The organism is Bradyrhizobium sp. HKCCYLRH1034 (assembly GCF_051168375.1).
Lineage (GTDB): Bacteria > Pseudomonadota > Alphaproteobacteria > Rhizobiales > Xanthobacteraceae > Bradyrhizobium.
In genome coordinates, this window is sequence record NZ_JBNPUW010000010.1 from 230687 (window position 1) to 288237 (window position 57551).

The 57551-nt window shown below is 65.6% G+C and carries 44 protein-coding genes (1 of these 44 cut by a window edge); 13 read left to right on the top strand and 31 right to left on the bottom strand.

Going from position 1 to position 57551, the window contains the following annotated elements:
* The 6 genes from ACQR0W_RS23930 to ACQR0W_RS23955 all read right to left on the bottom strand — a co-directional run.
* On the bottom strand, positions 1-915 hold the 5' portion of the coding sequence (locus ACQR0W_RS23930; protein ID WP_316170951.1) for a PepSY-associated TM helix domain-containing protein. Its footprint begins 216 nt before the window's first position; only the first 915 of its 1131 coding nucleotides appear in the window; its start codon is at positions 913-915; the stop codon falls past the left edge of the window.
* A gap of 340 nt (positions 916-1255) precedes the next feature.
* Positions 1256-2707: an aldehyde dehydrogenase gene (locus ACQR0W_RS23935; RefSeq protein ID WP_316164874.1), complete on the bottom strand. Its 1452-nt coding sequence runs from the start codon at positions 2705-2707 to the stop codon at positions 1256-1258.
* A 9-nt stretch (positions 2708-2716) separates the two neighbouring features.
* Positions 2717-3466: an ABC transporter ATP-binding protein gene (locus ACQR0W_RS23940; protein WP_315717418.1), complete on the bottom strand. Its 750-nt coding sequence runs from the start codon at positions 3464-3466 to the stop codon at positions 2717-2719.
* The gene (locus ACQR0W_RS23945) at positions 3459-5126 is read right to left on the bottom strand and encodes a branched-chain amino acid ABC transporter ATP-binding protein/permease (RefSeq protein ID WP_315827770.1); all 1668 of its coding nucleotides are present in this window, start codon (positions 5124-5126) and stop codon (positions 3459-3461) included. Before ACQR0W_RS23945 ends, ACQR0W_RS23940 begins: the two co-directional genes overlap by 8 nt.
* Positions 5123-5998, bottom strand: coding sequence for a branched-chain amino acid ABC transporter permease (locus ACQR0W_RS23950; protein WP_315827769.1), 876 nt, complete (start codon positions 5996-5998; stop codon positions 5123-5125). The genes ACQR0W_RS23945 and ACQR0W_RS23950 overlap by 4 nt, the downstream gene beginning before the upstream one ends.
* A gap of 77 nt (positions 5999-6075) precedes the next feature.
* Positions 6076-7290: an amino acid ABC transporter substrate-binding protein gene (locus ACQR0W_RS23955; protein ID WP_315752510.1), complete on the bottom strand. Its 1215-nt coding sequence runs from the start codon at positions 7288-7290 to the stop codon at positions 6076-6078.
* A gap of 177 nt (positions 7291-7467) precedes the next feature.
* On the opposite strand from ACQR0W_RS23955, the gene ACQR0W_RS23960 reads away from it, so the two are divergent.
* Positions 7468-8403, top strand: coding sequence for a helix-turn-helix domain-containing protein (locus tag ACQR0W_RS23960; RefSeq protein ID WP_316170929.1), 936 nt, complete (start codon positions 7468-7470; stop codon positions 8401-8403).
* Positions 8404-9217: 814 nt separating this feature from the next.
* Here the strand turns inward: ACQR0W_RS23960 and ACQR0W_RS23965 are convergent.
* A complete protein-coding gene (locus ACQR0W_RS23965) occupies positions 9218-9361 on the bottom strand; it encodes a hypothetical protein (protein WP_316164869.1) in 144 nt (47 codons plus the stop codon).
* A 103-nt stretch (positions 9362-9464) separates the two neighbouring features.
* Between ACQR0W_RS23965 and ACQR0W_RS23970 the strand changes: the two genes are divergently transcribed.
* A complete protein-coding gene (locus tag ACQR0W_RS23970) occupies positions 9465-12533 on the top strand; it encodes an ATP-binding protein (RefSeq protein WP_316170930.1) in 3069 nt (1022 codons plus the stop codon).
* A gap of 8 nt (positions 12534-12541) precedes the next feature.
* Here the strand turns inward: ACQR0W_RS23970 and ACQR0W_RS23975 are convergent, their stop codons facing one another.
* From ACQR0W_RS23975 to ACQR0W_RS23985, 3 genes are all read right to left on the bottom strand, one after another.
* The gene (locus ACQR0W_RS23975; RefSeq protein WP_316170931.1) at positions 12542-15661 is read right to left on the bottom strand and encodes an NAD(P)-binding protein; all 3120 of its coding nucleotides are present in this window, start codon (positions 15659-15661) and stop codon (positions 12542-12544) included.
* Positions 15662-16021: 360 nt separating this feature from the next.
* A complete protein-coding gene (locus ACQR0W_RS23980) occupies positions 16022-17401 on the bottom strand; it encodes a sensor histidine kinase (RefSeq protein ID WP_315752601.1) in 1380 nt (459 codons plus the stop codon).
* Complete coding sequence (locus ACQR0W_RS23985; protein WP_315752505.1) at positions 17401-18123, bottom strand: response regulator transcription factor; 723 nt, start codon at positions 18121-18123, stop codon at positions 17401-17403. Before ACQR0W_RS23985 ends, ACQR0W_RS23980 begins: the two co-directional genes overlap by 1 nt.
* Before the next feature lie 414 nt (positions 18124-18537).
* Between ACQR0W_RS23985 and ACQR0W_RS23990 the strand changes: the two genes are divergently transcribed.
* Complete coding sequence (locus tag ACQR0W_RS23990) at positions 18538-20817, top strand: polysaccharide biosynthesis tyrosine autokinase (RefSeq protein ID WP_316170932.1); 2280 nt, start codon at positions 18538-18540, stop codon at positions 20815-20817.
* Positions 20818-20883: 66 nt separating this feature from the next.
* Here the strand turns inward: ACQR0W_RS23990 and ACQR0W_RS23995 are convergent, their stop codons facing one another.
* The 3 genes from ACQR0W_RS23995 to ACQR0W_RS24005 all read right to left on the bottom strand — a co-directional run bounded on the left by ACQR0W_RS23995 (position 20884) and on the right by ACQR0W_RS24005 (position 23675).
* Positions 20884-21144, bottom strand: coding sequence for a hypothetical protein (locus tag ACQR0W_RS23995; protein WP_315827765.1), 261 nt, complete (start codon positions 21142-21144; stop codon positions 20884-20886).
* A gap of 119 nt (positions 21145-21263) precedes the next feature.
* Positions 21264-22298 (bottom strand): OpgC domain-containing protein, encoded by a 1035-nt coding sequence (opgC, locus tag ACQR0W_RS24000; protein ID WP_315827764.1) that lies wholly within the window; start codon positions 22296-22298, stop codon positions 21264-21266.
* A gap of 168 nt (positions 22299-22466) precedes the next feature.
* The gene (locus ACQR0W_RS24005; RefSeq protein WP_316170933.1) at positions 22467-23675 is read right to left on the bottom strand and encodes a WecB/TagA/CpsF family glycosyltransferase; all 1209 of its coding nucleotides are present in this window, start codon (positions 23673-23675) and stop codon (positions 22467-22469) included.
* 294 nt (positions 23676-23969) lie between these two features.
* On the opposite strand from ACQR0W_RS24005, the gene ACQR0W_RS24010 reads away from it, so the two are divergent.
* On the top strand, positions 23970-25361 hold the full coding sequence (locus ACQR0W_RS24010; protein WP_315729371.1) for an O-antigen ligase family protein: 1392 nt from the start codon (positions 23970-23972) through the stop codon (positions 25359-25361).
* A gap of 30 nt (positions 25362-25391) precedes the next feature.
* Here ACQR0W_RS24010 and ACQR0W_RS24015 read toward each other — a convergent pair whose 3' ends face one another.
* Positions 25392-27443, bottom strand: coding sequence for a right-handed parallel beta-helix repeat-containing protein (locus ACQR0W_RS24015; RefSeq protein ID WP_316170934.1), 2052 nt, complete (start codon positions 27441-27443; stop codon positions 25392-25394).
* 181 nt (positions 27444-27624) lie between these two features.
* Between ACQR0W_RS24015 and ACQR0W_RS24020 the strand changes: the two genes are divergently transcribed.
* The 3 genes from ACQR0W_RS24020 (at position 27625) to ACQR0W_RS24030 (ending at position 30899) form a co-directional block, all read left to right on the top strand.
* A complete protein-coding gene (locus ACQR0W_RS24020; RefSeq protein ID WP_316170935.1) occupies positions 27625-28575 on the top strand; it encodes a glycosyltransferase in 951 nt (316 codons plus the stop codon).
* A 76-nt stretch (positions 28576-28651) separates the two neighbouring features.
* A complete protein-coding gene (locus ACQR0W_RS24025) occupies positions 28652-29923 on the top strand; it encodes an acyltransferase family protein (protein WP_316170936.1) in 1272 nt (423 codons plus the stop codon).
* 199 nt (positions 29924-30122) lie between these two features.
* The gene (locus ACQR0W_RS24030) at positions 30123-30899 is read left to right on the top strand and encodes an SDR family NAD(P)-dependent oxidoreductase (protein WP_316170937.1); all 777 of its coding nucleotides are present in this window, start codon (positions 30123-30125) and stop codon (positions 30897-30899) included.
* 46 nt (positions 30900-30945) lie between these two features.
* On the opposite strand, the gene asnB is transcribed toward ACQR0W_RS24030, so the two are convergent.
* The 11 genes from asnB to ACQR0W_RS24085 all read right to left on the bottom strand — a co-directional run bounded on the left by asnB (position 30946) and on the right by ACQR0W_RS24085 (position 44790).
* On the bottom strand, positions 30946-32886 hold the full coding sequence (gene asnB, locus ACQR0W_RS24035; RefSeq protein WP_316170938.1) for an asparagine synthase (glutamine-hydrolyzing): 1941 nt from the start codon (positions 32884-32886) through the stop codon (positions 30946-30948).
* Between the two features lie 112 nt (positions 32887-32998).
* Positions 32999-34030, bottom strand: a complete 1032-nt coding sequence (locus ACQR0W_RS24040; RefSeq protein WP_315752500.1) for an NAD-dependent epimerase/dehydratase family protein — start codon at positions 34028-34030, stop codon at positions 32999-33001.
* Positions 34027-35085 carry a Gfo/Idh/MocA family protein gene (locus ACQR0W_RS24045; RefSeq protein ID WP_316170940.1) on the bottom strand — a complete coding sequence of 353 codons (1059 nt, stop codon included), beginning with the start codon at positions 35083-35085 and terminating at the stop codon, positions 34027-34029. The genes ACQR0W_RS24040 and ACQR0W_RS24045 overlap by 4 nt, the downstream gene beginning before the upstream one ends.
* A complete protein-coding gene (locus ACQR0W_RS24050) occupies positions 35085-36419 on the bottom strand; it encodes a glycosyltransferase family 4 protein (RefSeq protein WP_316164862.1) in 1335 nt (444 codons plus the stop codon). Before ACQR0W_RS24050 ends, ACQR0W_RS24045 begins: the two co-directional genes overlap by 1 nt.
* 107 nt (positions 36420-36526) lie before the next feature.
* On the bottom strand, positions 36527-38026 hold the full coding sequence (locus ACQR0W_RS24055) for a lipopolysaccharide biosynthesis protein (protein WP_315752497.1): 1500 nt from the start codon (positions 38024-38026) through the stop codon (positions 36527-36529).
* A 187-nt stretch (positions 38027-38213) separates the two neighbouring features.
* Positions 38214-39371 carry a glycosyltransferase gene (locus tag ACQR0W_RS24060; protein WP_316164861.1) on the bottom strand — a complete coding sequence of 386 codons (1158 nt, stop codon included), beginning with the start codon at positions 39369-39371 and terminating at the stop codon, positions 38214-38216.
* 61 nt (positions 39372-39432) lie between these two features.
* Positions 39433-40752: a DUF4910 domain-containing protein gene (locus tag ACQR0W_RS24065; protein ID WP_316164860.1), complete on the bottom strand. Its 1320-nt coding sequence runs from the start codon at positions 40750-40752 to the stop codon at positions 39433-39435.
* 24 nt (positions 40753-40776) lie between these two features.
* Entirely contained in the window at positions 40777-41745 is a 969-nt protein-coding gene (locus ACQR0W_RS24070; protein WP_316170942.1) for a phytanoyl-CoA dioxygenase family protein, read from the bottom strand.
* 103 nt (positions 41746-41848) lie between these two features.
* Positions 41849-42391: a dTDP-4-dehydrorhamnose 3,5-epimerase family protein gene (locus ACQR0W_RS24075; RefSeq protein ID WP_315752493.1), complete on the bottom strand. Its 543-nt coding sequence runs from the start codon at positions 42389-42391 to the stop codon at positions 41849-41851.
* Positions 42392-42432: 41 nt separating this feature from the next.
* Positions 42433-43695, bottom strand: coding sequence for a class I SAM-dependent methyltransferase (locus ACQR0W_RS24080; RefSeq protein WP_315752492.1), 1263 nt, complete (start codon positions 43693-43695; stop codon positions 42433-42435).
* A 57-nt stretch (positions 43696-43752) separates the two neighbouring features.
* Positions 43753-44790 (bottom strand): NAD-dependent epimerase/dehydratase family protein, encoded by a 1038-nt coding sequence (locus ACQR0W_RS24085; RefSeq protein ID WP_315717391.1) that lies wholly within the window; start codon positions 44788-44790, stop codon positions 43753-43755.
* A 377-nt stretch (positions 44791-45167) separates the two neighbouring features.
* Between ACQR0W_RS24085 and ACQR0W_RS24090 the strand changes: the two genes are divergently transcribed.
* A complete protein-coding gene (locus ACQR0W_RS24090; RefSeq protein ID WP_315717390.1) occupies positions 45168-46268 on the top strand; it encodes a hypothetical protein in 1101 nt (366 codons plus the stop codon).
* A 97-nt stretch (positions 46269-46365) separates the two neighbouring features.
* Here the strand turns inward: ACQR0W_RS24090 and ACQR0W_RS24095 are convergent, their stop codons facing one another.
* Both ACQR0W_RS24095 and ACQR0W_RS24100 read right to left on the bottom strand, forming a co-directional pair.
* Positions 46366-47019 carry a PIG-L deacetylase family protein gene (locus ACQR0W_RS24095; protein ID WP_315717389.1) on the bottom strand — a complete coding sequence of 218 codons (654 nt, stop codon included), beginning with the start codon at positions 47017-47019 and terminating at the stop codon, positions 46366-46368.
* On the bottom strand, positions 47016-47813 hold the full coding sequence (locus tag ACQR0W_RS24100) for a glucose-1-phosphate cytidylyltransferase (RefSeq protein WP_315717387.1): 798 nt from the start codon (positions 47811-47813) through the stop codon (positions 47016-47018). The genes ACQR0W_RS24095 and ACQR0W_RS24100 overlap by 4 nt, the downstream gene beginning before the upstream one ends.
* A 504-nt stretch (positions 47814-48317) precedes the next feature.
* Between ACQR0W_RS24100 and ACQR0W_RS24105 the strand changes: the two genes are divergently transcribed.
* Positions 48318-49790, top strand: a complete 1473-nt coding sequence (locus tag ACQR0W_RS24105; protein WP_315752488.1) for an undecaprenyl-phosphate glucose phosphotransferase — start codon at positions 48318-48320, stop codon at positions 49788-49790.
* A 207-nt stretch (positions 49791-49997) separates the two neighbouring features.
* Here the strand turns inward: ACQR0W_RS24105 and ACQR0W_RS24110 are convergent, their stop codons facing one another.
* The 3 genes from ACQR0W_RS24110 to ACQR0W_RS24120 all read right to left on the bottom strand — a co-directional run bounded on the left by ACQR0W_RS24110 (position 49998) and on the right by ACQR0W_RS24120 (position 52497).
* Positions 49998-50381, bottom strand: a complete 384-nt coding sequence (locus ACQR0W_RS24110) for an H-NS histone family protein (protein WP_316170943.1) — start codon at positions 50379-50381, stop codon at positions 49998-50000.
* A gap of 996 nt (positions 50382-51377) precedes the next feature.
* On the bottom strand, positions 51378-51785 hold the full coding sequence (locus tag ACQR0W_RS24115) for a hypothetical protein (RefSeq protein ID WP_315717384.1): 408 nt from the start codon (positions 51783-51785) through the stop codon (positions 51378-51380).
* Positions 51786-52227: 442 nt separating this feature from the next.
* Entirely contained in the window at positions 52228-52497 is a 270-nt protein-coding gene (locus ACQR0W_RS24120) for a hypothetical protein (RefSeq protein WP_409977967.1), read from the bottom strand.
* A gap of 723 nt (positions 52498-53220) precedes the next feature.
* Between ACQR0W_RS24120 and ACQR0W_RS24125 the strand changes: the two genes are divergently transcribed.
* The 4 genes from ACQR0W_RS24125 to ACQR0W_RS24140 all read left to right on the top strand — a co-directional run bounded on the left by ACQR0W_RS24125 (position 53221) and on the right by ACQR0W_RS24140 (position 56739).
* Positions 53221-54330: a polysaccharide biosynthesis/export family protein gene (locus tag ACQR0W_RS24125; RefSeq protein ID WP_315717382.1), complete on the top strand. Its 1110-nt coding sequence runs from the start codon at positions 53221-53223 to the stop codon at positions 54328-54330.
* Between the two features lie 221 nt (positions 54331-54551).
* On the top strand, positions 54552-54854 hold the full coding sequence (locus ACQR0W_RS24130; protein ID WP_316170944.1) for a hypothetical protein: 303 nt from the start codon (positions 54552-54554) through the stop codon (positions 54852-54854).
* Positions 54855-54967: 113 nt separating this feature from the next.
* On the top strand, positions 54968-55849 hold the full coding sequence (locus ACQR0W_RS24135) for a sterol desaturase family protein (RefSeq protein ID WP_316170945.1): 882 nt from the start codon (positions 54968-54970) through the stop codon (positions 55847-55849).
* On the top strand, positions 55849-56739 hold the full coding sequence (locus ACQR0W_RS24140) for an alpha/beta hydrolase family esterase (RefSeq protein WP_315717379.1): 891 nt from the start codon (positions 55849-55851) through the stop codon (positions 56737-56739). The genes ACQR0W_RS24135 and ACQR0W_RS24140 overlap by 1 nt, the downstream gene beginning before the upstream one ends.
* Before the next feature lie 62 nt (positions 56740-56801).
* Here the strand turns inward: ACQR0W_RS24140 and ACQR0W_RS24145 are convergent, their stop codons facing one another.
* Entirely contained in the window at positions 56802-57221 is a 420-nt protein-coding gene (locus ACQR0W_RS24145; protein ID WP_315717378.1) for a DOPA 4,5-dioxygenase family protein, read from the bottom strand.
* Positions 57222-57551: the final 330 nt, after the last annotated feature.

The following is a 57551-nucleotide window of genomic DNA, read 5'->3' on the forward strand; positions in this document are numbered from 1 at the left end:
CTCGGGCGCGACCATCTTGCTGCTGTCCTGGGCATCGACCAGGACCGGCTTGAACATGCGCGCAGTAAACGGCGTGCGGCCCTTGGTCCAGATCATCAGATGCTGCGGGCTGCCGAACCGCGTCGTCGTCGGCAAGGTGATGGACGTCACCAGCCGGTCCGGAAACGCGGTGCGGACGGCGCCAACGGCGGCCTCGATCGATTTTGCTTCCGCCAGCGGCTTGCCCTGATAGGGCGCGAGCAGTGCCGGCATGGTCTTCGCGCGCCAGAGGTCGAACAGCGGCACCGCCAGCGTGTTGATGGTGCCGGTCAAGCCGACCGCGAGCGCCCAGCTCACCGTGACGATACCGAGCAGATTGTGCAGGTCGAGCCATTTGAGCCGCGCCGAGCGATCCCGCACCGTGCCGAACTGCAGGCGACGCATGAACGGCCAGTATACGACGACGCCCGAGACGATGGACGCTGAGAACACCAGTCCCATCAGTCCGAGAAAGAGCTCACCCGGCAGGCCGGTGAACATGTCGCGGTGGATGCGCAGGATCACGTCCATGACGTCCTGATGCGGCGCTTCCTCGCCGAGAACGACGCCGGTGCGCGCATCCACGGTGAGCCGATGAAACTGCCCAGGCACCGGAATGGCGGTCGGCGACATCGCGACCACGATCAGCGGCTCCGCCTGCTTCAGGCTCACGAACAGCGCATGCTGCTCCGGCAACTGCTGCTTGGCCGCCGCGATCAGGCGGTCGAGCGGCAGCAGCGGCGTGTCGGCCGGCATCGCCGGCGCAGCGATCTCATCCTCGAAGAGATGATCGATCTCCTCATGGAAGATCAGCGGAAGCCCGGTCAGGCACAGCATCAGCAGAAAGATCATGCTGATCAGCGACGTCCACGTGTGAACCTGAACCCACAGCCGCATGCGCCCGAACCCACCCTTCGTCATCGACGTTGCACGTGATGAGCCGAACGTCCGGCAAGAGAAGGGCCGCAGCAAACTGAATCGATCTAAAGCCGTTGGAATTTCTTTAAGGTAGCGCGCCTGTCCGCCGCAACCAGCGGAGCTGCAACGTGAATTTCGATCGCACCTCGCACCGTCGGTGCTCACGGACGGCGCGTGTCGCCGCCGTGAGGGCGCGCGCCGAAGTCGCCCTTGCGCGATGCTCCGGATACATATGGAATGGCTTCCGCGTGGCCGCGCGGAATACGACCGGCTCTGGCTGCATCCGACGATGCGCCAGAGCCGGGCCGCAAACGCCGTCTCAGAATGGATAGTGCCGTTCGCCGGTCTGCACCGTGATCCAGCGCAGCTCGGTGAACTCGTCGATCGCGGCCTTGCCGCCGAAGCGGCCATAGCCCGAGGCCTTGACGCCGCCGAAAGGCATCTGCGGCTCATCATGCACCGTCGGCGCGTTGACGTGGCAGATGCCGGACTCGATTCGCTTGGCGACAGCGAGCGCGCGGGCGATGTCGCGGCCGAACACCGCCGACGACAGGCCATATTCGGTGTCGTTGGCGACGCGCACGGCCTCGTCGACGCCGCTGACGCGCACGATGGTGACGACGGGACCGAAGCTCTCCTCGCCATAGATGCGCATCGCCGGCGTGACGTGATCGACGATGGTCGCGGGCATGATCGTGCCGCTGCCGCGGCCGCCGGCGGCCAACACGGCACCCTTGGCCACCGCGTCCTCGATCAGGCCGCCGACACGGTCGCAGGCGGCGGCGCTGACCAGCGAGCCCAGCACCACATCGCCCTTGCGCGGATCTCCGTAAGGCAGGCTGTTGGCCTTGGCCGCGAACTTTGCGACGAATTCATCCGCCACCTTGTCGTCGACCACGATGCGCTCGGTCGACATGCAGATCTGGCCCTGGTTCATGAAGGCGCCGAATGCGGCGGCATTCACCGCGGCGTCGAGATCGGCATCGTCGAGAATGACCAGCGGCGCCTTGCCGCCGAGCTCGAGCAGCGCGCGCTTCAATTGCCTGGCACAGGCCATGGCGATGAGACGGCCGACGCGGGTCGAGCCGGTGAAGTTGACGCGCCGGATCGCGGGATGGGCGATCAGCGCCTCGACCACGGCCTGCGCATCCTCGGGCGCGTTGGTCACGACGTTGACGACGCCGTCACCGAGACCGCCTTCGGCCAGGCACGCGCCGATCAGCCGGTGCACGCCCGGGCTCATCTCCGAGGCCTTCAGCACCACGGTGTTGCCGCAGGCGAGCGGCATCGCCACCGAGCGGACACCGAGGATGACCGGCGCGTTCCACGGCGCGATGCCGAGCACGACGCCGACCGGCTGGCGATGCGCCAGCGCAATGTTGTCGGGCACGTCGGTCGGGATCACCTCGCCCGCGATCTGCGTCGTCATCGCCGCGGCCTCGCGCAGCATGCCCTCGGCGAGATGCACGTTGAAGCCGGCCCAGCCCGCGGTGGCGCCGGTCTCGGCCATCATCAGCGCGATGAACTCCGGGGCGTTGCGCGCCAGCGCATCCGCAGCCGCATTGAGCCGCTTGCGGCGCTCGCCCGGACCGAGCCGGGACCACGCCGGAAACGCCGCCGCGGCGGCATCGGCGGCGCGCAGCGCGTCATCGATCGACGCCGCCGCAACGATGGTTGCGATCTCGCCGCTGATCGGATTGAGCCGCTGGAAGGTGCGCTGATTGGTGGCGGACTGGTCCTTGCCGCCAATCAGGAGATTGATCGCGTTCATGGGGCGCTCCTAGGTCGATGGGGTTGTTGCGGTTGCGGAAGCCGGCGCGCGCGACTGGCCGAGATAGGCGCGCTGGATGTCGGGATTGTTCTTCATCTCGGGCGCCGGCCCCTCGCCGGCATTGCGTCCCTGCTCGATCAGGTAGACGCGGTCGGCGATGTCGAGGCTGGCGCGGGCGTTCTGCTCGACCATCAGGATGCCGACGCCGTCGCCGCGTATCGTTCTCAGCGCCCGGAACACCTCGCGGCTCAAGAGCGGCGACAGGCCGAGCGACGGCTCGTCGAGCAGCAGCAGGTCGGGCCGCGACATCAGCGCGCGGCCGATCGCGACCATCTGCTGCTCGCCGCCGCTCATGGTGCGCACCGCCTGCCCCATGCGCTCGGTGAGACGCGGAAACAGCGCGAGCACGTGCGCCAGCCGCGCGGCCTCGCCGTCGCGGGCGCGCGAAGGATAGGCGCCGAGCTGGAGGTTCTCGGCGACGGTGAGATCGCCGAACACGCCGCGGCCTTCCGGCACCAGCGCGATGCCGCGCTCGACGATCAGATGCGGCGCGAGCGAGCCGATGTCCGTCCCGCCGAGCCGGATCACGGCTCCGGGCGACGGCTGGATCAGTCCCGCGATCGCCTTCAGCAACGTCGACTTTCCGGCGCCATTGGCGCCGAGGATGGCGACGATCTCGCCGCGCGCGACCTCGAGCGCGACATCGGTGAGCGCCTGGTGCTTGCCATAGGCGTGCGACAGCCGCTTGATCTCAAGCATCGGGCTCTCCGAGATAGGCTGTGATCACCGCGGGATCGGCGAGCACCTCGTCCGGCGTGCCGCGCGCGATCACGACGCCCGCGCTCATGACCACGCAGCGGTCGCACAGCGCGCGGATCGCATCCATCACATGCTCGACCATCACGATGGTGATGCCGCGGTCGCGCAGCGAGGCGATCAGCCTGATGCCGGTCTCCAGCTCGGTCGGATTGAGCCCAGCCAGCCATTCGTCGAGCAGCACAAGACGCGGATGCAGCGCCAGCGCGCGGGCGAGCTCCAGCCGCTTCTGGTCGATGTAAGTGAGATCGCCCGCCGGCATCTCCGCCATGCCATCGAGGCCGACCAGGGCGAGCAGCTCATGGATCGATTCTGCGGCCGCACCGGTCTGGCGCATGCGGAACAACGCCGCCGCCGCGACATTCTCGGCGACCGTCAGGTCCGGCATCACCCGCACCAACTGGAAGGTGCGGGCAAGCCCGAGCCGGGCGATCCGGTGCGCCGCGAGGCCGCTGATGACGGTGCCGCCGAAGCGGATCGTGCCGGCCGAGGGCACGAGCGCGCCCGAGAGCATGTTGAGCAGCGTCGTCTTGCCCGAGCCGTTGGGGCCGATGACGCCGAGGATCTCGCCGGCGCGGACGTCCAGGCTGACCTGGTCGACGGCGCGCAGGCCGCCGAAGGATTTGCCGACAGTCTCGGCCGTGAGCAGCGTTCCGCCCTGCTCCGGTTTGGCGCCGACCACCTTGGGCTCGCGCCGCCAGACCCGATCGACCAACCCGATCACGCCCCTCGGCAGCACCATCACGATGCCGATGAAGATGAGGCCGAGCACGATGCTGAAATGGTTGGGCAGCGCGGCTGTCAGCACCTCGAACAGCAGCACAAGCGGGATGACGCCGAGCACCGGGCCGATCAGCGAGCCGGCACCGCCGAGCAGCGCCATGATCACGACCTGGAACGAGATCATCGGGTTGAACGCGATCGCCGGATCGATATAGGTCCAGCGCGGCGCCATGATCGCGCCGGTCACCGACATGAACACCGCGCTGAGGATGAAGACCCCGAGCTTCACCGCGGTCGCATCGATGCCGGAATGGCGCGCGGCGGTCTCGTCGGCGCCGATCGCGCGCAGCGCGAGGCCATAGCGCGAGCGCGTCAGCAGAAAGCCGGCGAGGAAGACCAGCGCCGTCAGCGCGCAGAGCTGCCAGTATAGCATCTCCTGGGTGATGTCGCTGAACAGATAGCGGCCGACCGATTTGTGGATGTTGACCTCGTACCAGATCACGAGCTGGCGGATCAGCTCGGCCAGGCCGAACGAGAAGATGATGAAGTAGATGCCGGACAGCCGCAGCGTCGACAGGCCGGTGATGGCCGCGACGACAGCGCCGACACCCGCAGCGGTCATCAGTTGCAGCGGCCAGCTCAGCGTCTCGCCCGTCACCGCCGCCGTATAGGCGCCGATGCCGAAGAACGCCGCGGTCGCCAGCGAGACGTAGCGGGTCGGCCCGGAGAACATGGCCCAGGCGGTTGCCAGCACGGTGAAATAGAGAATGCTGATGCCGAGCGCGAGATAGTAGCCGTTGGCATAGAGCGGCAGCGTGACCGCCGCGGCAACGCCGACGAGCCCGATGCACCAGGCGAGAATCTTGCCGGGGCTGATCACGACGCCGCCTTTCCGAACAGTCCGGTCGGCCGGATCAGCAGCACGCCGAGAAACATCGCAAACGTCGCGGCCAAGGTCAGCCCGGGATCGACCAGCCGCGCCACCGCGGTCTCGACGACACCGAGCAGCAGCCCTGCGGCGAGCGCGCCCATGACGTTGCCGACGCCCCCCATGATCACGACCACCAGCGCCTTCATCGTGAATACGACGCCCATCGAGGCGTTGAAGGTGAGGAACATGCTGACCAGCACGCCGCCGGCCGCGACCAGGCCACCGCCGAACGCAAACGCCAGTCCTGCGAGCCAAGCGACATCGATGCCGACCAGCCGCGCGGCATTGGCATCGACCGCGACGGCGCGCACGGCCGTGCCGATCCTTGTCCGCGTCAGCGCGAGATAGACGCCGGTGCCGATCAGTGCGGCGAAACCAAGCGCGACCAGCCGGTTCACCGCGAGCGTCGAGCCGAGCACTGTGACGGGAATGGAGAGATAGCTATAGCTGTAGTACTGCCCGCCGAAAGCGACCAGCATGATGCCCTGGATCACGAACAGCACGCCGAAGGTGACGAGGATGCTGTCGACCTCCTGGGCGCCGGCGTCCTTGCCGCGGCGGATCAGGCGCTGCAGCAACAGCCTGTAGAGCAGCCAGTTCAGCAGTCCCGCGGCGGGCATCGCGAGCAGCAGCGCCAGCAGCGGACTCAGTTGCAGCCCGGAATAGAGCGACAGCGTGCCGAACGCGGCCGCGACCAGCGACTCGCCATAGGACAGGTTCATGATGCGCGCCACGCCATATTGCAGCGTCAGGCCGAGCGCGATCAGGGCATACATGCCCCCCAGCACCAGACCGGGCAGCAGGATGTCGAACAGCAACATGGGATGGTGCCTCTTGCGCGAGGCCCGCGGACGCGCGCGCCTTGACGCGCGTCCGCAAGCTCACGACCTCGTTCCGGCTATTTCCACTCGGGCTTCGGCACGACCGCGGCGCGTGCGCCGGGCAGCGAGGCCGGCGCCACGGCGTAGAACTCGCCGTTCTGCCACTGGCCGACGCTCCAGACCTCCTGCAGCAGGCCGTCCTTCAGCTTCACCTTGCCGATGATGGTGTCGAAAGAGCCCTCGCGGATCTCCTTGGCGACCGCGGCACGGTCGACCTTGCCAACCTTCTCGATCGCCTGCTGCAGCACCTGCAGACTGGCATAGGTGATCGGGCTCGCCCAGCGATCCGGCTCCTGCCCGGTCGCCGCCTTGTGGCGGGCGAGATAGTCCTTGAGCGCGGGCGAGTCGGCGTTCCAGCCGCCGATGCCCATCACGCCGTCGCTGCCCGCGCCGAACTTGCCCTTGAACAGCGGGAACGCCGTGCCGACGCCGACATAGAAGACCTTCGGATTGTACTTGAGCAGTTGCGCCTGCTCGGTCAGCCCGATCGTATCCGGCGGATAGCTGAAGGCGACGAAGGCATCGGCTTTGCTCGCGATCGCATCCTTGAGCAGCGGCTGCAGGTCCTGCGAGCCCATCGGATAGGTCTTGTCGTAGGCGACGGTCAGTCCGGCCTTCTTGAAGGCCTCGCGCCCGGCGGCGGCCAGCTCGATGCCGAACTGGTCGGCCACGCTGACCATCGCGACGGTGCCGCCGATCTTGCCCTCGCTCTTCAGCTTGCCGAGCAGTTCGGCGAGCCCATTGGAGATCTGCGCCGACGTGCCGAGCCAGAAGGTGGCATTGGCCCAGCGCTTGGCGAGTTCTGGCGCCTTGTCGGTCACCGACGTCACCGCGAGATGCGGATAGCCGAGCCGGTTCAAGGTCGGACCGACCGCAAGGTTGAGACCGGTGCCCCAGGGCGGCAGGATGAAGTCGACCTTGTCCTGGTTGGCGAGGCGCTCGATCGCCTTCACCGCCTCTTCCGACGAGCTGCGGTCGTCATATTCGACGATCTCGATCGGCAGCCGCTTGTCGCCGAGCTTGATGCCACCGGCCGCGTTCACGTCCTTCACCCAGAGCTGATAGTTGGGCAGCGTCGTGATGCCGGCGCCGCCGGCATAGGGGCCGGTCTTCGAGATCGCATAACCGATGCGGATCTTGTCCTGCTGGGCCTGGGCGGCCGATACGGCAAAGCCGGCTGCGATCGCCGCCCCCGCGATCCGCAACACCTGACGACGGTTGGTCGAAGTCATCTCTCTGTCCTCCTCCCATGTTCACGCGCGCGGACCGCGCGGGTGAATCGGTGACGTTCCTCTGCCCCGGCGTCGTCCGCGGTTTTTTGTTTGCGGTCGTCGGGACTTGACGAGGGAAACACCGCAGGCTTGGGTGGCGCAATGGACAGTTCCGGTAAAAGAGTGCACTTTTCTGGGGTGACGACCGCGCGTAATGCCGCGCCTCGGACGCTGCCGCCGGCGGCCCGTGGCACCCCGGCAGCGCTCGGGGCCGAAGCCATTCCCTCGCATTTCGAGGCACGGCGCTGGGCCCTGCGCTCGGATGCCGCGCGGCCGTTCGTCCACCTGCTCTGCCTGACCGCCGGAACGGCCTCGGTGCGCTTCGCCGAAGACGAAATCCAGATCTGGGCCGGTGCGGCGCTGGTCTGGGTACCGGCGGGAGGGGCCGAGCATCTCGACGTCGCGGCAGGTTCCGCCGGGCATCTCCTGCGGCTGCGCTCCGGGCTCTGGCACCGCCACCTGCCCTCCTCGGCCGAGCCCGCCTATCTCGACCTCGCAGGCACCGAGGCCGTCCTGGCCTTCTCCGTCACGGCTGAGTTCGCCGCGGTCATAGCGCGCTCGATGGCGGCGATTGCAGCCGAGATCGAAAATCCCTCACGGCGCGGCGCGGCCTCGATCATGTCATCGGAGCTGACCCTGTGCGTGCTGCGCTTCTGGCGGCTGTTTGCCGACGAGAGCGCCGGCGAGGCGCAAGGCTCCAGCGCCGAGATCCTGAGCCGCTTTCGCCGGCTCGTCGAGGAACGCTTTCATCAGCAGTTGCGGGTCGCCGACTATGCTGCGTTGCTCGGCGTCACGCCGGATCGCCTGCACGCGCTGTGCACCCGGGTGCTGCAGCGGTCACCGAGCGCGCTGATTCAGCAGCGCGTCATTCAGGAGGCGGCGACCCGGCTCGAAACCACCACCGCGACGATCAAGCAGATCGCCTTCGCGCTCGGCTTCAAGGACAGCGCCTATTTCAACCGTTTCTTCGTCAGGCACACCGGTCAATCACCGGGCGCCTGGCGCAAGGGTGTTTCGTCGCAGCGGACCAAAGGCCAGTCACGGACCATGCTCAACTTCGCCGACTGGCCGTGACGGCGCGGCGCAGCCAAGCGCCTCGGTCGTCCTCTTTGACAGTCCAGGACGACGTGTCAGCGTCGGACCAGCAAATCCCGAGTTCGCACGGGCGGCGCAACCCTGGATGCTCAATGCGCCGGGAAACTGATTTCCGCTGCGCGATCAAGCTGATTTGGCCTGTCCAGTCCCCGCGCCGAAAATATTCCTCTTTCGTTTTTTCGGAAATCATGGTTCTATTCCCACATCCCGTCTCGAGATGAGGGGCGTATCGCGGTCGTCACGAGACGCGAGGCGGGGAGCGGTGGGCGTGGTGGATTGCAGCGCGGGTTGCCCGCGCCGACGAACAATTCGCCACGCACGGTCAAGTCGCGCGGTCCTGATATCCCGATGCTGATGTCAACTCACGTTGAGGCTTCGCTTCGCGTGGGGATGGTGGCCAGAAAGCCCGGCGCACCAGGGAGAACGCGAAGCAGCCGTTCAGCCATCGCGCAGGGAGGGCCGGGTTTCCGGCTGACCTGTGGTACCTGCCGCCTGCATTTTTTTCGCAGGCGGGCCACGGGCCTCAGTCGAGGTCCGGCCTTCCCTGCGCCCTCACGCTTCGCGAGGGCTTCACGATGCATCACCCGGACGGGTCGCCCGCCGCGGGATGGCGCGATCACGCGCGCCTGTCCGCAAGGGAGACGACCTGATGTTTCACATTGATGTCAAATCGTCGCAGGCTTGAACGGTCCCGCCAGCATCGAGGACACCCGGGGGAGCCGTCCGATATCGTCCCCGCTCCCCGGAGCCATCGCGAGTATGGCGGCACCGTTGCTACCCTGCCACGAATGCGCTATGAGTTGAACATGATCAGCCGGTCCTGGTCGCACGCGAAATGCCAGTACCGCAAACCGATGCTTCGCGCTCGGCGCGCGACGTCGGTCGATACGGGCGCCGCGATCGCGCCCATATCGCCAGCTCCGCGCTTCGCGCTCATTCGCATTCCGTAGCCGTGTCCGGGAGCCCGAACGCAGATGGATTGTGAAACCTGTGGCCGGCCCAATCCACCGGGCTCGGATGTCTGCGGCGGGTGTGGCGGGGTGTTGCGACAGCCGTCATCCGATACGACGACGAGTTCGCGCCTGCTCGGCATGCATCGCGCCGAGCGGCGGCAGGTGACGGCGCTGATCTGCGATCTCGTCGGCTCCGTCTCGCTCACCGTCAGGCTCGATCCGGAAGATATGACCAGCGTCATCGACGCCTTCCTGACGACCTGCGAAAACGTCATCGGCCGCCATGGCGGCGCCATCACGCAATATGCCGGCGACGGCGTGCTCGCTTATTTCGGCTATCCGCGTGCGGGGGAAGACGATGCGGCCACCGCGATCCGCGCCGCCATCGCGCTGCGCGACGCCGTCGGCCGGCTCGATGCCCCGCAAGGCCAGCCATTGCGTCTGCGCATCGGCATTGCCACCGGCCTCGTCGTGGTCAGCGACCTCATGCCCCGCGCCGACGGCCGCCCGGTCGACATCGTCGGCGAGACGCCGAATCTCGCGGCGCGGCTGCAATCGATCGCCGCCCCCGACAGCATCGTCGTGGCCCGGACGACCGAGCGCATCGCGCGCGGCATGTTCGACTTCCGCGATCTCGGCACGTTCGCGCTGAAGGGATTCGCCGCACCGGTCGAGGCGTTCGAGGTGCTGGAAGAAGCCGCCGTCGCGAGCCGTTTTCACGCCCGCATTCGCGGCGAAAGCTCCCCCCTGGTCGGGCGCGACCAGGAGCTGGCGCGTCTGTTCGATTGCTGGGCGGCGGCGCGGTTCGGCAGCGGACAGGTGGTGCTGCTCCATGGCGAGCCGGGCATCGGCAAGTCGCGGCTGGTCGAGGAGCTGCGGCGGCGCGTGGCCGACGTCTCCCAGCTGCAGATGATCTGGCACTGCAGCCCCACCCGTTGTGACAGCGTGCTGTATCCGATCTCGGAACAGCTCGCGCTCATCGCCGGCTTCGACCGCACCGACGGCGCAGCGACGCGTCGCGACAAGCTCGATCGCTTCATGAACGCGCACGGCGTCACCGACACCACCGCGCGCGCCGTGCTCGCCGACGTCCTTGGCGTCGCGCCCGAACCGGACAATCCGCTGCAGACGATGACCGTCGAGAAGCGCTCGGAGGTCACGCGGGAGACGCTGCTCCGGCTGATCGACATGATGGTGCCGACCGGGCCCGCGCTGCTGGTGCTGGAAGACGCGCATTGGAGCGACACGACCACGCTCGAGCTGCTCGATCGGGCGATCCAGCGCGCCGCACAACGCCGCTGGCTGATCGTGGTCACGGCCCGGCTCGAATATGAGCCGCCCTGGGCCGCGAGCCCGAAGGTCACGCGGCTCCCGCTCGGGCGATTGAGTCAGGGCGACGCCGAGCGGATCTGCACCCATGTGGCCGCTTCGGCCGCGCTGCCGGCAGCGACGCTACGCCAGATCGTCAACCGTGGCGAAGGCATTCCGCTGTTCCTGGAGGAGCTGGCGAAGTACGTCGTCGAAGCCTCCGCGGCGCCCGCACGGGACGGCCATGCGAGCGTGGCCATTCCCGCCTCGCTGCAGGACTCCCTGGTTGCGCGGCTCGACCGATTGGGGCCGGCGCGCCGGATTGCCAATCTCGGTGCCGCCATCGGCCGCCGCTTCAGCTACGATCTGTTGTCGGCCATCGTGGCGGAGCCCGAAGCCAGGCTCGGCGAGAGCCTGGATCAGCTCGTCAAGTCCGGCCTCGTGGAGAGCAGCGGCGCGCCGCCGGACAGCCTCTACACGTTCAAGCACGCGTTGATCCGCGACGCCGCCTACGAGTCCCTGCTCCGGCGCGAACGCCAGACATTGCACGGCAGGATCGCCGCGGTGCTGCGCGATCGCTTTCCCGAGACGCGGGACACCGAGCCGGAGTTGCTGGCCTACCATTTCACCGAGAGTGGCGCGATCGCCGAAGCCATCCCGCTATGGGCGGACGCGGGCCGGCGCGCCGCCTCGCGCGCCGCGCATGTCGAAGCGGCGCGACATCTGCAAACGGCGCTCGACCTGCTGCGTCATCAATCCGCCGACGGCGAGCGCGCCGACTTGGAGCTCGAGCTCCTGATCGGGCTTGCCGTCAGCCTCGCCGCCTCGCGCGGCTACACCGTGCCCGAGGTCGGCAAGGCGCTGTCCGAGGCACGGGCGATTTGCGACGCACTCGGCAACACCGCCGGCCTGTTCGCCGTGCTGCGCGGCATCTGCAGTTTCCTGATCATCGCGGGCGATCTCGATGGTGCCGAGGAGATGGCGCATCTGTGCCTGGGAATCGGCGAGCAGACCGGCCTTCCCGAGCATCGCATCGAGAGCGGCGTTGCGTTGGGCTACATTCTCTTCGCCAGAGGCGACCTCCCCGCCGCGCGCCGGCTGCTGGCCGCCGCGGTGCAGCTCTATCAGGCATCGGACGGCGCGCGGCTGCCGCAGCTGTCCTCTCAGGATCCGCTGGTCGCCGGCCAGGCCTCGCTGCTGCAGGTGCTGCATGCGATGGGCGACGATGCCGGCGCGGCCGCCGTCGCCAGCGATCTCATCGCGCATGCGCGCCGGCTCGGACGTCCGTTCGACCTCGCCTGGGCGCTGTCGTGGCTCGCCTTCTATCAGCTCGCACGCGGCGACTACGAGGATGTCCTCCTCGCCACCGAGGAGGCCCTGCGCATCTGCCGTGACCATGGCTATCCGCTCTATCAGCTGGTGGCGGGCAGCCTGCAGGCGCATGCCCGCGGCCATCTCGGCAGGACTCCAGACGAGGCGCTGGCGGCGGCATCTGAGGCGTTGCCGGCGTTCCAGACGCTCGGCATGATGCATTTCTCCTGCTTCTATCTCGGCGAGGTCGCCGGTCTGCAACTGATCGTCGGCAAGACGGCCGAGGCGATGCAGACGATCGACGCGGCGATCGACGCCGCGCGGCGCTATGGCGACGGCTATTTCCTGTCGCCGCTGCATCGGCGGCGCGCCGAGATCCTGGCCGCCCTCCCCGACACCGCACCGGGCCAGGTGACGGCCGCGCTACGCGAGGCCGTCGCGGTCGCCGAGGCGCAGGGCGCGTCGGCGTTCCTGCGCCGGGCGGCGGCGCGGCTCGCCGCCATCGACGATGACGCGCCGAGGCGACAATCGGCGTGACGACCTGCTCAGGCCATGGGGCTGGCCCTGGCGACGGTGAAATCGATCTCGGCCCAGACGCGCGTGGTCGCGGTCAGCACGAGCTTGCCGTCGACGGGCGTGCCGAGCCCGAGATCGCGAATGAACGGCAGGCTATCGAGCGCGCTCATCTCGATCGACCAGTTGCCCGACTGCAATTGCCAGCTGCGCAGCCCCGTCAGGTCGAGCGCGCCGTTCAACAGCGTCTTGTAGCTCGCCGCGGTGAGACTGTCCGCCGACCGCGCCTGCTTGAGATAGAACACGGGGATCGGCAGGCCCCAGACGCCGCCCAGGAACGACGCCATGCCCGGCCCGGTCGTGAGCTGCTTCATTCGCTCTTGGTCGGCCCCGGCACAGAGCTGCCGGAATGCATCCGCCGGAGAGGCCGCCGCGGTCGGGGTCGATCCCGCCGTGCCTTCGATTCGGATGATGCGCTGCTGGGAGGCATGGGCCTCCGGCCCGTAGCAGGCAATCGCCAGTCCCGAGACGTCGAACGGATCGTTCGATGGCGCGCTGGCGGGCTGGGCGATCGTCGCGTGATATTTGGGAAAGCCCCAGACCTCCTGCCCCGCAACGACCGACCAGGCATTGTCGACGAACAGATAGGCCGGCACGAAGCCGATCGTTTTCGGCAGCACCGCGCCGCGCTCATAGCTGCCGACCAGGAGCCACAGCCCGACATCGGTCTCGGACATCGTGCCCTGCTCCGCGAAGGGCGGCGTGGCCGCCTGGCTCTTGCGCACCTGGATGACGTTGACGAAGGCCATGTCCAGCATCACGCGGAACTGGTCGCGGCCCGCGACGCGGTTGAAGGAGCGGTCGAGGAACCGCTGGCAGGCGCCGAGGTCGGCCGGTACGGCGAAGCCGTAGAAGGTCGAGTCGTTGCAGATATAGGGCGCCGGCGGAAGCGTGATCCATCCGGCGTAGTTGACGTAGGCGTTGGTGATGTAGGGTTCCGGACTGGTCGAGACGATCGGAATGTAGACGCCGGACAGCGCCGAGGCGGCGGCGAGGCCGGACATCGCCGCGACCTCCACGCATCCGGCGTTGATCTCGGGCACACGGGTCCAGTCGCCGGCGAGGAAGAGATTGTCGTAGCCGGACTTGCCGGGCTCCATGCGATGCCGCAGCGTGCCCGGCAGGCTCAGCACATAGCGCTCGCTCGGATTGATGTTGGCACGCCAGAACTGGAAGTCGAGCCGCGCCGATCCGCTGATGTCACTCGGCGCGTGCAGGAGATCCCAGCGGAACGTGCTGCCGCTGCCGATGTTGGTCCACAGCGTATCGAGCCAGGACGTCATCCAGTCCTTGGATGCGTTCTTCACATAGTCCGCGGCAAGCTGCTCGTCGTTCGGCGCGCTGTTGTCACTCATGATGGCGCAGTAATAAGCGATCGAACGTGGCCCCGGCGCCGGCCAGTCCTCGGCCGGCAGCAATTGCGACATGTCGGAATAGGTGTCGAGCGGCGGCTTGCAGGTGGTGACGATCGGTCCCATCGTCTCGAGCGACGGTCCAGGCGCCACATAGGGACCTCCGAGATCTCCGACCGCGCAGTCGAGCCAGAGCTGCAGCGCCATCGTGCGCACGGTGGGGAGATTGCCGACCATGTCGGCCCAGGCCGGCTTCTGCTGCATCAATGGCCGGCAGATCTCATCGAGCGCGCCGACCGAGATGCCGAGGACCACCTGGTCGAAATCCTCGCCGAGCTGCAGGCTGAGCCGGGCCGCCGGGGGCGGCTGCGGCGGGTTGGGGGGACCATAGGCGTTCTCGAAATTGTAGCCCTTCAGCGCGTAGTACTCGCCGTTCTCGATCTCCTGCCATTTGGGCTCGGACGGCCAGCACCAGTAGTCCTTCACCAGGACCAGCGGATCATATCTGCCATCGACGAACTCGACCTGCTTGTCGATGTGGATGGTCGCGATGTTGCTGCCGTCCTTGGTCGGCTCGAGACTCGTGACCTTATGAAAGAACTTGAAGTTCACGCCGCGCCGCGCCAGGAGCTGGTAGATCGGCGTGCAGATCGTATCCCCCATTCCGACGACGGATTTATAGAAGAACGCCCCCTTGTAGGTGAAGAACAGCCGCAGCAGTCCCTGAACGGCCGAGCAGGCCGACACCTGCTGCTGCGACGGCTCGCGGGAGCCGTTGCGAAAGGCGAAGATGTATTCGTAGAGAGCGGTCACGATGGCGTTGTTGGCGGCCTCTTCATCCTGCTGCGCCAGAAAGCTGCGGAATTCGTATCTGTCGAGAACCTCCAGCCCGTCCGTCAGGCAGTCGTTCTCAATGACGCCGAGCAGCATGCAGATGCCGAGATTGGCGAGGATCAACAGCCGGCGCAGGCCCTCCTCGAGGCCGTCGATCGTCTGGTGCTCCTTGACGATGCCGCGGAACGCATGGAGCAGCGCCGCCATGTCGCCCTGGGCATCGCGGCGGATCGCTTCGACGTCACTGTGCAGCTTCTCGCCGACGCGGTGGGCCAGCAGCAGCAGCGGATGGCCCTTGCCATCAGGCGAGACGGCCGCCAGCCGGGCCTGCCGCTCGGCGGGCATGGCGGCGATCGCCTTCGCCAGCTCGGCATTCTGGTCGCCCGGCCAGTCCTCGAGATAGTAGTTCAGGTTGAAGATGATGCTGGCGATGGTCCGCAGCAGCAGGGTCGAGAGCGGTGGCACGATGTTGTCGGCGGGCGCCCACAGGCTATCCCTGCCGGGATAGACCGATTCATCGACATCCGGCTGAAACCAGAACGGCCAGGGCAGCCATTGGCCGTCGGTGTACTCGGCGTAGAAGATCTCGTTCTGCCGCTTGAACGCGTCATCGATCGTCCTGATCGGATCGCTCGGCGGTGCATCGAGTGCCTTCAGCGCGGCACGCAGGATGGTGAAGGCATTCTCGTAGAAGCCGGCCCAGATATGCAGTCCGTGCTCCTCGATGCGCTGGCCCTGCTTGGCGTTGCGTCCGCTGGCGGTCTTGCCCCCGAGACGCCAACCGAGCTGATAGAGAGTGATCTCGTAGCGCTCGCCGCGCGGATCGATCTCGCTCAAGGCGAAGGCCGCGCTCAACGCGCCGATGCCGCCGCCCAATATCGCCACGCGGGTCTTTCTTGCTGCCATGTCGATGATCCTGCCCTGACCTCGGACGTTCTCGCCCGGGCGAGCCGGAACGACGTCGTCCATCGGCGCACGGGTCCGCGATCCGCGCGGCCCGTGCGGTTGAATGACATTCGGTACTATGGGTTTACAAAATCGGCGCCACGCCCAGTTCAATCCGCGTGGCGATGCAATGAGGATGCATCGAATACCTATCACAATCTCTACGCGATCATCAAGCGGGCGCATCGTCGACATCGCGTCAGGCGAAGACGAGGCCGCCGCATCGTTCCCACCGGCTACGTCGTCGTCTCAACTTTTACGAGAAGAACGACGGGCTGCCACCGCTTAAAGACAGCGCCCCGATCGCGACGCTGCCGTCGATCACGTCAGATCGGAATGCACGTCGCCGGGCCCGTCGAGAAACAGCGGCAGCCGCACGACGATGCGGGCGCCGCGCGGCGCGTCGGTGATCGCGATGCTGCCGCGATGGGCCTCCACCAGCGTCCGCACCACCGCCAGTCCGAGCCCGGCTCCGCCGGTGCCGCGATTGCGCGACGTGTCCAGGCGCGTGAACGGCTCCAGCATGGCCTTGCGCTGGTCGCGGGGAATCCCCGGCCCTTCGTCGTCGACCGTCAGCACGGCGTGCTCCGGCTGGCGTTGCAGCGAGACATGCGCCGCCTCGCCATATTTGAGCGCGTTGTCGATGATGTTGGCGACGATACGACGCAGCGCGACGCGGTCGCCCAGCATCAGCTGCTCGCGCCCGTCGCCTGCATGGTCGAAGCGCACCCGCGCCTGATGCGCGCGGCGATCCTCGACCTCCGCGCGCACCAGTTCGTCGAAGGCAACGAGCTCCTGCGGCAGTTCGCCGGCACCCGCCCGGCTCGCAAGCAGCGCGTCGTCGAGCAGGCGGATCATGTCGGAGATATCGATCACGGCGCGCTGCCGCTCGGCGTCATCCGGGATCTGGTCGACGCGCAGCCGCAGCCGCGTGGCAAAGGTGCGAACGTCGTGAGCAATGCCGCCGACCAGCGCCATGCGCGCCTGCATCAGATCGGCAAGCCGGTCCTGCAGTCGCCCGAACGCCGTCACCACGGCGCGAACCTCGGGCGCATTGCGGCGAACGTCCGGCAGCGGCACCGCCGCCCCGCCGGGGTCGACCCGGTCGACGGCGGCCGCCAAGCGCGCCAGCGGCCGCGTCTCACGCTGCATGATCAGGAGCGCAAACAGCGCGACCAGCGTACCGAACAGGCCCGCGCCGAAGCCGATCGGCAGCCCCTGCTGGGTCAGCACCAGCGACGCGCGCGAGTCCACGACGAGAACATCGCCGCCGTTCAGGCCAATGCGAAACTCCAGGGCATTCTGCGGCGTCCGCGCGAGCCTGGGCAACCACCGTCCCTCCGGCTCCGGCACGAAGGTGATTGTCAGCGGGCGCGCACCGAGCGCACCGGCATAGGCGTCGCGCAATCCGGACCGGACCGGCGCGGGCTCGGTGCGCGGAAGGCGGACCGCCGCGTCGGGTCCGACCAGCCGGACCTCGAAGCGGTCAGAGGACACGGCATCGACGACCCTGCCCCGCTCAGCCCCGGGTGTTCGTTCGATCAGTTCGGCGAGCGCGGCCAGCCGCGTCGGCGGCGGCGTCGCGCCTTCGAGGTCCGCGGTCCGGGCGCGGTAGAATCGCGCCAGGGTGACGATCCAGATCGCGAGCAGACCAATGATGACGATGAGGCCGATACGCATCGCAAGCGTCAGCCGCATCATCACGCCACCGGCCTCACCGTCGCCGTGAACAGGTATCCGCCGTTGCGGACGGTGGTGATCAGGTTCGTTCCCGGGCTTGCGGCATCGAGCTTGCGCCGCAGCCGCGAGATCAGCATGTCGACGGTGCGGTCGAACGGCTCGGCGGAGCGGCCGCGCGTCCAGTCCAGGATCTGGTCGCGGCTCAACACCCGCCGTGGCCGCTGCACGAAGCAGGCGAGCAGGTCGAACTCCGCCGAGGTCAGCTGGATCGGCGCGGCCTGCGCATCCACGATCTCGATGCTGCGGGCATCGACGTCGAGTACGAACCGGTCGAAACCGAAACGCCGGCTCGCGTCACGCGGTGGGCTCGCCTGGGTGCGCCGCAGCAGCGCCCGAACGCGGGCCAATAGCTCGCGCGGCCCGAACGGCTTGACCATGTAATCATCGGCGCCGAGCTCCAGCCCGACCACGCGATCGATCTCGTCGCTCTTGGCCGACAGCATCAGGATGGGAATGTCGTCGCTCTGCCGCAGCCGGCGGCAGATCGAAAGCCCGTCCTCTCCCGGCAGCATCAGGTCGAGAATGATGAGATCGGGCCGCAGCCGCCGCAGCACGGCATCCATCGCCGGCGCCGTGGCGGCGACCTCGATCTCGAACCCTTCCCGGCGCATGAAATCGCTGACGAGCCGGCTGATCTCCGGGTCGTCCTCCACCATCAAAAGCGTGGCCGCAGGCATGCTCATCGCCAGGACTGATGCCCAAAACCCGTAGCTTGGCAATGGGCCGGGGGCGACTGTTACAAGCCGTTACGCGGCAGCCAAATACCGGTATGCGGCCGACCGCGGCGCCGGCATTGGCCGGCCGAGAAGGCCGCCGCAGGCGCAAGGCATGTCCTGCACGCCGGCGACATTTAATTTTGCAGAGCCACTTGCTGAGCAAAATCAGATTTAATATAAATTAAATCGCGCGGCACTCCCAGATCATTTAATGGTTATAAAACAAGATCCTCGTTCTCGCAGGCAAACCGGGCGGCTCTGACGTCCGAAGCGCAACTGAAAAGCCCCACAAACATGCTGCACAATCCCAACGCGAGCACGGTTACCTACCCCTCCCCACAGGAGCAAGGTTGGGAACGTAGCGGACCCGGACCGTTCGACATGGCGCTGGGATTCCTGCGCCGGCACTATCTGGTGATTGCGATCACCACCGTGCTTTCGCTCCTGGCGAGCTTCGCCCTGCTGAAAATCCTGCCGCCCACCTACTCGGCCGACGTCAAGATCATGCTGGGCACCACCTCGAAGGCCGCAGTCGTCCAGCCGCAACCGCCCGTTCAGGACGAGCCGCCGCTCGACATGGAATCGCAGATCGAGATTCTCAAATCGAAGTCGATCGCGACAGCGGTCATCGACAAGCTCAATCTGGCGGACGATCCCGACTTCAACGGCAAAGCCAGCCCGCTGCATGGTGCGGTTGATGCGGTTCGCCGCCTCGTGGGTTCGGCGCCGCAGCCGAACGCGCCCTCGATGGACGATCTCCTCGACGAATTCCAGCGCAGAATGAACGCCTTCCGAATTGGCACGAGCACGGTCGTCGAGGTCGATTTCAGCGCCAGCGACCCCAATCGGGCGGCGATGATCGCCAACGCCATCGTCAAGGAGTATTTCGATCAGCAGTTGAAGGCCGACGCGAACGAGCACCGCACAATCACCGCCTGGCTTCACGACCGCCTGCAGGATCTCGGCAACGACGCGACCGCGACCGAACGTTCCGTGAACGAGCTGAAAAGCCGGTACAACATCGTCTCGGCCGACGGCAGGTTCATGGACCAGCAGCAGGTCACCGAGCTCACCAACCGTCTGGTGGCAGTGCGCACGCGTACCGCCTCGCTGATGACCCGGCTCAATCGGTTCGACGACATGCTCGCGACGAGCAGTGCCGATATGACGATCGACCGCGTAGCCGCGGTCTCCGACTTCTCCCCGGCAGAGCTCAGCGGCAATGTCAATCCGCCCGACGGTCTCTCCTTGAGCAATTCGAACAGCACGCTCATCATCAACAGCTTACGTCAGCAATACCTCGATAACGCCAAGCGCGAGTACGAGTATTCCGCCAAATATGGCAAGGACCACATCGCGGTCGTCAATATTCGCGCGACGATGAAGAGCATCCGCCAGGCCATCGTCGACGAGGTGCGGCGCCTTGCCGACGTCGCCAAGCACGATTACGAGGAGTCCAAGCAGCAGCAGCAGGAGATCGAGAAGCAGCTGGCGCAGGCCGTTGTCCGGTCGCAGGATACCAGGGCGGCCGAGCTCAGCCTCCGCGAGCTGGAGACCAGCGCCAAGAGCTATCGCACGCTCTACGACACCTTCCTTCAGCGCTACATGGGCTCAGTCCAGCAGGGCTCCTTCCCGATTGCGAAGGCGCGGGTGATCTCAGCGGCCACGCCGCCGAAGAAGAAGATCAAGCCGAAGTCCATCGTGCTGATGGCGCTCGGCCTGTTCGGAGGCCTGGCGCTCGGCGGCGGCCTCGGCCTGCTCGCAGAAGTCAAGGACCGCAGCTTTCGGACGACCGACCAGGTCGAGGATCGCCTGCGCCTGCCCTGCCTCTCGGTCGTCCCTCTGCTCAAACGAGGCGAGGTCGACCGGTTCACCAAGAAAGCGACGGTCAACGCCGTTTCCAAGGTCGAACCCGATTCCAGCCCGCGAATGGTGACGAGAGGCCCCGGGACCTGCTGGGCCGCATCCGCCATGCCCACATCGCGCTTCGCCGAATCCATCCGCTCGTTGAAAGTCGCCATCGACCAGGATCCAAGCCCGACGTCGCGGAAGGTCTTCGGACTGACGTCCGCCCTGCCCAACGAAGGCAAGTCGATCATCGCCGCGTCGCTGGCTCAGCTCATCGCAAATTCAGGCAAGCGTGTGATCGTGGTCGATTGCGACCTCAGGAATCCGTCGCTTTCCGCCATGCTGGCCCCCGATGCCAGCACTGGGATCGCCGACATCGTCCTGGGAGGATGCCAGCTCGCAGACGCAGTCTGGACCGACCCGCTGACGCGCCTGGATTTCCTGCCGGGAACGGGTGCCACGCAGCGCGACACCAGCGACATCCTCGGCAACGAGCAGATGCGCAAGCTGTTCGAGCAGCTGCGGGCAGCCTATGACTACGTCATCGTCGATCTTCCGCCGCTCGCGCCCGTTGTCGACGCGCGCGCCATCTCCGCGCTGCTCGACAGCTTCGTCCTCGTCGTGGAATGGGGGCGCACGCCGGCCGAGGTGGTCGAGCACGCGCTGAACACGGCACCCAACGTCTACGATGCTCTGTTCGGCGTCGTGCTCAACAAGACGAACATGAAGGCGCTGAAGCGCTACGCCAATCATTTCGGCGACTACTACAACCACAAATATTACGCCCGTTACGGGAGCGTGATGGCCGAGTAGGTCGATCAGCGCGCGCCGGCCGGTGCGCGCCATAGGCCGCGGCCGGCAACGGAAATCGATCGACGGTCAGCGCTGGTGCTCGGGGCGAATGGAGGGATGGGCGATGCCGGCACGCTCCAGAGCGCTGCGGACATAGACGCCCGAGAGATAGCCCACCTGGACTGCAATCAGACCGGCGCCGGCATAGAGCGCGGCCGGCAGCCCGCTGATGATCGACGCCGCGATGCACTCCATGAAGACGATCGCGGCGAGCGCCAGCAGCGTGCGAACCGTGAACATCGTCCCGGCAACCACCCCGGCTGTAAAATGAAGCGCGATCACCCACATCAGTTCATGCCTCCTCGGGCGTTTCGAGAGGCTAGCGGCCATTGGTTAGCGATGAGCTAAGCCGCCCGGGAGGATTCGAACAAGCGCATCAGGGCAACACTTTCAGGCGAAAGATGCGGCTACGGCCCGCTGAGCGGGTGCAGCATTGTCTGGCGGTTCAGCCAGTGCGCCCGGTAGAGCCAAAGCACCGCGGTGACCAGGACGACATCGAACAGGCCCATCACGGTCTGGCCGTAAACCTGCGGGTGGACGCCGCCCAGGAGGAGCGCGAGCTTGACCGATTGCCGCACCACCTCCGACCCGAGGAACGCGATCAGCGAGTTCTGGCCGACGTTGAGGATGAGCGCGACCGCCGGCGATCGCCGGGTGCGCGCGAACACCGCCCACAGCAGCGCCAACAGCAGCGGCAATGTCCAAAGCAGGTTGAGGAGCTTGTCGAACCGATAGGGGTATTTTTCGCCGTTGCTGGGAAAGCCGAGGCTGTAATCGAGCAGCAGCCCGAAGGTGAAGATCCCCGCCAGCGCCGTATAGAACGCGGGTCCGATCAAGCGGTTGGACCGATGGAGATCTCCGAGCCAGATACCGATCACGAAGAACATCTGCGCCTGGAGCGAGAACAGCAACAGAATGATGGCGGGACTCTCGAGCTTGGCTGCCGTGCTCGTGTTGCTGAACCAGGTGGAGGCCACGAAGATCGCAGCCGACAACGCGAGCACCAGGAGCCTGCCGCGCTTGAACATCGGCAGGATCACCGGCAGCAGCAGGAACATCAGCCCGTAGAACTTGAGGATTGTGATGGCGGTCGGCTCGGACTGAAACGTCAGCACGTCGAAAATCGCCTGCCCCACCGGCTCTCGCTTGTTCCCCAGAACAGCCATGCCGACCGCGACCGGCACCGAGATGACGAAATAGGCGGCGAGCACCTTCAAGCCGCGGGCGAGGAGCTCTCCGTGCCTCTCCTTGTGCAGATAGACGTACCCGACCATGAACCCCGAGATCACGACGAACAGCTCGGCGAAGGGGTTGAATTTCGTGAACAGATCGACGGAGTCCGGAAAGACGTTGGCCGTGTGATGATAGAACACGAACAACATCGCGCAGCTTCGATAGAAGTCGATCAGAAGCTCGCGCCTCTTCTGGCCTGCTGCGCTCACCGCTCAATCTCCGAACACACGTCGCTCCATGGGCGACAGTCAGCCGATGGGCGCCGGTCGGACTGACGGCTCAGGCAATCCTTCGCAACGCGGGCAAGCGTCGCGGCGGCGATCATCGAACCACCGACTGCTGAAGCCGTGATGCGACCGATGACAGGCCTCCCCCTCTCATTGCTGGTCCAGACCGCCGAAGCGGAAGATGCGGGCCATCAGCGGCGAAACGCCCACGAAGGTCGCGGTACAGCCCTGGGCTTCCAATTGCTTCCTCAGCATCAGCAGCAATCCGAGGAAGCGCGCATCCATGGCGCAGACGTTCGAGAAATCGATCGTGACCGGCTTGCGGGACGCCGAAGCGGCGCGGAACACCGGAATGGCCCGGTCTACGTGGCGCGCATCGGCGGGCCCCGACAGGCTGAGCGTGACCGCGCGCGTCCCATAGTCCTGCGTGATGGTCAGCGCCTCACCCCGCTCATGCGTGCGGCGCATCCACCAGGTCCACACCACGAACGGCAACACGTGGGTGAGCATGAGGCCGAGCACCGCCGTGCCATCGTTCCAATAGCGGCGCCAGAGATAGGGCTCCTCCTTGATGCGCCACAGCCACTCGAAGCCTGATTGGCGCAGGATCGCCGGTGCGCGCTTCACCGTGCCGGCCTGGAAGTTGAGCGCGGCGCCGAGGTGGGCGCGAACTGGAATCTCGAGGCACTCATGATTGCGCTGCAGCCATGATTGTCCCTTCACGCTGCTGAGCGAGGCAACCAGGAAGTCCGCCCCGCTGGCATTGATCTCGTCGATGATGTGATCCCGGCTCAACTCCTCGGCCGACAAATAGCCGGGGTTCAACCAGCCCACGCACTGCAATCCCGCCGACTGGCCGTTCAGCGTCCGGGCGGCCCGTTCGGCGGCCCCCTCCGGGCCACCGAAAAGAAAGAGCTTCAGCGCGTTTGCCGGCGCGGCCTCCGACTTCAGCGCGTCGAAGATATCGGCGCCGGCCGTCCGGCTCTTGATCGGAATCCCAAGCAGCCTAGCGATCCAGACCACCGGCATGCCGTCCACCGTGCAAAGATCGCTCAGGATCAGCGACTCCCTGAAGCTCCTGTTCGACTGGCTGGCGACCAGGAAGTTGAGATTGGGAGTCGAGATGAGAAGCCGGGTCCTGCGTCGGGCAGCGTCGCGGATGCGGCGCAGTACGCCGCGCATGCCGATGGCATCGACCGGTATTCCGAGGACACAATAGACGTCGCGCGCGAGGTCGTCGGGAATCGCGGCGTCGGCCAGGGCGGCAGCATCGACCTCCGGCCGATCGCGACCCGCCCCGGAGCGCCCCACGCGATAAAGGGGGGATCCCGGCTCCTGCAATTCATGCGTGGTCAGCATCCGCCGCTCTCCCTCAATCTGCCCGCCGCACGAGGATTCCGGGTTGCGGATCCCTGCCGCACCTCCCCGACCGAATAACGTGCGACCCAAAAGCCACTATTTAATTTTAAATCATACCATTTATTTAATACGGTTTATTTGTAAATGCCAGGGCAGATTTGCGGCGCGGCTGCAGCAATACCTTCCCGGCGCACGTCGAAGTCCTTTTATTTAATTGCATCTCCGGATAATGTTCACGGACGGTATTCCCGGCGGCTGCCGGGGCCACGCCGTTCGAATATCCGGGTGAGATCGATGCCGAGAATTTCAGCGACGACGTCGATGTCGGCCGGGCCGCGCGCCTCCGCGGGGACGTTCGATGTCTGTGCGCTGATTCCGGTCCTCGCCTTCGCCTACTCGTCCCTCATTCAGCCGCTGATCTATTTTGGCTTCCCGCCATCGCCCGGGCTCCAGGGCCTGCTCGAGAGCCGGATCGAGAACCGGATCTTCTGGCCTGTCCTCGCGGCCATCGCCATCGTCGTTGCGATGCAACGCCTCGCCCGCGGCGAGCGGCTTGCCGCTGCGCCCAACATCATCAGTCTCTGCGTCTATTTTGGATTGGCCGGCGCCAGCATCGCGTGGGCATTCAAACCCGAATTCGCCTTCGTCCGTTTCGTCCAGGAAGCGATGGTCCTCACCGCCATCGTGCTGCCCGCCCTGCTATCGAGGCCGAGCGCCGACATCCTGCGCGGCGTGTTCCTCTGCTTTGCAGCAGGGGTGATCCTCAATGTTCTGCTGATCCCCGGCGGTTACGCGACCTACGCGCAGTACGGCAACGCGCTGGTCGACATCGGTTACCAGGGCTACTTCTCGGGCAAGAACCTGCTGGGCGAGTTTGCCGCCATTGCGTTCCTGCTCTCGGTTCACGAGTTGCTCTATCCCGGAACGCGCCGCGCGCTCGGGATCGTCGTTGCCGTCGGTGCCATCGTCCTGATCTTCTTCTCGAGCTCGAAGACCGCGCTCGGCCTCGCTCTGGTCGCCCCGATCCTGGCCATCCTGACGCTGGCGCTTGCGAGAACGCTGCGGGTTGCACCGCTTCTGATCCTGGTGGCGATCATCCTCGGCTACTTCGTGGTCGGCGAGCTCGCGGGCTTCACGACCAGCCGCATCGCCTATCTGCTGACGGGTGATTCCAGCTTCACCGGCCGAACCACCATATGGGCCTTCTCTAACTTGGAGATCGCGAAGAGGCCGCTCCTGGGATGGGGCTATCAGAGCTTCTGGCTGGTCGGTGCCGACGCACCAAGCATCACCGATGCACCCGGCTGGGTGAAGGCCATGCCGAACTCCCACAACGGCTACTACGATGCGATGCTGGAACTGGGCTATGTCGGTTTTGCCTTTCTCCTCGTGTTTCTGGCGGCCACCGTTCACGTCATCGGCCGCGTGATGAAGCACGACTACAAGCGGGCGTGGATCCTGCTGTCCGTCGCGCTGTTCGTCATGCTCTATAACCTGCTCGAAACCCTGTGGCTGCGCGCGTTCGACGTGACCTGGGTGGTATTCGTGCTCGTCACGGTCGAGGCCGCGCGATACTGGCGGAGGTCGCAACAGAGCATGCCCGCCGCTCAGCCGGCGAACAGGCGGTCGGCTCGTTGGAGCCGTACACGGCCGGCTTGGCGGCCACGGCTCGGCGTCCGCACCTGACGGGAGGCCCGTTGAAGCGTCACGCCAGCGCTATTGCGTTGATCCCGGCGCCGCCGCGAATGGCGCGCCCGCATCGAATCTCGCCTTGGCCGGTAACGTATGCAGCTTGGTATCCCCGGTTGGGTCCACCCAGGGCCACGGATGACTGCCGAAAAAGCCGGGCTTGGCTCTCAGATACAGCGACGCCGGCAGCGGCTGCGCCGCGAGAGCGTCCGTCCAGACCACCTTGCCGGTGAGATAGTCGAAATTGCCGCCGCGGATCACCGTGGTCAGCGTCTTCGGATCAGGCGCCATGGTCCATCGCTCCGGGTCGTAGCCAAGCACCCAGACGTTGCCGACACCGCCCTGCCCCCAAACCGCCGTTCCGGCCCGCATCGATGGATCGTCGTAGCTCCAACCGCTCATGCGTCCAGGTCGGCCCAGCACATTGCCGGCGAACGAATCCCACCACGAGCCATAGGCGAGACCGACGGCTCGAACGCCCGAACGATCGACGAAGCGCTGGCGTTGGCCGGTGAGATGGTTGCGGAAGAAGGTCAGATAGATCGCGTTGCCATGGGTGTAGTCGCTGTCGGCATTGTGGGACAGATTGCCTTCGAACAGGACGTGATGGGCGCCGGCCATGTGCGACGCGTTGATGCCGACCTCGACCCAGCCGGGATTGTCGAAATCGAACGAGTCGTCGGCATAGTTATAGCCGACGACGCTGCCGGCGCCGGACGACCGGAACACCATGTTCTTGCAGACGTCGACGAGGATGTTGTTCTCGATCAGGACCTCCGAGGAGCCCGTCGCCAGGCTGATCGCGTATCCGGCGCCGCCCGGCTGCGGCCACGAGCCGGCGTGGATGTAGGAGTCGCGGAGCTCGACCCGGAACGAATTGTCGATCGCCACGCCCTCGCCGAGCCATTGCGTCACCTCGACGGATCTGGCCCAGGAATAAGCAGCGGCTTCGAACCGCAACGCGCCGTCCGCCCCGCCGACGATGCTCAGATCTTCGACGCCCACCTTGGCAACGTGGATGTCGCGATTGTTGGCGGCGTGGCGACCGCTGTTCGGGTCGGTGCTATAAGGCGTGAGCTGCGCTTGGTGATCCCGGCGATAGCTGATCGTGAGCGGCGAGGTGAATGTCACCGTGCTGCCGGTCACCGAGGCGATCTCCTTGATCTCGGCGGTCGCCCGGTCGGTCCGGGCAAACCACGACATCGACTTCGGCAACACGCCGGGAGCCTGGTCATAGGGACCTCCGGCATTGGCACCGGCATTGTCGTCGCCCGGCTGAACCGGATAGTGCATGTTCCAGGCGACGCGGTCGCCTTGCCAGACCTTCGCTCCCGCTGGAAAACCCGCCGGCGTCGCCTGCCACGATGCGCCTGAGACCTCGTCGAGCAGAACGAAATCGCCCGGCTTCAAGGCCGCGGCACTGGCGAGGGCGACGGTCGACGTCCCCTGATCGCCGTCCGCCAACAGGTCCTGCGACGCGCTGCTGTCGGGGCCATTGTTCCAGCGCGAAGGTCCGACGATGATGACAGGCTTGGCGTCGTAGCTGTACGAGCTCGGGTCGACCGGCGTCAGGATTCCCTTGGTGCCGGCAATCACGACCGGCGTTCGTGCCCGCGCACCGTTGGTTTTCACCAGCCTGGTCGCGCCTGCGCCGGCGCCGCGCAGCGTCACTGGCCGGCTGATCAGGAGCGGCTCGTTGACGATGAACGTCCCGGGGCCGAGCATCACCACCTGGCCGGCGGGTGCAGCGGTCAAGGCAGCCTGAATCGCGCTGCTGTCGTCTCTCCCACTCGGAGACAGCGTGCGGTAAATGATGGTCCGGTTCGGAATACCGCCGGCTGACATCAGCCCGGGATTCCAGGCGGCGAGACGCTCCACCGGCAGCAGATTGCCGGCCAGTGACGGCCCGGTGGACGCGGTCGGCTCGGCGGCCGCGGCAACGCCGCGAAGGAACAGCAGGGCAAGCGCTGCCGTGAACAGCGCCCGGATGCAGGCGGCGTCGATCCGGCGCGTCACGCGCGCGACCGGCCGGGACGAAGCCTGGGTGCAGCCGGGGTTCACGAGGCCGATGTCATCCATGGGAACCTCTCGCAGGACCGGTCACACAGCCAAAACGGGCGCCGATTTAAAAACACCATGACTTTGACACGCGCCATGACATAATATTAATTCACGATTTAATTTATTGAAAGGCGGCCGGCGACGCCCTGCTCGGCAGAGCTTCGTCCCAATCTTCCGCCTTCGGCAAGGGATTTGATACGTGACGCCATCGCGCCGCTACCTGCTCATCTCGCCCTGCCGGGACGAGGCCCAATATCTCCGCCGGACTCTCGACAGCGTCGCTGCGCAATCGGCGCCGCCGGCGCTGTGGATCGTGGTGGATGACGGATCGACCGATGACACCCCGGCCATTCTCGACGAGTACGCCCAGCGCCTGCCCTATCTGCGCGTGATCCGCCGCGCCGACCGCGGCGGACGCAAGGTCGGACCCGGCGTGATCGAGGCATTCTATGCCGGCCTGGAGAGCGTGCGGCTGGAGGATTTCGACTATCTCTGCAAGCTCGACATGGACCTCGATCTGCCCGCGCGCTACTTCGAGCTGCTGATGGAGCGGATGGAGAGCGATCCGCGGGTCGGGACCACCTCGGGCAAGCCGTGGTTCGTCCACCCGCAGACCGGCGCCTTGGAGCCGGAGGTCTGCGGCGACGAGATGTCGGTCGGGATGACCAAGTTCTACCGCGTCGCCTGCTTCCAGGAGATCGGCGGCTTCGTGCGCCAGGTCATGTGGGACGGCATCGACTGCCACCGCTGCCGCATGCTCGGCTGGATCGCCGAGAGCATCGACACCGAAGCGCTGCGCTTCATCCATCTGCGGCCGCAGGGCGCCAGTCACAAGGGCATCTGGACCGGACGGCTGCGCAAGGGTTTCGGCCAGTACTTCATGGGAACGTCGCCGCTTTATCAGCTCGCGGTGGCGGTCTATCACCTGCCGGCCTATCCCGCCCTGATCGGCAGCACCGCGATGCTGTGGGGCTATTTCCGGAGCTGGCTGACGGGCCTGCCGCGCTACGACGATCTCGAATTCCGCCGCTTCCTCCGCGCCTATCAGCATGCCTGCCTGCGCCTGGGCAAGCGCGCCGCCACGGCCCGGATCAACGCGGAGCGGGCGCAACTCTGGCGGGCCAGCCACGCCGCGGCAGACACGCGATGACGCTCGGCGGCCGATCGCCGCGGCACTGACACGACGACGACGAAGCTACGTGTTTCTCCGACCCCGTCTGGACAGCATGGCCAAGATTCTCGAGCTCAGCCGCCTTCGTGCCGCTTCCGCCGTGCCGCCGATAACGGCGCCTGGCGGCGAGGCGACCGCGCCAGCAGCGTCCCGCAGCACGAACGCCCCGGGCAGCGCATCCCCGCTCATTCCATCACTCGACGGCATCCGCGCGCTGTCGGTGCTGATCGTGGTCCTGGGTCATTCCGGACTTCAGGCCCTGGTCCCCGGCGGCTTCGGCGTCACCATCTTCTTTTTCCTGAGCGGCTTCCTGATCTCCACGCTGATGCTGGCCGAGCATCAGCGCACCGGCGCGCTCGACGTTCCCAGCTTCTATGCGCGGCGCGTGTTCCGGCTGATGCCGCCTCTGCTGCTGTCGTTGGCGATCGCCTACGGCCTCACCGCCGCCGGCCTGCTGGACGGCGGGATGACCGTCAAGGGCCTGGCGGCCCAGGTGCTGTATTTCGCCAACTATTACGGTCTGTTCTTCGATCCCGGCAATACGGTGCCCGACGGCACCGGCATTCTCTGGTCGCTCGCGGTCGAGGAGCACTTCTACATCGTCTATCCCCTGCTGATGACGCTGCTGCTCGGATCGGCGCTGCGGCCGCGCACCATCGGCGCGCTGCTCGGGCTCGTCTGCCTCGGCGTCCTCGCCTGGCGCATCCATCTCGTGCATGCGCCTGGGTTCTTCTCCGACCGCACCTATTACGCCTCGGACACCCGCATCGACTCGATCGCCTATGGCTGCATTCTGGCGCTGGTCATGAACCCGGTGCGGCAGCGCTCTGCCTCGGGGCGGATGTCGGCGGCGCAATGGGCGCTGCTGGCCGTCGCCGCGGCGGCGCTGCTGGTCTCGCTGGTCTACCGTGATGCGGTGTTCCGGGAGACCGCCCGCTACAGCCTTCAGGGGCTGGCGCTGATGCCGTTGTTCTACTTCGCAGTCCGCTTCGCCGACGCGCCGCTGTTTCGTCATCTCAACCGCTCCTGGGTGATGACGCTCGGCACCTATTCCTATGCGATCTATCTGGTCCACAACGTCGTGATCCGGACGATCGACAAGAACCTGCCCGCGATCGCTGCCAAGCCCTATCTGCTGTTTCCGCTCGCGCTCCTGATCTCCGTCATCTACGCGGCGGCGATCGAGCGCTTCATCGAGCCGTATTTCAGACAGCTCCGGCGCAAGTTCAGGCCGGCGCCTGCTGCGAGAGCAGCGCAGGACGCGTCCGGCGCAGACTGGCGGCTCGGCAACCGTCTCGCCGAGAGTCCGACGCCGCGCGCATCCTGAGCGCATCGGCACCGCTCCATCGCCTGCTGCACAAATGCGTCAAATTGTGCAGTTTAAATAATTAGTCCCGCATTTAATACTGCGACCCCGACCAATGAATACTTTCGGGGACGGGTGGATGCGGATCGCGAGCGCAGTTGCACGACGAATTCGACGACATACGCTCGGTCCCCTGCCGGACGATCCGGCACTGCGACCGTTGAGGTCCCCGCTCCAGATCAATCTCTCGGGCAAGGTCGCGCTGGTCACGGGAGCGGCGGGAGAGCTCGGCCGCCCGATCGCCCGGACACTGGCGGCCTGTGGTGCAAAGGTCGCCATCCATTATCTGACGGCGCGCGCTGCTGCGGAGAGGCTGTGCGAGGAGCTGAACGAGCTCCAGCCGCAGCACGCCTGCACCATTTCGGGTGACGTTGCCGAGCTCGAGGATGTGCAGGCCATGCGCCGCGTCACCGAGGGTGTGCTCGGCCCTGTCGACATCGTCGTGAACAATGCGGTGACATGGTACGACGAACGTCCCGTCGTCGAGCAGACGCCCGACCAGTTCGACAAGGTGTTTCGCTCCTCGGTCCTGCAGGCCTGGGCGACCGCGCGGGTGTTTTCCGGCCCGATGATCGAGCGAAAATGGGGACGTCTGATTTCTCTCGGCACGGAGATGACGAGCCTGGCCTTGCCCAATCGCGCGCCCTACACGGCGGCCAAATGCGCCATGGACGGCATGCTGCGGTCCCTGGCGCGGGAGCTCGGACCGCATGGCATCACGGTCAATCAGGTCGCCCCGGGCTGGGTCGTCTCCGACAAGGACCGTCGTGACCGTGACGAGGTGGAGCCGCTCTACGAGCGGTCCGTGCCGCTCGGACGGCGCGGCTACGATCAGGACGTCGCCAACATGATCGCGTTTCTGGCCTCGGACCTCGCCGGTTTCGTGACCGGCGTTCGCGTGCCGGTGTGCGGCGGAGTCGTCATGCCGGAGGCCTGAGCACGCGCGCCTCGATGCGGCCGATTCTCGTGATGTCGATCGCGCGTCAGCGGAAGACGCGGTGACGGTGGCACCAGCGCACGAACACGTAGATCGACCATATGCGCGACCAATAGATCCCCGGCGCCCCATTGAGGAAGGCGCGCCAGAGGCGCTCCACGGCCGTGGGGTCCAGCCCCGCCGGCGCAACGGCCTGCGGGTCCCGCAGGGTCCGGTCCATTGCATCCTGCAGGCCGCGCCGAATCCAGCGATCGAGCGGCAGCACGAAGCCGCTCTTCGGCCGGTCGAACAGCGACGGATCGAGGCCACGCAGGCCGATCCGCCTGAGCATCGCCTTGCTTCGCAGCGGCGCGTAGCGCGTCGCATCGGGCAGCCGGTCGACGCTTTCGAACAGCACCTGATCGACCAGCGGCACCCGCTGCTCCAGCGAGGCCGCCATGCTCGCCACGTCATTGTCGCGCAGCAGGCGCTCGCCGAGAAACAGGCGCTGCTCCATGACGCTGATCGCCGACAGCGGAGTGCGCGCGCGCGTCTCCGCGGTGATCTTCGCTCTCATCGCGGCCGGCAGCCCATCTGTCAGCGTATCGACGAGATCAGGCGCGAGCAGCTCGCGCTGAAAACCGGGCAGGAACAGCGCATAGGCCATCTGGTAGAGCGCCAGAAGATCGTCGCCGCGTCGAACCATCTCCGGGAGCTTGGCCCAGCGTGTCTGCGGCGCCACCGTGCCGCGCGACGGCGACAGCATCTGCACGGCCAGCTTCGCCGCAGCGGCTTTGACGCCGGCCGGCACCCAGGCCGTGCGCTCCGACCATCGCTGCAGGATCGGCAGGTCGCGAAACGACGTATAGCCGCCGAACAGCTCGTCGCCGCCGGTCCCCGACAGTGCCACCGTGAAGCCTGCGCCGCGGATGGCGTGCGACATGAAGTATGAGTTCAGGCCGTCGAAGGTCGGCTGGTCCAGGCTGTCGAGCGCGGCATCGAGGTTGTCGACGAAGTGCTGCTCCGTCAGCACCACCTCGTGATGCTCGGTGCCGATGGCGGCGGCGATCTGGCGCGCGATCGGCCCCTCGTTCAGCTCCTGCTCCTCGAAAGCCAGCGTGAAGGTGTGGATCGGACCCGTAGCCGCGCGCTGCGCCAGATTGGCCATGACCGAGGAATCGATGCCGCCCGAGAGAAACACTGCGAGCGGCACGTCGCTGGCGAGATGCAGCCTCAGCCCCTCCTCGAGGATCTCGGCAAGCTGATCCTCGTCCATCGTCGGGTCCGGAGCCCGCTCCGGGATCGACCAGAAATCCTCATCGCGGATGATGTTGCCGACGCCGTCGAACGTGGTGAGATGGCCTGGAGGCAGCAGTTCGACGCCCTTCACCGCCGTGCCGGGACCGACCACGAAGCCGTTCCAGACGCCGCTGGCGACGGCCTGCGGATCGAGCTGGGCTCTCCCCAGAAGGCCGGATGCCAGGAGAGCACGCAGCTCGGATGCGAAGGCCACCGACCAGCCCGCGTCGGGTTTCGACGCGCGGGCGACGTACAGCGGCTTGATGCCGAGGGGATCGCGCGCCAGCAGCAGCCGGCGCTCCTTCGGATCCCAGCAGGCGAACGCGAACATGCCGCGCAACCATGCCACCGCCTCCGGCCCATGCAGGCCGAGCGCGCGCAGCATCACCGCCGTATCGCCGGTCGAGCTGAACTGCTGGCCGCCGGCGACGAGGCGCTGCCGCAGGTCGGCAAAATTGTAGATCTCGCCGTTGAAGACGATGACATGCCCGGTGACCGGATCGGTCATCGGCTGCACACCGGCGGGCGACAGATCGAGGATCGCGAGCCGGCGGTGCGCCAGCAGCGCGCCCCAGCCACGCTCGTCCGCGGGCGAGGTCCAGACTCCCCCGGCATCCGGACCGCGATGGAGCATGGCATCGTTCATCCGCTGCAGCGCTGCGCGGTTGTGGTCGTCAACCCGTCCGATGATCCCAGCGATGCCACACATCAGAACATTCCGTTTGAGACGCGCGACGTCAAAATGACCGACGACACGGAACGGCCTCGCGCGCGAGATCGCGTGCGACCAGACCTCGGGCATCGCAGGACCATCTCGGCCCTCAAATGGAAGCAGCCGTTCCGGACGACCAGGACGCCGGCGCTGGCGCCGCAGCCGGCAGCGGACCGTAGGTCCGCGCCAGGCATTGTTCGTAGTCGAGCGGCGGCGTCCAGCCAAGCGTCTCCCTCAGCTTGCGGTTGTCGAAGCGCAGCGGCTTGAGCATCGCGTCGAACTTCTTGGGCGTCAGGATCGCCGGCACTTTGGTCGCCCGCCTGAACACGGTCGCAAACGCCAGCCGTACGATGCTGCTGGCGAGCCAATGCGGGATGGGCAACCGGAGGCCGCGCTCGCCGGTGCCGCGCATGTAGTCCGACAGATAAGTCCAGACCCGCTCGCCGGGACCGTCGACGATGTTCAGCGTCTGGCCGATCGCCCGCGAATCCGTCGCCGCCAGCGCGAAGACGTCGGCGCAGTTCTCGACATGGGTCATGGGGATGCGGGTCAGCGGCCCGATGACGACGTGGTGGCGTCCGATCTGCTGGCCGAGCGCGGCGAGATAGCCGTGGCCGCGTCCCCAGATGAAGCCGGGACGCAGCACGGTGAGATCCCAGCCGTTCTTCTCGACGTAGCGGCGCGTCACCCGCTCCTGCCACCATTTGGCGACGGTGTAGCCGCCACGGGTGTAGACGTCGGGCGTCTGCTGCAGCGGCGCGCTTTCGTCGAGGATGTCGCGGGTCGCCGTGTAGTCGTAGACCGAGAAGCTGCTGCACAGCACGAGCCTGCGACAGGCGCTGCCCGCCATCGCCTCGAGCAGCCGCTCGGTGCCGCCTACCGTGCCGGCGAACTGCGCGTCCTCGCCGCCGGCGACCACGGCCGCCAGATGGATCAGCACATCCACATTCTCGAACGCGCGAACAAGGTCGCGCGAGGTGCGCAGGTCGGCCCTGACGATGTCGACCGACGACGGCCAGCCAAGTGCGTCAACGCGCGTCGCCGGACGCACCATGGCGCGAACCTCGATGCCGCGGGCCAGCAGCGCATCGACGACATGCCGGCCGAGAAACCCGTTGGCGCCAGTGACCAGGGCTTTCATATCGCCAGCTTCCTCATGTCCGCCTGCTCCGTCGGCTTCATCGCTTCGACCATCCGATTGACGGCCAGGACGTCCTCGATCGTGATCGGCAAGGCCGTTCCCGAGCCTAGCGCCTGATAGGTGCGCGCCAGGCACTCCCACAGCCCCTCATAGGCACCTGGGCCCTTGAACTTGCGCAGCAAGGTCGAAAGCGCCGCGCGGCGGATGTCGCGGCCCTCCTCCAGTCCGCTGAAGAACGGGCGCAGCGGCTTCGGCACGTTGCGCGGGCCATCGAAGGTCAACCGCGCTTCGAACAGATTGGCGGTCGCCTGCATCCGCTCGCCATAGACCCGCAGCCAGAACGCATCGGGCTGCGCGCTCGCGCTGAAGCCGAGCGTCGCCGTGCCGCGCTCGGCCTCGACCACACAGCGAAACTCGTCGAACGGCAGCGGAGAGGTCTTGCGCTTGCTCCAGACCGTCTCCGCCTTGCGGTGTGGGCCGACGAAGGCATGCGACAGCGAGGCGAGATGCGGCAGGAAGTCGGCGATCGCACCGCCCGCCAATTTGAGCGCCGGATGCGGCGAATTCGGATCGGCAAAGCCGTCGGGGCCGAGGATGTCGAGGCAGATCAGCACGTCGACATGGGTCACGGCACCGAACTCGCCGGTCCCGATGCGACGCAGTATCTCCTGCGGCGCCCGGTTGAAGACGTAGTTGTAGTCCTCGACGACATGGCGGCCGGTCTGCTTGGCGCGCAAGGTCAGGGTCTGCAGCTCGTCGAAGGTCGAGGTCGCGGGCTTCTCGACGATCACATGCGCGCCGGCCTCGAGCGCGTCCATCGCGAGCCGAAAATGCGAGGTCGGTGGCGTCGTCACGTGCACCACATCGGGCCGCACCGTCTGCAGCATCGTGCGATGATCGGTGAACCAGGACGGGATCGCGTAACGCTCGGCCGCGGCCTCCGCCGTTGCCGGCGACAGGTCGCAGATGCCGGCCAGTTGAACGCCCGGCAAGGTGTTGAGGCAGGCGAGATGCTGGCGGGCGATCTGCCCTGCCCCGATGAGCACGGCCTTCATCACGAACGGGTCTCCAGGATCTCGCAATAGAAGTCTTCGAGCGCCTGTGCGGCCGCGCTCCAGGCATATTTCTCGACCGCGACCTGCCGCGCCGCGCCGCCGATCCGCACCGCAAGATCGGGCTCGGCGAGCAGCCCGTTGACCGCATCTGCAAAGGCGTCGGGCTCGTCTGCGATGAGGATGTCGCGTCCGGGCATCGCCTCGATGCCCTCGGCACCCAGGCTGGTCGAGACGATCGCCTTGCCCATCGCCATGGCCTCGACGATCTTCAGCCGCGTGCCGCCACCGAGCCGCAGCGGGACGATCACCGCCGCTGCCGCGGCGAGGTGCGGCCGCAGGTCCGGCACGAAGCCGGTCAGTTCGATCCGCGGCCCGGCCAGCGCCGTCAACGCCGGCGGCGGCCGGCCGCCGATGATCTTGCAGCGCGCATCCGGGTGCCGGGCGGCGATACGAGGCCAGATGTCGTGCACGAAATGCGTGACCGCATCGATGTTGGGCACCGTCGACAGCAAGCCGAAATAGACCAGCGTACGGCCGTCGGGCGCGGGGTCGGTGCTGCGCGGCTGATAGAACTCGACATCGGCGGCGTTGGGGATGACCGCAGTGCGGGCGTTCGGAATGTCGTCATGCAGACGCTTCTCGTCGTCCGCGCTGCAGAGATAGACGCCATCGGCTTCGCGATAGGCCGCGATCTCCTCGCGGCGCAGCTTGCGCCAGTTCGCACCGGCGTAGAGACGACGGCCCAGGCTCGCGCCCGTGGCGGCGAACTGCCGCGCCAGATCGTAGGCGATCTCATGCGAGTCGATGATCAGCCGCGGCGGCGGCGCGCCGGCCGGCGCCTGACGGAACAGGCAGTGGCCCAGATAGGGAAATTCGAGATTGACGACGTCGAACCGCGTGGTCCGCAGCACCCGATCCAGCACCCGCTGCAATTCCGGCAGGGCCACGCGCAGCCGGTCGAAGCTCCGCACCGAGACCAGCGAGCGCAGTTGCAGCAGCCGCTTCGCAAGACCGTCGCGGCCGTAAGGGTTCGGCACCAGCACCACGTCGCGGCAATAGGCCTGCATGGCCCGCCGGCACTCCTCGATGTCGAAGGCGTCATCGACCATCATCACCGCCGTGAGGTCGTGGCGGCGCGCGAGCTGGGTCATCAGCCCGTGCATGCGCGCCTGTGCCCCGAACCGCGGCGGGCTCGCCGGCATGTGCGAGACGCTGAGGATGCTGAGCCGCCGGCGATCGGCGAAACCGTACGCGGACCATTCGGGGTCGCGCTGCGCCGACGGCGCAGGCTCCGCCTCCATCACATCCAAGCCTGGGTGGTTGTCGCTGGTCATGACCATTTAAAACATTTAAATCACGGGATATTTTATATGTGGCATTTAACGATTGCGATAGTTAATCGCGGCACGAGGGCGGGGTTCCGGGCTCCTTTCGCTCCCTCTCAACGCTTGCCGATGAAGTCCCGGACGATCGTACCTGCGATCCTGAGCGGCTCGCGGACTCGGAACACGCCGACAACGATCGCGAGATAGAGACAGCCGCAGAAGCAGCCGGACAGGATCATGCGCACGAGCGCGGGATAGGCTCCGAGAAACGTCGCTTGCAGCCACCAGCCGGTCGCTGCGGTTGCGACGGCGCCGATGGTCTGCGCTCCGACGGCCCGGACCACGAGCTCGGCACCGATCCCGATCGGACGTCCGGCATACATCACCGACGGCAAAGCGATCAGCGAGTATCCGGCCACGACGCCCCAGGCCACGCCGACCGGACCAAACGGCAGCCCGGCCAGCACCGCGACGACCTGCGCGACCAGAGAGATGATGCCCCAGGTCTGCCAGCGGTCCGCCCTCCCGAGCGACAGATGCAGCCAGCCCTGCGAGCCCTCGACGACGTGCGAAATGCCGCGCAGCGCGATGATGCTGAGCAGCGCTCCCGCAGCCTGCCACTTCTGCCCCAACAGCACGACGGTGAGGTCCTCCGCCGTGACGGAGAGGATCGCCGCCGCCGGCATCAGGAAGAAGGCCAGGATCGACAGTGCCGCCTCATACTTCTGCCGAAGCGCGGCCGGATTTGCCTGGAACTTGCTCAGCGCCGAGCTTCCCACCGCATGCGTCTGATTGAGCGCCGCATAGATCGAGTTGTCGTACAGGTTCATCGCATTCTGGTAGTACCCGACCTGATCGGGCCGGTAGAGCAGACCGAGCGCGATCCGGTCCACCGCCCGCGACAACGTATAGGCCACCGTGAATCCGACGACGTGGAGGCCAAAACGCACCATCGATCGCACCTCGGCGTCGAACACCGGCGCGCTGGGCCGCCAACGGCAGGCCGACCACGCGGCGACCACGACGCAAATCGATGTCACGACGGGGCGAATGACCAGCGCCCAATAGCCGTAGCCCTCGAACGCCATGGCGACGGCGGCAACCGTCCCTGCCAGCGTGCCGAACAGCTGGATCCGGCCGATGCGGCCGAACTGCAGCGTGCGCCGGAGCAGCGCCATGTGCTGGTTGGTCAGCCCGGACAGCACGAAGGTGATCGCGACGCAGAGCGCGATCGGCTCCAGTCGCGGATCACCGTAGATCCAGGCAATCAGTGGGCTGGATGCCGCGACGACGATCGCCACCGCAACGCCGATGCCGGTGCTGACCCAGAACAGACCGCTGACCTGGGCCGGAGTGATCCTGCTGCGCTGGGCGGTGGCATCGAGCAGGCCGAAGTCGATCAGCAGCGGCGCGAAGCTCGTCAGCACGGTGACGATGGCGACGAGCCCGAAATCCTCTGGCGCAAGCAGCCGGGCCAGAACGATGGCCGCTCCGATCTGAAGCACGGAATTGCCGTATTGGATGACGATGGAAATCAGGCCGCCGCGCAGCGCGCGGCGTCCGAGATCGCTCGACTCCCGATGTTCCTCGAAATAGGCGGCGACGGCTTCTGACATCTCCGTTCAATCGCTTTCAATCATCGTAACCAACCTTCCGATTCCCAGTCACGGGCCAAACAGATCCGTCCAGGGCCATGAAAATCCGACCATCGAAAATGCAGCCGGTATAGAATCGTTCGCGGCCGAGATCGGAGGCCGCGGGGAGCGATGACGTCTCCTTGTGGCGGAGAAAAGGATTGAAACGTCACTGCGCCAACAATACCGGCTTGCGATTTAACTCCTGCTCGCGCGTGATCGCCGGACCGGCCGCCATCGCGGCCAGCCTCTTCAGCCGATCCTTGCGGGCAGCGAGGCCCGGCATCGGCTGCAGACCCGTGGCCTCCAGGATCGTCTCCCACCGATACACCCAGTCATGCCGCATCAACGTCTGGACCATGCCGGTTCGCCGCATCCGGTCCTGGCGGACCGGATCGTCGTCCAGTTCCCTGATGACCCGGTCGATGTCGGGCGATGTATGCGGCACGTCGATCATCACCTCGGGCCAATCGAACAGCCGCGGAAACAGCTCGTTGTCGGGACGCTCGCCGAGCATGATGGCTCCCGCCGCCGCGCCCTCGAAATACCGATAGCCGAACTCGACCTGCCGCCCGGTCTCCTGCGGCTCGTCGAACTTGCCGGGATTGACCAGAAAATACCTGCTCCTCTTGGCGAGGTTTGCCATCTGCGTCCGGTGCTCCCGGAGATCGATGGCCTGGCTGCCGCCGATCGTGTCGTGGAGATAGAACAGGCCGCTGTCCCGCGCCATCGCGAGCAGTGATTGGTGCGTGACACGGGAGCGGCGTCCCATGCTAAAGACGTCGATGACCCTTGCGGGCGGATCGGGATAGGGACAAAACCGGATCGCATCGATGGCGAGCGGAAGATGCGCGCATGCCTTGCCGATCTCCTCGCTGAGCGGCTTCACCGTACTGATCTGGAACGGCATCACGACGTCGAACTTGGCGAGGATCTTCAGGAAATGCCGGTGCTTGGCGATCTCCTTCACCCAGAGCTCATCCAGCAGACACACCGAGGTCCTGCACGCGCCTCTCAGATCCTCGATCGCATCGAACATGATCAGGTCCTGCGGGAATCCGCAGATCGCGAACAGAACGTCGTATTGCTGTTGCGGCTCGATCCGCGCCAGCCCGGGATTCAACAGCACGGGCGCGTGGTAGCCCAGCCGGGTGGCGAAGCTCGCCCGTCGGCTCGACGGGTCGAGCACGGGCGCAAACATCTCGGCTGAATCGACCTCGCAGATGATGTCCTCGAACTCGACGTGAGGACCGCGATTGAGGGCTTTGCCGAAGATGTTTCGAAGTGAGAAGACGGCGATGCGGGGCTTGCCCGGCTGCGAACTCATGACGCCTCACTCTGGTGTTGTTGGATCACTTGCACGGTGCTGTGCGGAGAAGGCGGCGACGTCACGACGATGAAACCGGCGTTTGGATGAGACCCGCGTCCAGCGCGATCCGTGCGGCGGCATCGATGCGCGCGAACGGAACGTCGGCCCGGACCGCCATGTCGAGCAGGCTGTGCTTGCCATCCGCAAGGTTGAGGACCCACAGGAGGTCCATCTGCGTCGCACCGCCTGCCTCGCGCTGGCCGGCAATCGCGCGATACAGGCCGCGCCGTCCCAGTTGCGGCTCCCCTCGCCCATCGACGCGCTCATAGATGCAGTCGCGATCGAGCAGATCCAGCACCTCCTCGATGACCGCGTAGGATTGGTCGAGACAGTCCGGCTTGACGAAATTCAGATTGTCGGCCGAGGTGTGATATTCGGGGAACGTGCCGTGCACGCCGCGCATCAGGCACCCGACCGGCAGATCGAATCCCGGTGAGCAGAACTGCCGCTCGTCGTATCCATAGGGACTGAATGGCAGAATCTCATGCGGATGGCCGGCGTGCTTCAGGACATGGGCGACGGCGCGATCGATGCTCGCTCCGCTCCGGCTCTGCTTGTAGTGAAATCCACTGGGATCGCCGAGACAGGTGAGGACGAGGCCGTGTTCGACATGGCCGAGATTCCGCTCGTTGCGGTCGAGCCATGCGAGCGCGCCGATCGTTGCCGGCAGGAACAGAAATCGGTACCCGAGCCGGCGGGTCCGCTGCGCCTGCCGCATCGCCAGCGCCGTCATGACGGCAATCCCTGAGAGATTGTCGTTGGCGAGACTCGGGTGACAGATGTGACAGGTGATCAGGACTTCCTTGTCCGTCTGTCCAGGGACGAAGAATTCGCCATAGGTCAACGATCCCTGCGAGAGCTCGCTCTCGATCTCGACGCGGTAGCTGTCCTCCGTCATTTCCCGCCACAGACGGTCCGGCAGGCAGAAGCCCCAATCGTCGGCATAGTAGCCGGTCCGGTATGGAATGAGATCAGGCTGATCCGGCAAGCTATGGACGTGCTTGGCAAGCTCAGCACGGCTGAGCACTGCCTGGACCGGCTTGCTGTAGCCCATCACGTGCAGATTGTTGTCGGCGAAGTCGACGAGAACGCGGCCCGACAGGGTCGAGATCGTCGCGCGACGAATGTTCCACTCCGCCGGCACGTGCCAGTCCAGGACGGGCGTCCCGGAGGGTACCTCGTGAATCGTAAGACCCACATGACGCGCGACAATGCCGAGCGTCTGCCGGACACCCGCCCCTGTGAGGCTGCGATTGATCGGAAACAGCTCAGCGACCAGATCGTGGAGATCGATCGCCGGCATTCTCGGACCAGCCGTGGATTTGAGGATGTCCAACATGGCGCGTCGACCCTACATCATCGTTCAGGCCGACGCCTGCGCGGCATGGGCTGGGAGATCGCCGGCCGGCAGCGGCACGATCGTCGGCTGGTAGACCAGATACTCCGCGGGAGCTTCCACCTGATCGTATGGCGCGACGACCTCCTCAGGCAGCCGTGCAAGATCGGTCACCCGCAGGAAGTCGCGCAGGCTCGTGCCCGTCGACTCCGAATCGACGTTGATGGCGCCGCGCCGGCCGCTGACGTCGGCAAAATGCACGGTGCGGAAATCGATGCTGAACCGCGTCACGCCCGAGGTGTTCGGCACCGACGAATGCAGATGCGCTCCGGAGAAGATCGTGACGCCGCCGCTCGGCGCGATCACCCGGATCTGCGGATCCAGTGCAATCTCCTGCTCCGGCTTCGGCTGCACCCGTGTATCAGTCTTGATGTGCCGCGCCGCCGATGCGCGTGAGGTCCGGTTCCACTCGTAATAGTTATAGTTTCTGGAGCCGTTCTTGATCGCTTCGTCGAAATAGCGCGGGTGGAATGCAAGGCCGTTGTCCGGCGCAATGTCATACACCGGCAGCCACCAATTGAGCTGGCACGGCGGCGCCGAGTACCAGGTGTCGCGATGAGGGTGGAATGCGAATGCGATCCCGGTGGTGAGATAGTCGTCGCTCGTTGCCGACCGCAGCCGCGGCACGTCGAAATAGGTCAGCTCGGGGTCGCAGCCAAGCTCGCGGAGCGCTCCCTGCACCAGCTCCTTCGACCGGGCGTGATGAATGAAGAATGGCTTCAGCCTGACGAGAATCTCGACGTAGCGCTCGACAGGAAGCTCGAATTGCGCCGTCCGCGGATCGTAAGGATGAAACGCCTCCTCGATCAGCTCCCTGGCGAACGCCACCAGCGCATCGAGCGAAGGCGTCGGCGAGTACAGGAACAGCGCACCCTCGTACAGTTTCTGGCGCCGCTCGTCATCGGGCATGATGGCATCAACGAAGATGTTCGTCATTCCGTGATCCTCCTCGACAAATCGTCAGAACCTTCGAGGCGATCGGGCCGCTCCGGAGCCGCCAGATTCCTCCCCCAAGACACCTCGCTGCCGCCATGCTGCTTCACCACAGCCCCCGTTCGGCAAGCGAGGGCCAGGCAGCATCCTTGGCCGACAACACCGTCACCGGCTGCGGCCATCGGATGCCGATCATCGGATCGTCGTGCCGGAAACCGTCCGAGAGCTCCTCGACATAATCCTCGCCCATCAGATACTCGACCGTCACGTCGTCGGTCAGCGTCTGGAATCCATGGGCAAAGCCCGCGGGGACGTAGAGCATCCGCGCTGTCGAGGGACCGAGCTCACAGGCATAGACCTCGCCGCGCGTCGCAGACTCCGGCCTAATGTCGACGATGACGTCGTGGATCAAGCCGGCGCTGCAGCGGACGATCTTGGCGTCAGGCTTCGGCGCACGCTGGAAATGCATTCCGCGGACGGTGCCGCGGCGTCGGGTCACCGAGCTGTTGCCCTGCACCGGGACAAACGCGATGCCCTGCTCCGCAAAGGTCTTCGCGCACCAGGTTCGCGTGAAGCTGCCGCGCTCGTCGGAGCGAACGGTCAGCTCGATCAGCCGCGCATCCGAACGTCCCAGCTGGACAAACCTCATGGCTCAAAACTCTTCGCGCAATCGTGCGGCAATGCCTTGCTCTACTCCTCGATGGTGGCCTTGGGGACCGGCACGATGAAGCGGCCGCCCCAATCGCGAATGGCCGCCATCTGCGCCTTGATCTCGCTCTTGATGTTCCACGGCAGGATCAGGACGTAGTCGGGCCTGGCTTCGAAGATCGCTTCCGGCGGCAGGATCGGAATGCGCACGCCCGGCATGTAGCGGCCCTGCTTGGACGGGGCGCGATCGACCGTGAAGTCGAGAAAATCGGTGCGGATCCCGCAATAATTGAGCAGCGTCACGCCCTTCGCCGGGGCTCCGTAACCGACGATCTTCTTGTTGTCGCGCTTCAGCGCCGTCAGCAGCTCGAGCAGCGCCCGCTTCGTCTCTTTGACCTGCTCGTTCCAGGCCATGTAGATCGCGTCGTCATGCAGCCCATAGGCCCGCTCTCGTGCCAGAACATCGGCGACGTTCGGGCTCTCCGCATGAGCGGCGCCCGCGTGGCAGACGAAGAACCGGATCGAGCCGCCATGCGTTTCCGGGAGCTCGACGTCGAACACCCGCAAGCCCGCTTGGGCGAAGATGCGCAGGCCCGCGATCAGCGACAGATAGGAGAAATGCTCGTGATAGATGGTGTCGAACTGATGCCGCTGCATCAAGGTCAGCAGGTGCTGAACCTCGAAGGTCGCGACGCCCTCGGGGGCCAGCAGGATTTTGACGCCGCCGACGAAGTCGTTGATGTCGGGAACATGTGCGAGCACGTTGTTGGCCGTGAGGAGATCGGCCGACCAGCCCTCCTCCCGGAGGCGGGCCGCATAGTCGCGGCCGAAGAACTCGACCCGGGTCTCGATGCCCTTGGCGCGCGCGGCCAGCGCAACGCTTTCGCAGGGTTCGACGCCGAGGCAGTCGATCCCCTTCTGGAGGGAGTATTGCAGCAGATACCCGTCATTTGACGCGATCTCGACATGCCGCGAGGCCGGACCGAGCTTGAAGCGATCGGCCATGGCTTCGACGTAGCACCGCGCGTGCTCGAGCCACGAGGTGGAGTGCGAGGAGAAATAGGCATAGTCGGCGCGGAAGATCTCGGACGCGGCCAGGAGGTCGCGTGTCTGCGCCAGACGGCACTCGCGGCAGACGAAGGTCTCCAGCGGATAGAACGGCTCCGCGCGCATATAGTTGGCCGGATCGATGTAGTCGTTCGCAACCGGCGAGGCGCCGAGGTCGATCAGCTTGAGGGTCAGGTCGTCGCCGCAGTGCCGGCACTTGGGCGCGACGCCGACGGCGGTGGGAAGGGTCAGTTCCATGATGTCTCCGTCACTACTGTCTTTGCCGGCTGAGGCGAAGCGTCCGCCCCGGCGCGATCACGTCCATTGCAACCTGTCGTTGATCCTGGCCGTCTCCATGTGGTCCTGCAGGACCTTGAGACGGATCAGATCGGACGAGCGAAACTCGGCATCCTTGAACTGCATTCTCTTGAGACCATCGACCAGGTTCTGGATCGACTGGTCCAGGGTGACCTGCGGCTGATGATCGGGGGCGAGGGAGCGGTACAGGCCGAAATCGACCTTGTAGGAGCGGCTGTCCACCGGCGCGGAGGTGTTGATCGACACGCTGGTCCCCGGCACGCGCGCAGCCACCGCGTTGGCGAGATCCTTGACCTGGTAGTTGCGGTCGTCCGAGCCGGCATTGACGGTGAGGAAACGGCCGCCCGTCGCCGCCGGCCTGTCGATGGCCCAGTCGATCGCCCGCGCCATGTCGGCGACGTCGATCAGAGGACGCCACGGGGTGCCGTCGGAGAGCACGCTGATCTGGCGACGGGTGAGCGCGCAGGCCACGAAATCGTTGAGGACGAGGTCGAGCCGCAGCCGATCCGACATGCCGCAGGCCGTCGCAAAGCGCAGACAGGTGATGGTCATGCCGGTGTCGATCGCGGCGAGCTCCTGCTCCGATCCGATCTTCGACTTGGCGTAGGCCGTGATGGGATTGAGCGGATCGCTCTCCTTGCGCGGCGGTCCGTCGGCGATGCCGTAGACGCTGCAGCTCGACGCGAACACGAAATTCTTCACGCCGGCCGCCGCAGCCCTCCTGGCGAGCGATACGGTGGCATTCTGGTTGACGTCGAGCGTCACATCCTGGAAGCGATTGCCCATCGGATCGTTGGAGATCGCCGCCAACTGGACCACGGCGTCATAACCGCGGAGGTCGAGCGACATGTCGCGGACGTCGCCATGGATCTGCTCGTCGAGACATCGCTCCGGAACAACCGGCGCTCCGGTCAGGCAGTGCGCGAAATAGGCGTTGTCGAAGCCGTGCAGCGTCGCATCCGGGCGCTGCGCCCGCAGATGCCGCGCGACGACCGGACCCACATAGCCCATGTTTCCGGTGATCAGTACCTTCAAAATCGCACCCTCTATGCCACAAGCCAAAACAAGAATTTAAATCATCCTGTAGTGGATTATAATTTAATATTCTAGCCAGCGTCCAGTGAATCCGTCGGCAAGCGACGCCGCCCGCCGATTTCTCCGGCACGGCGCACAAAACTCCGGGAAAACCCGTGTATTTACCCCGACCCGCCTGATGTTGCGATCATCCGGCCGGCGCGGCATCAGGCCCCTCTTGATTTAATTAATTCGCTCAATTAAATAATGCCGCAAAAGGAACAAATGTTGATCGCAGACCTCGGCAGCTTTAATTCGATCCCTGCAAATGAGGCGTCCCGCGCGGGATGCCCCGCCCGCCTCGATGACGCATTGATTGAAGCATTGAAAGACAGAGCATGACACTATCCGCCGGCGACTGGGTCGAAGTGCGCAGCAAGGAAGAGATCCTGGCGACGCTCGATGCCAACGGGCGCCTCGAAGGGTTGCCGTTCATGCCGCAGATGTTCAAATGGTGCGGCCAGCGCTTCCAGGTCTACAAGCGCGCCCACAAGACCTGCGACACGGTCACCGGATACAACACCGGAGAGTGGCTCGGACGGCGCCTCCCCAACGCGGTGCATCTCGAGCATCGCTGCGACGGCGAGGCCTATGGCGGCTGCCAGGCGGCCTGCCTGATCTTCTGGAAGGAGGCGTGGCTCACCCCGGTCGATCCGGCCAAACCAGCGTCGGCCGGCCCGGATCGCGCGGCTCCCCTTCCGCCGCCCGGCGGCTGCACGGTGCGCGCGGTGTGGGATGCGACCAAGTCGCCGGACCAGCAGCCGGGAAAGGGCCCGCGCTACGCCTGCCAGGCGACCGAGCTGCCGACCTACACCCAGCCGCTCAAATGGTGGGACGCCCGGCAATACGCCGAGGACATCGCGTCCGGCAATGTCTCGCTCGCGAAGATGTTCCGGGGCTTCCTCTACTTCGCCTATGTCGGCGCCACCATGGCGCGTCGTCCCCGGCTCGGCCGGCCCGCGCGCTGGATCTACGACCGCGTCCAGTCGCTGTGGGGCGGCGTACCGTTTCCGCGCAAGCGCGGCGATCTCCTGACGGACAAGGACGCGCCGATCGCCGATCTCGGGCTGCAGCCCGGTGATCTTGTCCGCGTGCGCCCGCACCAGGACATCCTGGCCACCATCGACAAACAGACCAACAACCGCGGCATGGGCTTCGACGCCGAGATGGTGCCCTATTGCGGCAAGGTGTTCCGGGTGCGAACGCGGGTCGAGAAGTTCATCGACGAACGCACCGGCTACATCCGGCGGATGAAGACGCCGGCCGTCATCCTCGACGGCGTCTATTGCCAGTCGCGCTACAGCGAGAACCGGTTGTTCTGCCCACGCGGCATCTATGCGTGGTGGCGCGAGGTCTGGCTGGAGAAGGTGCCGGCCACCGCAATCGAGCGCCCGCCGGCAGAGGAGATCGTCGAACTTCCCCGACGGGCGGCCGGCTGACCGCCGGGCGCAGCGACGCATCGCGGTCAAGCGCCGATCATCTCCTCGCCGATCGGATATCGATGCGCCCTTCGCGGCGAGCGCCTTCGGCCGCCGTTCACCCCAGTGACAGCTTGCGCGCGACGAATGCCTCGGCATAGCGCTCGGCGGCGCGGCATTCCATGCCCCGCAGTCGCGCCAGTCCCATGAACGTTTCCGGGTCGAACCATTGCTTGGAGCGCTGGCTGCCGAAATGCGCCATCAGCAGCGCGACCTTCCGCTTCATGATCCGCTCGGAGACGGGCATGTAGACATTGGGCCGTCCGAGATCGCCATCCCATTTCGGAATCTCGTACTCCAGGACGAGATGATCGCGGAACGTGTTCCAGACCAGGCGGTTGACCTGCCGATGGTCCTGATGGGCGTCGTCGCGGCGGTGGGCGAGGATGACGTCGGGATTGATGCGGCCCTTGAGCTGCTCGAACCAGGCCTTGATCTCCTCGCCCTGCTCGGGGAAGAAGCCGTCGCGGAACTGCATGATCTCGAGATTGCGGCCGGCGGCCTCGGCGAGGAAATCGTCGGCAGACGCCCGCGCCTCGACGCCGCGCTCGCCATTGCCGCTGAGCACGCACCAATGAACATCCAGGCGGATGCCCTGGTCGAGCCAGGACAGCAGCGTGCCTCCGGCGCCGATCTCGATGTCGTCGGAATGCGCACCGAGGCACAGGACCGACAGCCGGTCGCCGCGACCGGCGAGCTGCAGCGCCCTCATCCGTTCACCACAGCCGGAAGGCTGGAGCCGAGATGCCAAGGCGTGTCGCCGCGCTCGATCATCTCCTCGAGCACCTGGCGGTCGCGGAGCGTGTCCATGGCCCGCCAGAACCCTTCGTAGCGGTAGGCCATCAGCTCGCCGCGGTCGATCAGCCGCTTGAACGGCTGTACGACCAGCTCATCCCCCTCCTCGATATAGTCGAAGATCTCCTTGCGGAAGATGAAGTAGCCGCCGTTGATCCAGATGTTGGAATCATTGCTCGCCGCCATGCGGCCCACGGTGCCGTCGGCGTCGAATTCGGCGAGGTGGAAGCTGATCGGCGGATGGATGGCGATGAAGCAGCCGATCTTCCCGCTGCGCTTGAAACGATCGATCATCTCCGGCAGCGGCGCGTCCGTCAGGCCGTCGCTGTAGTTGGCGAGAAAGATCTCCTCGCCCTCGACCATGTGCCGGACGGCCCGCAGTCGCTGGCCGATGTTGCGCCAGATGCCGGTGTCCACCAGCGAGACCCGCCAATCCGGTGGGCGATCGCCCAGCAGCTCGACCTTCCTGCCGAACTGCGAGATCGTACAGTCGGTGGTGGACGCCTGATTGTAGTTCAGGAAATACTCCTTCACCACATTGGCCTTGTAGCCCAGGCACAGAACGAAATCCCGGTGCCCGTACTGGCTGTAATACTGCATGACATGCCAGAGGATCGGCTGATGGCCGATCGGGATCATCGGCTTCGGAATGCTGTCGGAGTATTCCCGGATCCGCGTCCCGAGTCCTCCACAGAACAATACGACCTTCATGGCGCGACGTCCTTCGGGTTCTCGATCGTTGAAATGAGCATCATTATCTTCCAATCTCGCCGGCCGGCCTCGGAGACGGCTCGCCGTGCCCTCGTTTCGCCCTCCCGACTGCGCGAGGAAAACCTCCCCTGCATTCGGTCTGCTGCGGACGTCACCCGCGTCGCGGGCGCCCGGCTCCGGATTAATAATCCAATTATATTTATTTTTAAATGCCGTTCTTGGCGTCCGGCATTGAAATATCCGCCGCACGAACATTAATCCGCCACACCGGCATTTGCCGGGACCGCCTGGAGGGCGCGCGCTCCGCATCGTTTCCGCGCTTCAAGAACCGCCATTCCGGTGTCATCGGCCTCGTCGCGGTATCGGGAGATGATCCGCGGTATCGGGAGATAATCCGGCGGCGCGAATAAATCCCAATGGCAATTTTTAACTGTTTAAATTAAATACCAAAACATATAATGACGGCTAACCGCTATTTAACCGAGTTTCGAACACCGACATCCCATGCATTACGTGGATCAGCCCGAGACTCTCGACCGAAACGGAATGCCGACCGTCCTCGTGGAACGGCAATTCCAAGGGCGCAAATGGCCCGTCCACTACGACTCGGTGGAGCCCTTCGCGATCGTGGCGGACATCGCAACGATCACCATGTCGAGCGTCCTGTCCGGGTTTCTGTATCACCTGCAGGATGCGGCGGGCGCCAACGACGTCAGTAAATCGCTCGGCCTGGCGATCCTCGTGTCGGCACTGTTCGTCTCGCTGATGAAGATCCGCGGGATGTACCGGCCGGCCGAGCTGCTGATCCTGCCGCGCCAGATCCGCGCGGCCTGCCTGACCTGGGTCACGGCGTTCCTCGTGTTGGCCGGCGCGCTGTTCGCGCTCAAGATCGGGAGCGAATTCTCACGCGGCAGCAGCATCGTATTCGCGATGCTCGGGCTCGTGGCGCTGATCCTGCATCGCCGGACCACCGCCTATCTGCTGGCAAAGGGGCTGGCGGAGAGACGGTTTTCGGGCCGCAACATCGTTCTGATCACCGATGAAGCCAGCAAGGACAACCCTGGACTGACCCAGGTGCTCACCGACACCGGCTTTCGCGTCCAGCGACACTTCCTGCTTCCCGAGCCCGACGCGGATCCGGATCAGCGACAGCGGATCGTCTCCAGCGTGATCGACTATGTGCGCGGCTCCGACATCGAAGAGATCGTCGTCGGCGCCAATCCCGAACCCTTGTCCGACCTGCGCACGCTCGGCGCCGAGCTGAGAGTCCTGCCGTTTCCAGTGAGTTTCGTGCCGCTCGGAACGGCGTCGGACCTCTTCAAGCGGCCGTGCCGCGAGCTCGGCAATGCGGTCTGCATCGAGCTGCAGCGCGGCCTGCTGAGCCCGCTCGAACACGCCACCAAGCGGCTCATGGATGTCATGCTGGCGGGCATCGCGCTGGCATTGATGTCGCCGCTGCTGCTGCTGGTGGCGATCGCCATCAAGCTCGACTCGGCCGGGCCAGTGCTGTTCCGGCAGCAGCGCTGTGGATTCAACGGCCGATCTTTTCAGATCTACAAGTTTCGCACGATGTCCGTTCTCGAGGACGGGCCTTCGATCGTCCAGGCCCAGATCGGCGACAGCCGGTTCACCCGGCTCGGGACCTGGCTGCGCCGGACCAGCATCGATGAGCTGCCGCAGCTGCTCAACGTCCTGGACGGCAGCATGTCCCTGGTCGGTCCCCGCCCCCACGCATTGGCGCACGACAACGAATTCGACAAGCTCGTGCGCAACTACGCGTTCCGTCGCCGCGTCAAGCCCGGACTGACCGGCTGGGCGCAGGTGCATGGCTGCCGCGGCCCGACGCCCACGCGTGCGTCGATCGAACAGCGCGTCGAATTCGATCTCTGGTACATCGACAATTGGAGCCTGTCGCTCGACATCGCGATCCTGCTGAGGACGCCGATCGAGCTGATCCGCGGCAACAATGCCTATTAGGCGCATTCGCAACGGATGATGATCGCGAGCCCATCGGCGGAGCCGTGCGGGCAGATCGGACCGATTTCAGGGTTTTGGCCGGCGGATCGCAACATGGGCGTCAGACCGCTCACATGTCGCTCCCCAATGCAGACAGGGCGAATCAGGCGCCGCATCGACGCGGCACGTCGCTCAAACTAGGAACGGGCCTGACTGAAGCTACCTCGATCAGGCGCGCTGACGGCGACTTTTCGAAGCGGCAGCCCCATTGATCGCAAACTCCTCGATCCGATGCCCGGTCTTGATCGCCGCCACCAGCCAACGCGGCTGCTTGCCTCGGCCGGACCAAGTCTCGGAGGTCTGCGGATTGCGATACTTCGGCAGCACGCGGGGATATTTGCGCCGCGCCTTGCCGCTCGTGGTGTAGGACTGCCCACCCTCGCTGCCGGCACCTTCGATGGCACCGCGGCTGCGGTTGAGAACCGCCAGTCGACGTTCGAGCTCGCGCTTCTCCGACGTGATCCTCACGGCGAGGATCTGACTGATCTGCTCGTGGAGAGACCAGAGGTCATCGAAGGACATCGCCTCGAAATCGATCTTCTTGGTGGACATACAGCGACCTTTGTCTGTGATCTCTATCCTGCCGGATTAACGTCATATAATTCGGTATTTCGTTCCGCAAGTGGCTCGTGGTCGGAAAAACTGAATATTTGAGTTATACCACCCCGGCCAAGCCAAATGGTTGTAACTCAAATAAAGTGCAACCTGCAACCCCGTTTCCGAAACGATGTCGCGCCGCCTTCGAGATTGCGGCAGCATTCGTCTGCACGCCGGAAGAAGCCGCCGAATCAACACGATTCTGCGACGAATTCGCAGCATATTACGGCAAGACCGCGTCAAAGTGACGTAGTTTCGATGATCGAACTTGCGCGTATTTGATAGCTGATATTCTCCCCACGCCATGGTTTTCAAAGCTGCCGCGGCGGACTTACAACCTATTCGAGCGAGCACCCTGATAACCCGGACCGAGATATTTTTGCATGCGCACAAAATGTCGCGAGCGAGTTTAATTGAGCACGCCATCGTGAATATGCCGCAAAGCCGCCGACATTGTTCCGGCGAATCAAACGCCTTCCCCAAATATTGAACCCTTCAGGAGCGTTCGCGCGAATCAGACTCGCTCACGTCGCGCCGACAGCATCCGGGGGGCGCGCGGCGTCAGACGGGTACACCATCGGCAGCGGAACTAACTGCCGCTGCGATCGGCCGTGAGGTTGAGGACGGCTGCGGACACCCGGCGGCCGATCCCGGCACCCGTTGTCCAAAGTCATCGCTCGTGGGGGCTACGTCAGAGGCCCGTGCGCCAGGTGAAGCGGCAGCATCGCATGGTTCGCCGCGATATGGTTTCCGGCCCGTCTCGGAGCGCCGTCTTGCGGGACACGACGGCTGAAGAACGTCCAGATGACATCCGGCCGTCGAGCGCCACCGACAGCCGCACTGGGCGACCTGATGCGTCATCAGGGGTCAATGCCGAGCGGCTGTCGCCTCGCGCCGGCAACCGGCGCGGCCATGACGGCCGGCCGGCGCGGCGATCAAATTCCGATGCGATTATTTCTGCTGCCTGGTTCGACCCGGCACCGCCGGCCGGGGCGGAATCAAGTGCGCCGTCCCGCGGCCGTGCCGCGTGGCCATCGGGCGACGCCTGGAAGCCGTGGACTTCTTCGCGCGTTTGCCGAGGCTGCTGCTGATGGATTGGATCTCATCGAGCAAGGCATCACAAAGCTCGATCTGCGACCGCAGCGCGGATTGCTGCGAACGGCCCGACGTTGGCCGGCCGAAACGTAATTTGGCAAGGCGTATTTTATTCAGCGATTTCAGGACGGCCTTCAAAGCGCTACCGCCGCCACCCATCTCAATATCCTCAATCAACGCGGCACCAAGCTCGTCACACAAGGACGGACCCCACTCGTTGGCGAGTTTCGAGGGCTTCTTCGCCGAATGCCGCCGAACCGTCATCGCAACGATGCACGAATTCGATTTTCGGCATTAAATTAACCACTCGCGACAAGTTAATTTACCATTTGACAGCAAGACATTAAATACTTCTAGCGCTCGCTGCGGTTTGCAGTAAAATGCTACCGCATTGCCAGAAAGGTATTTTTAAGTACCTTTCGTCCGGTACAATTGAAGCTTTAGTTTGTTCAGTCTACCCTTTTATGTCTCCGACCGTGCAGAATCGTCTCTACACAATTAATTTAATTCTAGATTACGTAAGAATACGGTGCGGAGCTGCCCATTTAATCGTCTGCGCGATGATCGACGCTCCCCGAACGCGGCTGGACCGGCCGAGCACCGCCCTTATCGGCCATCGCGGCCGCCATCTTGCGCCGAGCTTGACCATGACTCGATAGAGCGGAGCGTCCAGCGCCGTTCGGAGACGTCGAGGAAGGGGCCCAGGTTACCACAACATGGGCCGCGCCGGCGCCCCGCACACCAGCGCGCGGCGGTACAGCACGCCCCGGGGCGTCTCGACGGCGACGCGCCGAATGCATCCGGGATGAATCGCGAGATTGTAATGAAACGGAGTGGCCTCGAATGCCCCGTGCAGCCGGCAGAGTCGGCTGAGATCCGGCCCGCACTCCGTCAGCGGATAGAGGCCGCGCGCCGACGCGGGATCGGATAGGCCCGTGAGGGCGATCGCGAAAGCGCCTGCGGCGATCCTGATCACGTTCGACAATTGCGTGCTCCGTTGCAAACAGCCTCAAAGGCTGGCGCAGCAGCATAGACTTGATCGGCGGCCTAGGACAACCGGCCGCCCGCATGCGGTCCCGCCGCCCGCACGGCCTTCGAATCTCGCCGATTACAGAGGCGCCTGGGCGGCGCGGGTTCGCCTCCCTCGGCTGTCCGGCTGCCTCGGCTCACCGACGCGCTGCGCGGACTGCGATGTCGTCGCGCCTGCTCGAGCGAAGCGACTCAGGCTAACCGTTGCGCAACGGCTTTGTGCTTAAAATTGCTCGGGTTCTGTTAGGTCGAATGGATCATCCCTTCACCGTGGGACCCTCCTGGCGGCGTTGACAGCCTTGAGTGGTAATATGGTAATGTCAGACTGTGGCCTAATTGGCACGGCCGGGCAAAAGCGGACCAACCGGAATGGCGGTGCGCTTTCGTCCGGTATGGCTGCCGGGTAGGTTGAAACAAGTGGGACGTTCTCCCTTCTTGGTGAGGGAGCAGCGTGGGGAACGTATTTTTGCTGTATTTGGGGAAGCGTTTGAAAGCCTTGATCAAGCCGCCCGGGTCGACCGGTGGCGGGGCTGCTGTGCGCAAGAGCGCAGCGGGCCCGAAGGGCTTTCGTGGCCTTCGCCGTGGCTCGCGCGCGCTCTTGACTCTGGCGATCCTGGCGCTTCTGCCAGCCTGCTCCCTGCTTCCCGGGACGGGGCCGACCAGCGACGCAGTGAGCGACAATGCCACGGCCAGCGTGCGGTCGAATACGGCGCTCCCCTATGCGCTGGTCGACGTCAGCCCCGAGACGATCGGCTTCCTGTCGCAGCCCAACATGGTCACGTTCCAGGGCGTGTTTCCCGACAAGCGGCCGAAGCCGGTGCAGCTCGCCGGCATCGGTGACGTGCTGAACGTGTCCATTTTCGAAGCCGCCCCAGGCGGGCTGTTCACGCCGGCCACGGCCGCCGGCGCCCGACCTGGCAACTTCGTGGATCTGCCGGCGCAGGCGGTGGACCAGCAAGGCAATATCCGCGTTCCCTATGCGGGCGAGATCGCCGCCGCCGGCCGGACGCTGCCGCAGATCGAGCAGGAGATCGTCCTCCGGCTGCAGAAGCGCGCCCTCGAGCCGCAGGTCGTGGTCAGCCTGAACCAGCAGCATTCCAGCGTGGTCAGCGTGCTCGGCGACGTCAACACGCCGGGCGTGCTGGCCCTCAACAGCGTGGGTGAACGCCTGCTGGCGGTGATCGCGCGTGCGGGCGGCCCGAGGCACGAGGCGATCGAAAGCTACGTGACCCTGCAGCGGGACGGCAAGCGCGTGCGCGTGCTGCTCAGCCGCGTGGTGCAGGATCCGCGCGAGAACATCTTCATCCGCCCGAACGACGTCATCTACATCACGCGGGAATCCCCGACGTTTACGGCCCTCGGCGCCCTCAACCAGAACGTCTTCGGCTTCAATTCCGAGATTGCGTTCGATACGGAGACGCTGACGCTGGCCCAGGCGATCGGCAAGGCGGGCGGCCTGAACGACCAGCAATCGGATCCCGCCGAGGTCTTCCTCTATCGCTACGAGGAGCGCCCGCTACTGCAGAAGCTCGGCATCGATACCAGCCGCTTCATCTACGACCGCATTCCGACCATCTACCACGTCAACCTGCGCGATCCCTCCGGCATGCTGCTGGCTTCGGGCTTCCAGATGCGCAGCAAGGACGTGATGTACGTCGCCAATGCCAAGGTGGTCGACTACTACAAGCTTCTGACCCTGATCAACAACACGGCAACGACGACGTCCAACACGGCCACCGCGGTGATCAACGTCAACACGGCGACGAAGACCCGGTGGTGAAGCGCAACGGCGGGCCGGTAGCGGCCTGAACGGGAGCGGCGGGCCGGAGTCCGCCCCGCTCAAGGTTGCGGCATCGGACGGCCGTCGTGTGACAAGCCGTGACAATCCAGCCAATCGCCGCGACCAAACGACACCGGCGCTGCATCCGGCCGCGACATCGAACGCGCAGTATCCCTCTGCAGGCGACGCGATCGCCCGCGCGAACGAATTGGGAGACTGACGTGAAGACATCCATCGCGACATTTCTGCTCGTGGCAGTCCTTTCGGCGGCAGCCGCGGCCGACGCGAATGCCTGGACCCGCAGCGGCTCGGTCACCGGACCGCGCGGCACCACCTCATTTGGCGGCTCCGGCAGTTGCTCCGGGGGTGCCTGCGCCTGGCAGGGTGGCGGCACAGGTCCCGCCGGCCGCAGCTGGTCGCGCTCTGGCTCCGCGAGCTGCAGCGACGGCAGCTGCACCCGGCAGGGCCAGGGCACGGGACCGCGCGGCAATTCCTACAGCTACAGCCGCACCGTCACGCGCTGAGCGGACGCCGCGCTGGCGGCGCGGCCCTCCGGAAGCATTGACACCGCCGGTCCGCTTGCTGTTCCGGAGCGGACCCGCGCGCCGTCTCCATCCGATCACACCGGATACGCGCCATGCCCATCCTCTCGCCCCTCTCCCCGTCGACGCGCATGATCGTGCTGTTGACGGCAGTCGGCTTCATGACGCTGGAATATGGGCTCGGCCGGCTCGCCGGCCGCGAGACTCACGACCTGCGTGAGACCGCGGTCTCGTTCACGATCGCGATCGGACAGCACCTCATCCGCGCAATGGTCGCGCTCGTCGCGGCCGTTCCCTTCTTCATCGCCTATCGCCACAGGATGTTCGATTTCGATCCCAGCCGGCCGCTGGCCCTGCTCGCCTTGTTTCTCGCCAGTGAGTTCGTCTATTATTGGCACCATCGCGCCTCGCATCGGGTTCGCTGGCTGTGGGCCACGCATGCCGTGCATCACTCTTCGACGCATCTGAACCTGACGGCGGCCATTCGTCTCGGCTGGACAAGCGAGATCTCCGGACATTTTCTGTTCTATCTGCCGCTGGCGCTGCTCGGCTTCCATCCGCTCGCGATCATCGCCATGCTCGGCGTCAATCTGCTCTACCAATTCTTCATCCATACCGAGCTCGCACCGCATCTCGGTCCGCTCGAATATGTGCTGAACACGCCACGACATCACCGCGTTCACCACGCGGCCAACGCGTCCTGTCTCGATCGCAATTATGGCGGCATGCTCATCATTTTCGACCGGCTGTTCGGTAGTTTCGCCGAGGCCCCGGCCGGCGAGACCTTGCGCTATGGCCTCATCGGCGTTGAACCGAGTGTCAATCCGTTGCGGATCGCATTTGGCGAATGGATTGCGATCGCCCGCGATCTCGCGGCAGCCCGGAGTTGGACGATGCGGCTGCGCGTGCTGACCGCTGCGCCCGGAGAGAATCTCCACCGCGGGGAGTCCCCCGCCAGCCGAGAAGGATGCTCATGATGTCACATCGCCGATCGTTCATGGCTGCCATGGCGGCCGCTCTGCTCGTGTCGACCACGGCGCTCGCCGCCGAGCGCGGCATCATCCTCGATACAAGCGACGGCCCGCGTCATGCGCTGGTGATGACCACGGGCAGGACGCCACAGCCGACCGTGATCGTGCTCCATGGCGCGCTCGGCAGCGGCGCCGGCACCGCCCGCACGACAGGCTTTGCCGAAGCCGCGAGAGCCCATGGCTTCGCCGCGGTCTTTCCCGACGGCGTCGACCGGCAATGGAATGACGGCCGCGACGGCCGCTCCGGCGGTCCCGATGATGTCGGCTTCATCCGCAACTTGGTCCGGCAGCTCGTCGCCGACGGCACGGCCGATTCCCGGCGCATCTATCTCGCCGGCATCTCGAATGGCGGCATGATGAGCTTCACCCTGGCCTGCAAGGCGCCGGAGCTGTTTGCCGGCATCGGCACGGTGATCGCCAACATGCCTGAAGGCATCGAGCCCTGCACCGCGCGGCCGGTGCCGGTGGTGATGATCAACGGCACGGCTGATCCCATGGTGCCCTATCGCGGCGGCGAGGTCGGGCTGCGCGGCGGGCGCGGCCGGGTGTGGAGCGCTGAAAAGACGGCGGAGTTCTTTGCGCGGCGCGACGGTTGCAGCGCACGCCAGGCCGTGGCGCTGCCGCATCGGGATCTCGCCGGCGACACCTCCGTCACGCAACTCAGCTGGCGCGATTGTCAGGTGATCGGCGGCGTGTCGCTGTATCGCGTCGAAGGTGGCGGACATGCCCTGCCCGGCCGCCGCCCGCTGGCGCCGCGCCTGCTCGGCCCGAGCAATTTCGACATCGATGCCGCCGAGGTCATTCTCCGCGCGTTCGATCTCGCGCGCACGCTGTAGTCCGGCAAGTCTGAAGGCTCCGAGCGTGCCGAGACGGAGCGGTCACCAGTGGGCACGCGAGCTCAGGCGGCGATCGTCGGCGTGGTGTTCGGTTCGCGCGGCAGCTCTGCCTCGCCGTGCGAAGGAAGATTCTCACCGCGGATGCCGAGCGGCGGTCCGATCCACAACGCGTGCGCGGTGTGATCGGCCAACGGCTCCGTCGTATTCGGATGCACGAGCACGCTGAGGCGGCCATGATTGAGCATCAGCCATGGCACCAGCGCTGGAAACACGTCGACCGCGAAGGCAACTTGATACATCGGCCGCTCGTGAGGCCCGACCAGCGCGTCATGCCAACGCCCGAGCGTCACGAGGAAGCGGTCGGCCATCCACTGCCGCAGCTGTGCCGCTTCGGCTCGAGTGGCATCATCGAAATAGATGTGGGCATGAAAGCTCGCAATTGCGCTCAGGCGATGCGGCTGCGCTGCCGAGGTCGTTTCCATCCGCGCCTCTCGATCGATTCAACCGCGTTCGATCAATTCAATCACGTTGGCCGCACAGGCGAACCGATGCGGCGTGGTCATCCTAGCATCGCAGCCTGCCCTCGGTCGCGCCGCGAGTCATCGCCGGCGGACGCTGGCCTCGAGATCTCGGCGGGGCTCGAGCTTCGACCCCGGCAGCATGTCGCCGCGCGAACGACCGCATCAGGACAAACGACAACGCCGCGCTGAGGTTTCAGCGCGGCGTTGTTGTTTTGGGTTGTGAAGAGGGGATGTCCTTTGCAGGCCTGGCAGCGACCTACTCTCCCAGGGCTTGAGCCATAGTACCATTGG

Bases quoted from the DNA above. Each gene is read 5' to 3' on its own strand.
- ACQR0W_RS23935 (WP_316164874.1), bottom strand. From the start codon at position 2,707: ATGAACGCGATCAATCTCCTGATTGGCGGCAAGGACCAGTCCGCCACC.
- ACQR0W_RS23940 (WP_315717418.1), bottom strand. From the start codon at position 3,466: ATGCTTGAGATCAAGCGGCTGTCGCACGCCTATGGCAAGCACCAGGCG.
- ACQR0W_RS23950 (WP_315827769.1), bottom strand. From the start codon at position 5,998: ATGTTGCTGTTCGACATCCTGCTGCCCGGTCTGGTGCTGGGGGGCATG.
- ACQR0W_RS23955 (WP_315752510.1), bottom strand. From the start codon at position 7,290: ATGACTTCGACCAACCGTCGTCAGGTGTTGCGGATCGCGGGGGCGGCG.
- ACQR0W_RS23965 (WP_316164869.1), bottom strand. From the start codon at position 9,361: ATGAGCGCGAAGCGCGGAGCTGGCGATATGGGCGCGATCGCGGCGCCC.
- ACQR0W_RS23975 (WP_316170931.1), bottom strand. From the start codon at position 15,661: ATGGCAGCAAGAAAGACCCGCGTGGCGATATTGGGCGGCGGCATCGGC.
- ACQR0W_RS23980 (WP_315752601.1), bottom strand. From the start codon at position 17,401: ATGATGCGGCTGACGCTTGCGATGCGTATCGGCCTCATCGTCATCATT.
- ACQR0W_RS23985 (WP_315752505.1), bottom strand. From the start codon at position 18,123: ATGAGCATGCCTGCGGCCACGCTTTTGATGGTGGAGGACGACCCGGAG.
- ACQR0W_RS23990 (WP_316170932.1), top strand. From the start codon at position 18,538: ATGGCGCTGGGATTCCTGCGCCGGCACTATCTGGTGATTGCGATCACC.
- ACQR0W_RS23995 (WP_315827765.1), bottom strand. From the start codon at position 21,144: ATGTGGGTGATCGCGCTTCATTTTACAGCCGGGGTGGTTGCCGGGACG.
- ACQR0W_RS24005 (WP_316170933.1), bottom strand. From the start codon at position 23,675: ATGCTGACCACGCATGAATTGCAGGAGCCGGGATCCCCCCTTTATCGC.
- ACQR0W_RS24010 (WP_315729371.1), top strand. From the start codon at position 23,970: ATGCCGAGAATTTCAGCGACGACGTCGATGTCGGCCGGGCCGCGCGCC.
- ACQR0W_RS24015 (WP_316170934.1), bottom strand. From the start codon at position 27,443: ATGGATGACATCGGCCTCGTGAACCCCGGCTGCACCCAGGCTTCGTCC.
- ACQR0W_RS24025 (WP_316170936.1), top strand. From the start codon at position 28,652: ATGGCCAAGATTCTCGAGCTCAGCCGCCTTCGTGCCGCTTCCGCCGTG.
- asnB (WP_316170938.1), bottom strand. From the start codon at position 32,886: ATGTGTGGCATCGCTGGGATCATCGGACGGGTTGACGACCACAACCGC.
- ACQR0W_RS24040 (WP_315752500.1), bottom strand. From the start codon at position 34,030: ATGAAAGCCCTGGTCACTGGCGCCAACGGGTTTCTCGGCCGGCATGTC.
- ACQR0W_RS24045 (WP_316170940.1), bottom strand. From the start codon at position 35,085: ATGAAGGCCGTGCTCATCGGGGCAGGGCAGATCGCCCGCCAGCATCTC.
- ACQR0W_RS24050 (WP_316164862.1), bottom strand. From the start codon at position 36,419: ATGACCAGCGACAACCACCCAGGCTTGGATGTGATGGAGGCGGAGCCT.
- ACQR0W_RS24055 (WP_315752497.1), bottom strand. From the start codon at position 38,026: ATGTCAGAAGCCGTCGCCGCCTATTTCGAGGAACATCGGGAGTCGAGC.
- ACQR0W_RS24060 (WP_316164861.1), bottom strand. From the start codon at position 39,371: ATGAGTTCGCAGCCGGGCAAGCCCCGCATCGCCGTCTTCTCACTTCGA.
- ACQR0W_RS24065 (WP_316164860.1), bottom strand. From the start codon at position 40,752: ATGTTGGACATCCTCAAATCCACGGCTGGTCCGAGAATGCCGGCGATC.
- ACQR0W_RS24070 (WP_316170942.1), bottom strand. From the start codon at position 41,745: ATGACGAACATCTTCGTTGATGCCATCATGCCCGATGACGAGCGGCGC.
- ACQR0W_RS24075 (WP_315752493.1), bottom strand. From the start codon at position 42,391: ATGAGGTTTGTCCAGCTGGGACGTTCGGATGCGCGGCTGATCGAGCTG.
- ACQR0W_RS24080 (WP_315752492.1), bottom strand. From the start codon at position 43,695: ATGGAACTGACCCTTCCCACCGCCGTCGGCGTCGCGCCCAAGTGCCGG.
- ACQR0W_RS24090 (WP_315717390.1), top strand. From the start codon at position 45,168: ATGACACTATCCGCCGGCGACTGGGTCGAAGTGCGCAGCAAGGAAGAG.
- ACQR0W_RS24095 (WP_315717389.1), bottom strand. From the start codon at position 47,019: ATGAGGGCGCTGCAGCTCGCCGGTCGCGGCGACCGGCTGTCGGTCCTG.
- ACQR0W_RS24100 (WP_315717387.1), bottom strand. From the start codon at position 47,813: ATGAAGGTCGTATTGTTCTGTGGAGGACTCGGGACGCGGATCCGGGAA.
- ACQR0W_RS24105 (WP_315752488.1), top strand. From the start codon at position 48,318: ATGCATTACGTGGATCAGCCCGAGACTCTCGACCGAAACGGAATGCCG.
- ACQR0W_RS24110 (WP_316170943.1), bottom strand. From the start codon at position 50,381: ATGTCCACCAAGAAGATCGATTTCGAGGCGATGTCCTTCGATGACCTC.
- ACQR0W_RS24115 (WP_315717384.1), bottom strand. From the start codon at position 51,785: ATGACGGTTCGGCGGCATTCGGCGAAGAAGCCCTCGAAACTCGCCAAC.
- ACQR0W_RS24135 (WP_316170945.1), top strand. From the start codon at position 54,968: ATGCCCATCCTCTCGCCCCTCTCCCCGTCGACGCGCATGATCGTGCTG.
- ACQR0W_RS24140 (WP_315717379.1), top strand. From the start codon at position 55,849: ATGTCACATCGCCGATCGTTCATGGCTGCCATGGCGGCCGCTCTGCTC.
- ACQR0W_RS24145 (WP_315717378.1), bottom strand. From the start codon at position 57,221: ATGGAAACGACCTCGGCAGCGCAGCCGCATCGCCTGAGCGCAATTGCG.